General features: G+C 65.1%; 51 protein-coding genes (2 of these 51 cut by a window edge). 29 read left to right on the top strand and 22 right to left on the bottom strand.

Going from position 1 to position 57671, the window contains the following annotated elements; all coding sequences use genetic code 11:
* From QW881_RS16190 to QW881_RS16160, 7 genes are all read left to right on the top strand, one after another.
* On the top strand, positions 1–1657 hold the 3' portion of the coding sequence (locus QW881_RS16190; RefSeq protein ID WP_316158531.1) for an autotransporter strand-loop-strand O-heptosyltransferase. The gene continues 473 nt to the left of window position 1, outside the view; the window shows 1657 of its 2130 coding nt (coding positions 474–2130); its start codon lies off the left edge, out of view; its stop codon occupies positions 1655–1657.
* Positions 1658–2219: 562 nt separating this feature from the next.
* Positions 2220–5513 carry a hypothetical protein gene (locus tag QW881_RS16185; protein ID WP_316158530.1) on the top strand — a complete coding sequence of 1098 codons (3294 nt, stop codon included), beginning with the start codon at positions 2220–2222 and terminating at the stop codon, positions 5511–5513.
* A gap of 569 nt (positions 5514–6082) precedes the next feature.
* Entirely contained in the window at positions 6083–7897 is a 1815-nt protein-coding gene (locus QW881_RS16180) for a hypothetical protein (RefSeq protein WP_315756610.1), read from the top strand.
* A 264-nt stretch (positions 7898–8161) separates the two neighbouring features.
* The gene (locus QW881_RS16175) at positions 8162–12388 is read left to right on the top strand and encodes a sulfotransferase (protein ID WP_315756611.1); all 4227 of its coding nucleotides are present in this window, start codon (positions 8162–8164) and stop codon (positions 12386–12388) included.
* Between the two features lie 697 nt (positions 12389–13085).
* Positions 13086–13679, top strand: a complete 594-nt coding sequence (locus tag QW881_RS16170; RefSeq protein WP_315756612.1) for a formyltransferase family protein — start codon at positions 13086–13088, stop codon at positions 13677–13679.
* Positions 13680–13972: 293 nt separating this feature from the next.
* Entirely contained in the window at positions 13973–14323 is a 351-nt protein-coding gene (locus QW881_RS16165) for a hypothetical protein (protein WP_315756613.1), read from the top strand.
* 22 nt (positions 14324–14345) lie between these two features.
* On the top strand, positions 14346–14813 hold the full coding sequence (locus tag QW881_RS16160; protein WP_315738095.1) for a hypothetical protein: 468 nt from the start codon (positions 14346–14348) through the stop codon (positions 14811–14813).
* Between the two features lie 6 nt (positions 14814–14819).
* Here the strand turns inward: QW881_RS16160 and QW881_RS16155 are convergent, their stop codons facing one another.
* Positions 14820–15050, bottom strand: a complete 231-nt coding sequence (locus QW881_RS16155; protein ID WP_315738096.1) for a hypothetical protein — start codon at positions 15048–15050, stop codon at positions 14820–14822.
* Between the two features lie 223 nt (positions 15051–15273).
* Between QW881_RS16155 and QW881_RS16150 the strand changes: the two genes are divergently transcribed.
* Entirely contained in the window at positions 15274–16164 is an 891-nt protein-coding gene (locus tag QW881_RS16150; protein WP_315756615.1) for a DMT family transporter, read from the top strand.
* Between the two features lie 208 nt (positions 16165–16372).
* The gene (locus tag QW881_RS16145) at positions 16373–17833 is read left to right on the top strand and encodes a caspase family protein (RefSeq protein WP_316158529.1); all 1461 of its coding nucleotides are present in this window, start codon (positions 16373–16375) and stop codon (positions 17831–17833) included.
* Positions 17834–17908: 75 nt separating this feature from the next.
* On the opposite strand, the gene QW881_RS16140 is transcribed toward QW881_RS16145, so the two are convergent.
* Both QW881_RS16140 and cysK read right to left on the bottom strand, forming a co-directional pair.
* Entirely contained in the window at positions 17909–18148 is a 240-nt protein-coding gene (locus tag QW881_RS16140; RefSeq protein WP_316158528.1) for a BrnA antitoxin family protein, read from the bottom strand.
* Between the two features lie 2 nt (positions 18149–18150).
* On the bottom strand, positions 18151–19113 hold the full coding sequence (gene cysK / locus QW881_RS16135; protein WP_315738099.1) for a cysteine synthase A: 963 nt from the start codon (positions 19111–19113) through the stop codon (positions 18151–18153).
* A gap of 499 nt (positions 19114–19612) precedes the next feature.
* On the opposite strand from cysK, the gene QW881_RS16130 reads away from it, so the two are divergent.
* Positions 19613–19831, top strand: coding sequence for a hypothetical protein (locus tag QW881_RS16130; RefSeq protein WP_315756617.1), 219 nt, complete (start codon positions 19613–19615; stop codon positions 19829–19831).
* Positions 19832–20005: 174 nt separating this feature from the next.
* Here the strand turns inward: QW881_RS16130 and tgt are convergent, their stop codons facing one another.
* Complete coding sequence (tgt, locus tag QW881_RS16125) at positions 20006–21160, bottom strand: tRNA guanosine(34) transglycosylase Tgt (RefSeq protein ID WP_315756618.1); 1155 nt, start codon at positions 21158–21160, stop codon at positions 20006–20008.
* A 272-nt stretch (positions 21161–21432) separates the two neighbouring features.
* On the opposite strand from tgt, the gene QW881_RS16120 reads away from it, so the two are divergent.
* A complete protein-coding gene (locus tag QW881_RS16120; RefSeq protein ID WP_315756619.1) occupies positions 21433–22458 on the top strand; it encodes an aspartate-semialdehyde dehydrogenase in 1026 nt (341 codons plus the stop codon).
* Positions 22459–22497: 39 nt separating this feature from the next.
* Here QW881_RS16120 and queA read toward each other — a convergent pair whose 3' ends face one another.
* From queA to coaD, 4 genes are all read right to left on the bottom strand, one after another.
* A complete protein-coding gene (queA, locus tag QW881_RS16115; RefSeq protein ID WP_315756620.1) occupies positions 22498–23592 on the bottom strand; it encodes a tRNA preQ1(34) S-adenosylmethionine ribosyltransferase-isomerase QueA in 1095 nt (364 codons plus the stop codon).
* 88 nt (positions 23593–23680) lie between these two features.
* A complete protein-coding gene (locus QW881_RS16110; protein WP_315738103.1) occupies positions 23681–24145 on the bottom strand; it encodes a peptidylprolyl isomerase in 465 nt (154 codons plus the stop codon).
* Between the two features lie 291 nt (positions 24146–24436).
* Complete coding sequence (locus QW881_RS16105; RefSeq protein ID WP_315711771.1) at positions 24437–25000, bottom strand: peptidylprolyl isomerase; 564 nt, start codon at positions 24998–25000, stop codon at positions 24437–24439.
* A gap of 69 nt (positions 25001–25069) precedes the next feature.
* The gene (coaD, locus tag QW881_RS16100) at positions 25070–25564 is read right to left on the bottom strand and encodes a pantetheine-phosphate adenylyltransferase (RefSeq protein ID WP_315738104.1); all 495 of its coding nucleotides are present in this window, start codon (positions 25562–25564) and stop codon (positions 25070–25072) included.
* A gap of 290 nt (positions 25565–25854) precedes the next feature.
* Between coaD and QW881_RS16095 the strand changes: the two genes are divergently transcribed.
* Positions 25855–26112: a hypothetical protein gene (locus QW881_RS16095; protein WP_315738105.1), complete on the top strand. Its 258-nt coding sequence runs from the start codon at positions 25855–25857 to the stop codon at positions 26110–26112.
* An 84-nt stretch (positions 26113–26196) separates the two neighbouring features.
* Here the strand turns inward: QW881_RS16095 and gyrA are convergent, their stop codons facing one another.
* The 3 genes from gyrA to QW881_RS16080 form a co-directional block, all read right to left on the bottom strand.
* Positions 26197–28947, bottom strand: a complete 2751-nt coding sequence (gene gyrA, locus QW881_RS16090; RefSeq protein WP_315756621.1) for a DNA gyrase subunit A — start codon at positions 28945–28947, stop codon at positions 26197–26199.
* A gap of 170 nt (positions 28948–29117) precedes the next feature.
* Positions 29118–29516 (bottom strand): DUF2306 domain-containing protein, encoded by a 399-nt coding sequence (locus tag QW881_RS16085; RefSeq protein ID WP_315756622.1) that lies wholly within the window; start codon positions 29514–29516, stop codon positions 29118–29120.
* Between the two features lie 58 nt (positions 29517–29574).
* On the bottom strand, positions 29575–30075 hold the full coding sequence (locus QW881_RS16080; protein ID WP_315738108.1) for a single-stranded DNA-binding protein: 501 nt from the start codon (positions 30073–30075) through the stop codon (positions 29575–29577).
* 462 nt (positions 30076–30537) lie between these two features.
* On the opposite strand from QW881_RS16080, the gene QW881_RS16075 reads away from it, so the two are divergent.
* The 6 genes from QW881_RS16075 (at position 30538) to uvrA (ending at position 38518) form a co-directional block, all read left to right on the top strand.
* Positions 30538–31293, top strand: coding sequence for an outer membrane protein (locus QW881_RS16075; RefSeq protein ID WP_315756623.1), 756 nt, complete (start codon positions 30538–30540; stop codon positions 31291–31293).
* 192 nt (positions 31294–31485) lie between these two features.
* Positions 31486–32241, top strand: a complete 756-nt coding sequence (locus QW881_RS16070) for an outer membrane protein (RefSeq protein ID WP_315756624.1) — start codon at positions 31486–31488, stop codon at positions 32239–32241.
* A gap of 265 nt (positions 32242–32506) precedes the next feature.
* A complete protein-coding gene (locus tag QW881_RS16065) occupies positions 32507–33292 on the top strand; it encodes an outer membrane protein (RefSeq protein ID WP_315756625.1) in 786 nt (261 codons plus the stop codon).
* Between the two features lie 212 nt (positions 33293–33504).
* Entirely contained in the window at positions 33505–34245 is a 741-nt protein-coding gene (locus tag QW881_RS16060; RefSeq protein WP_315738112.1) for an outer membrane protein, read from the top strand.
* 284 nt (positions 34246–34529) lie between these two features.
* Positions 34530–35168, top strand: a complete 639-nt coding sequence (locus QW881_RS16055) for a porin family protein (RefSeq protein ID WP_315756626.1) — start codon at positions 34530–34532, stop codon at positions 35166–35168.
* A 290-nt stretch (positions 35169–35458) separates the two neighbouring features.
* Complete coding sequence (gene uvrA / locus QW881_RS16050; RefSeq protein WP_315756627.1) at positions 35459–38518, top strand: excinuclease ABC subunit UvrA; 3060 nt, start codon at positions 35459–35461, stop codon at positions 38516–38518.
* A gap of 185 nt (positions 38519–38703) precedes the next feature.
* On the opposite strand, the gene QW881_RS16045 is transcribed toward uvrA, so the two are convergent.
* The 3 genes from QW881_RS16045 to QW881_RS16035 form a co-directional block, all read right to left on the bottom strand.
* Positions 38704–39033: a hypothetical protein gene (locus QW881_RS16045; protein ID WP_315756628.1), complete on the bottom strand. Its 330-nt coding sequence runs from the start codon at positions 39031–39033 to the stop codon at positions 38704–38706.
* Positions 39034–39269: 236 nt separating this feature from the next.
* The gene (locus QW881_RS16040) at positions 39270–39587 is read right to left on the bottom strand and encodes a hypothetical protein (RefSeq protein ID WP_315756629.1); all 318 of its coding nucleotides are present in this window, start codon (positions 39585–39587) and stop codon (positions 39270–39272) included.
* Between the two features lie 193 nt (positions 39588–39780).
* A complete protein-coding gene (locus tag QW881_RS16035) occupies positions 39781–40773 on the bottom strand; it encodes a lipase family protein (protein ID WP_315756630.1) in 993 nt (330 codons plus the stop codon).
* 274 nt (positions 40774–41047) lie between these two features.
* On the opposite strand from QW881_RS16035, the gene QW881_RS16030 reads away from it, so the two are divergent.
* The gene (locus QW881_RS16030; RefSeq protein ID WP_315756631.1) at positions 41048–41692 is read left to right on the top strand and encodes an HAD-IA family hydrolase; all 645 of its coding nucleotides are present in this window, start codon (positions 41048–41050) and stop codon (positions 41690–41692) included.
* Positions 41693–41819: 127 nt separating this feature from the next.
* Here QW881_RS16030 and QW881_RS16025 read toward each other — a convergent pair whose 3' ends face one another.
* The 6 genes from QW881_RS16025 to QW881_RS16000 all read right to left on the bottom strand — a co-directional run bounded on the left by QW881_RS16025 (position 41820) and on the right by QW881_RS16000 (position 48461).
* Positions 41820–42752, bottom strand: coding sequence for a cytochrome D1 domain-containing protein (locus QW881_RS16025; RefSeq protein WP_315738316.1), 933 nt, complete (start codon positions 42750–42752; stop codon positions 41820–41822).
* A 276-nt stretch (positions 42753–43028) separates the two neighbouring features.
* Positions 43029–43583: an SRPBCC family protein gene (locus QW881_RS16020; RefSeq protein WP_315756632.1), complete on the bottom strand. Its 555-nt coding sequence runs from the start codon at positions 43581–43583 to the stop codon at positions 43029–43031.
* Positions 43584–43697: 114 nt separating this feature from the next.
* Positions 43698–44384, bottom strand: a complete 687-nt coding sequence (locus tag QW881_RS16015) for a UPF0149 family protein (RefSeq protein WP_315756633.1) — start codon at positions 44382–44384, stop codon at positions 43698–43700.
* A gap of 765 nt (positions 44385–45149) precedes the next feature.
* Positions 45150–45920, bottom strand: a complete 771-nt coding sequence (locus QW881_RS16010) for an AAA family ATPase (RefSeq protein WP_315756634.1) — start codon at positions 45918–45920, stop codon at positions 45150–45152.
* A gap of 75 nt (positions 45921–45995) precedes the next feature.
* Positions 45996–46853, bottom strand: coding sequence for a PCC domain-containing protein (locus QW881_RS16005; protein ID WP_315756635.1), 858 nt, complete (start codon positions 46851–46853; stop codon positions 45996–45998).
* 6 nt (positions 46854–46859) lie between these two features.
* The gene (locus QW881_RS16000; protein ID WP_315756636.1) at positions 46860–48461 is read right to left on the bottom strand and encodes an acyl-CoA synthetase; all 1602 of its coding nucleotides are present in this window, start codon (positions 48459–48461) and stop codon (positions 46860–46862) included.
* Between the two features lie 255 nt (positions 48462–48716).
* Here QW881_RS16000 and QW881_RS15995 point away from each other — a divergent pair, with 255 nt between their 5' ends.
* The 3 genes from QW881_RS15995 to QW881_RS15985 all read left to right on the top strand — a co-directional run bounded on the left by QW881_RS15995 (position 48717) and on the right by QW881_RS15985 (position 49809).
* The gene (locus tag QW881_RS15995; protein WP_315756637.1) at positions 48717–49250 is read left to right on the top strand and encodes a DUF3828 domain-containing protein; all 534 of its coding nucleotides are present in this window, start codon (positions 48717–48719) and stop codon (positions 49248–49250) included.
* Positions 49251–49256: 6 nt separating this feature from the next.
* Positions 49257–49529 (top strand): GNAT family N-acetyltransferase, encoded by a 273-nt coding sequence (locus QW881_RS15990; RefSeq protein WP_315756638.1) that lies wholly within the window; start codon positions 49257–49259, stop codon positions 49527–49529.
* Between the two features lie 115 nt (positions 49530–49644).
* Positions 49645–49809 (top strand): DUF1127 domain-containing protein, encoded by a 165-nt coding sequence (locus QW881_RS15985; protein WP_315756639.1) that lies wholly within the window; start codon positions 49645–49647, stop codon positions 49807–49809.
* A 91-nt stretch (positions 49810–49900) separates the two neighbouring features.
* Here the strand turns inward: QW881_RS15985 and QW881_RS15980 are convergent, their stop codons facing one another.
* Positions 49901–50284: a DUF3597 domain-containing protein gene (locus QW881_RS15980; protein WP_315756640.1), complete on the bottom strand. Its 384-nt coding sequence runs from the start codon at positions 50282–50284 to the stop codon at positions 49901–49903.
* A gap of 404 nt (positions 50285–50688) precedes the next feature.
* Between QW881_RS15980 and QW881_RS15975 the strand changes: the two genes are divergently transcribed.
* On the top strand, positions 50689–51600 hold the full coding sequence (locus QW881_RS15975) for a DUF2189 domain-containing protein (RefSeq protein WP_315756641.1): 912 nt from the start codon (positions 50689–50691) through the stop codon (positions 51598–51600).
* 192 nt (positions 51601–51792) lie between these two features.
* Positions 51793–52614, top strand: coding sequence for a lytic murein transglycosylase (locus tag QW881_RS15970; RefSeq protein ID WP_315756642.1), 822 nt, complete (start codon positions 51793–51795; stop codon positions 52612–52614).
* Between the two features lie 72 nt (positions 52615–52686).
* On the opposite strand, the gene QW881_RS15965 is transcribed toward QW881_RS15970, so the two are convergent.
* Positions 52687–52950: a hypothetical protein gene (locus QW881_RS15965; RefSeq protein ID WP_315756643.1), complete on the bottom strand. Its 264-nt coding sequence runs from the start codon at positions 52948–52950 to the stop codon at positions 52687–52689.
* Between the two features lie 474 nt (positions 52951–53424).
* On the opposite strand from QW881_RS15965, the gene QW881_RS15960 reads away from it, so the two are divergent.
* The 5 genes from QW881_RS15960 to QW881_RS15940 all read left to right on the top strand — a co-directional run.
* The gene (locus QW881_RS15960; protein ID WP_006614327.1) at positions 53425–53577 is read left to right on the top strand and encodes a DUF1127 domain-containing protein; all 153 of its coding nucleotides are present in this window, start codon (positions 53425–53427) and stop codon (positions 53575–53577) included.
* A gap of 156 nt (positions 53578–53733) precedes the next feature.
* The gene (gene trmFO, locus QW881_RS15955) at positions 53734–55167 is read left to right on the top strand and encodes a methylenetetrahydrofolate--tRNA-(uracil(54)-C(5))-methyltransferase (FADH(2)-oxidizing) TrmFO (RefSeq protein ID WP_315756644.1); all 1434 of its coding nucleotides are present in this window, start codon (positions 53734–53736) and stop codon (positions 55165–55167) included.
* 7 nt (positions 55168–55174) lie between these two features.
* Positions 55175–56275, top strand: a complete 1101-nt coding sequence (locus tag QW881_RS15950) for a serine/threonine protein kinase (RefSeq protein ID WP_315756645.1) — start codon at positions 55175–55177, stop codon at positions 56273–56275.
* A gap of 67 nt (positions 56276–56342) precedes the next feature.
* Complete coding sequence (locus QW881_RS15945; protein WP_315756646.1) at positions 56343–57233, top strand: TauD/TfdA family dioxygenase; 891 nt, start codon at positions 56343–56345, stop codon at positions 57231–57233.
* Between the two features lie 243 nt (positions 57234–57476).
* On the top strand, positions 57477–57671 hold the start of the coding sequence (locus QW881_RS15940) for a TauD/TfdA family dioxygenase (protein ID WP_315756647.1). Its footprint extends 498 nt past the window's final position; only the first 195 of its 693 coding nucleotides appear in the window; its start codon is at positions 57477–57479; its stop codon lies beyond the right edge, outside the window.

Genomic DNA, 57671 nt, shown 5'->3' with positions numbered 1-57671 from the left:
CCGCCTGAGCTGTGCTATGGGCGAGCCGCTGATCCCGCTGTTCCGCGCCGCCTACCCTGACATCACGTTCCTCAGCCACGAGATGGTCCAGGCGGAGCGATACTACGCAACCTACTCGGTCGCGCTGTTCTTCGACGATGCCGAACTGGTCCATCAGCCCTGTGATTTCCGGCAGGTCGGTCTGCATCGGACGGCCGCTCATATCCTCGGCGTCGATCCGGCCGAGCAGCCGCCGCGCGTCGCACTGAGCGAAGACAGCCGTCCCATCGAGGAGCCCTATGTCTGCATCGCGGTGCAGGCGACGACCGCGTGCAAGCACTGGAACAATCCTGAGGGCTGGCAGAGCGTCGTCGATTTCCTGCGCGCGACCGGCTATCGCGTGATCTGCATCGATCAGACCGCGGCGCGCAGCCACGGCGCCTACCAAACGCAAATTCCTGCCGAAGCCGAGGATGAGACCGGTGACCGGCCGTTGCCCGAGCGCGCCCGCTGGCTCAAGCACGCCGCGTTCTTCATCGGCCTTTCCTCGGGGCTGTCATGGCTGGCCTGGGCTGTCGGCACTCCGGTCGTGCTGATCAGCGGCTTCACTCATCCGACCAACGAGTTTGCGACCCCCTATCGGGTCATCAACCGCCACGCCTGCAACAGTTGCTGGAATGATGTCCGTCATCGCTTCGACCATGAGAACTTTCTGTGGTGCCCGCGATGGCAGGGCACGCCTCGACAGTTCGAATGCACGCGCCTGATCACGGCCGCGCAGGTCGAGGGCATGTTGCTTCGAATTCCCGGCTTCGGACAGGGATTGCGTCCGCAACCGCGCACCTCCCAGCAGCAGGCGTCGCCTGCGCCCTTTGATCGGCATCGAACCTCCAGGGCAGAGTCTGCGCAGGACTCCGTAGAGAGCGACGAGCCGGTCGCGCTCGCCGCACTGCTGGCGCAGCCGCGCGGCGACGTTCCCCACGGGGGCCTTGCGGTCGGCGTCACGGTCGCCGCCGGCAGACTGCTGGATCAGGCCGCCGCCGGGATCGCGGAAGGCGATCGCGCGGCCACCGCCAGCGATCTGATGGGGGCCTTGCAGAACTACAAGCAGAGCATCGCCATCGTCAGACACCTGACCGGAGCCAATCCGGACGACGCCGGGTTTCAACGCAACCTCTCGGTCGCCTTAAACCGCATCGGCGCCGTGCTGTTCGTTCAGCGAAACCTCGAGGCCGCGCATGCCGCCTATTCCGCCAGCCTCGCCATCGTTCAAAAGCTGACCGCAGCACACCGCGGCAATCTCAGCTTCCAGCGCGATCTCGCCTGGTGTCACGCTCTGCTGGCGGACGTGCTCGCCGCCCAGGGCCGGCATGCCGAAGCGTTCGATCAGCGTCGCGCCAACACCGCGCTGATCACCCACCTCGCCAACAGCGCCTCCAACGATCCGTTGCTGCAGCAGACGCTTGCAAACTCCTACCAGAATCTGGGCGATGCCTTCGTTCCGCTCGGCAACATCGACGGCGCCCTCGCCGTCTACCGGATCAGCCTCGGCCTGACCAAGCAAGGGCTGGACGCGAACGGGCAGAATGATCCGGCCTGGAATCAGCTCTACACCGCGCTGCTGCAGAAGATCAGGACTGCGCTCCTGGCGCAGCGCCAGGTCGCGCCGCCATCCTGAACAGCGTTCGGCGCGGTTGGCCGGCCGCCCCGCCCAGGGACGCCTTCACCTTAAAGCTCACCCGGACGGATGATCCATCGTGGCATTTTTCCAGCGATGGCCCTGCGGCAAAGCCGCGCGCAAGTGTCGCCGGGCAGCCTTGACAACGCCTGACAGACCCTACGGCTGACTTCTGGAGACCGGCCACTCACCGGCGAGATGCAGGCAGCATCTTGACGACAACATGCAGCTCGCGCCTGATCGCGCCCCCTCGCATTTGCCGCTTGCCACCAAAAATCAATCACTTGGCACGCGATCGCGGCGCATCCGTCACAGATCCGCGATGTCTCGAGAACAACATAATTGCGGACTCCCCCACGCCTTTTTTGGCCCGATTGCTCCGAGCATATAGCGAGGTGCGACAAAGTAACGCGCGTCAGAAAAGCGCGCGACACAGAGGCGCACGGGCGTGAGGCGCGGCGCGCAGCACGTCCGACGCAGGGCCGATGCGCTTCCGCATCGTCTGGCCAGTTTCGGTACGGGGCCCTGCCGGGCGTCGGATGAACTTGGGGAGAGATGATCTATGGCGAACAACACCTTCAACCCGACGGCGCTGGCCAACGGAACGTCGAACCTGCTGGTGCGCGCCTCAGCGCTCAACATGTCGACCGACCTCGTCCAGGCCGGCGTGGTGTTCAACGATGCAGTGCGCGCCTCGCTCGGCCTGTTCTCACAGGCCGGCAGCGGCAACTCGAACCCGTTCCTCGGCAGCTACACGACCGACCTCCACGCCGTACAGAACGATATCGCCGCGATGCTCGCCAATCCCGGCCAGGTGACGCTGGGCGGCCAGACCTTCACGCTGAATGCGACCGACACCGCCGTTCTCACCAACGTGCAGGCGCAGATCTCGACGCTGCTCACGGCCGCACCGCAGATCACGAATGCTGCCACGATCACGGCCGCGGATCAGACGCTGCACGCGGTCCAGCAGGAGATCCTGCAGGAGATCAACGGCGACGCGCATCTGTCCGGCGCGCTCAACAAGGTCAACTTCCTCGCCAACACCGGCGGCCAGGACGTCGGCTTCCAGAATACGCCGGCCGGTGCCGATGATGCGGCGACCTTGGCCGCTGCGACCGCAGGCAACACGCTGAAGGACGTCGGCCTCGTCTTCAACAAGGTCGTCGACCTCGCCTCCGGCGGCATCCACACCGGCAACCTTCAGGAGGTTACCACCGACCTCACCGCGATCTCGCAAGGTCTCACCAACATTCTCAACAACAAGACCCAGCTCGCGCAAATCGAGAAAGGCGAGACGGCGAATGCAGCCGCACTGACGACCATCCATCTGCAGACGGTGCTCGGACAGGTCAACCTCGAGCTCAACCAGTATGCCAAGGCGGAGACGACCGGCAATCAGGCCGCGTTGCGCGGCACCGCGGACAATCTGCTCGACAGCATCGACATCATCCAGAACGACGCCAATCTGAACATGGCGGCCGGCGGCAACGGAATGCCCGGCCATGCCGGCGGCTTCGCGGAGGATCCCGGCGGATTGACCGGCACGGTCACCAAGTTCCAGGACAACCAGGCGCAGACCAATTTCTGGGCCGCATTCCTGGCCGAAGCCAACACCATCAACGCAACCCTGCAGAAGATTTCGACCGGTGGCGCGCAAGCCAGCGCGGCGCTGGTTACGCAGATCCAGAACTACCAGCAGTTCGGCGCCAATTTCGACGCCGCCCAAGGCAACGTCTTCCGTGGCCGCTTCGACAACGAGCTGCTCAGCGGCACGCTGGAAGCCGACTCGGCGGCCGCCGTGAAAGGCTTGCAGGGCATTCTGAACGGCGACACCGGCGCGGCACTGGCGGCCGACAAGGCGGCGCTCGCCGCTGCCGGCCAGGGCTTCGCTGCCGACGCCATGGACGTCTCCGGCAACAACATCGCCATCGGCGGCGCGACCTATGTCGGCTCGGCGACCACGGTCTCGACGGCCACGTCGGTGCACGGCCTAGCCCAGGGCACGATCCCGGTGACGGCAACCCCGAACATCGCGAACGGCACGGGCGGCACCACCACGACGCCGCCGAGCACGGGTGGCGGCGGGACGGGAACCGGCGGAATGCACACCACGCCAGTGAACTTCAGCCCGACCGCGCTCGCCAACGGCACGTCGAACCTGCTGACCCGCGCCACCGCGATTCAGCATTCGACCGACCTGGTGCAGGCCGGCGTCGTCTTCAACGATGCGGTTCGCGCGTCGCTCGGCCTCTTCAGCCTCGCCAACAGCGGCAACTCGCCGACATTCCTGAGCAGCTACCAGGCCGACATCACCGCGGTGCAGACCGACATCGCCGCGATGCTCGCCAATCCGGGCCAGGTCACGCTCGGCGGGCATACGTTCGCGTTGAACGCCACCGATACGGCGGTTCTCACCAATGTCGAGGGCCAATTGGGCACGCTGCTGCAGGCCGCGGGACAATTTGCGAACGCCACCACACAGGCCGCCGCCAGCCAGACCATTCATGCGCTCCAGCAGGAGATCCTGGGCGAGATCCACAACGACGCGCATCTGGCGAACGCGCTGAACAACGTGCCCTTCCTCGCCAATACCGGCGGCCAGGACGTTGCCTTCCAGACCTCGCCCGCCGGTGCGGATGATCCGGCAAGCGTTGCTGCGGCGACCGCTGGCGCCAACCTCAAGGACGTCGGCCTCGTCTTCAACAAGGCGGTCGAGCTCGCCTCTGGCGGCATCAATACCGGCAACCTCGCAGAAGTGACGGCCGATTTCACGGCGGTGCAGCACGGCCTGACGGCCATCCTCAACAACAAGACTCAGCTCGCGCAGATCGAAGCCGGCGAGACGGCCAACGCAGCCGCGCTCACGACGATTCATCTGCAGACCGTGCTCGGGCAGATCAACTTGCAGCTCAACAAATACGATGCGGCCGCGACCACCGGAAATCAGGCGGCCTTGCGCGGCACCGCAGACAATCTGCTCGATATCATCGACATCGTTCAGAATGACGCGAACTTGAATACGGCAGCCGGCGGCAACGGCGCTGCAGGCCATGCCGGCGGCTTCGCCGAGGATCCCGGCGGATTGACCGGCACGGTTACCAAATTTCAGGACAACCAGGCGCAGACGAATTTCTGGGCGGCATTCCTGGCCGAGGCCAACACGATCAACGCCACCCTGCAGAAGATTTCGACGGGCGGCGCGCAGGCGAGTGCGGCCCTGATCACGCAGATCCAGAACTACCAGCAGTTCGGCGCCAATTTCGACGCCGCCCAGGGCGCCGTGTTCCAGGGACGGTTCGACAACGAACTGCTCAGCGGCACGCTCGAAGCTGACACGGCCGGTGCCGTGAAGGGCCTGCAGGGCATCCTCAACGGCGACACCGGCGCAGCACTCGCGGCCGACAAGGCGATGATCGCCGCTGCCGGCCAGGGCTTTGCGGCGGACGCCATGGACGTCTCCGGCAACAACATTCCCGTCAATGGCGGCACCTATGTCGGGACGGCCACGACGGTCTCGGCGGCAACCTCCATCAAGGGCACCGCGCACGGCACCATTCCCGTCACTGCGACACCGAACCTGGCCAACGGCACCGGCGGCACCGCGGCGGCAGGAACCACCGCCGCTGGCGGCGCCGCGGCCGGCGGCGCCGCGGCGACCGGAGGCACGTCGACCGGCGGAACGGCGGCTGGCGGCACGTCGGCGGGCACCACGGCCAACAACGGCAGCAACGCCACGCATCACGGCGAACATCACCATCATCACGATCACAGCCAGGGCGCACATACGAGCCAAGCCGCGGCTGCCGGGCCCGACATGTCGCATCTCCACGCCATGCATCACATGTGGGGTTAACACGGCAGGACGAAGCAGCCGCAGCAACTGCGGCGGAATCAGATACCCGGGAGCAACCAGATCAGGTCAACGCTCCCGGGCGAACGAGAACGACGATTAGTTCAACGAGGAGAAGAGATGACGCGGCCTGAATGAAGGAGCTTCTCGAGATTCGCGAAGATGCATGTTCTGTTCCGCGCCGAGCGCGTCCGTCACGCTGGAACTTTTCTAAGGAGAGATCGATGACAGGCCCCAAGATCGGGGCAACTTCTTGTCTGCACCGTGCGTCGAAGGGTCGCTGAGCGACGGTGTTACAGGGATGCCACGACGGAAATCAAGGAGTTAGTCCGCTTTCTGGCGCGGCCGTAACCCGGCTGCGACAGTAGCCATTTGCCCGAACAACATCATATTTGAGGACTCGGCGGCGCTTCTTTTGGCCCCATTAGAGCAAATAATTCCCAGGTGCTCTGAGGCTGCGACATTTCGCCCGTTCCGCGAGGGGTGAACGAGACGTCGCAGCCCGATCAACGCCCGCGTGCTGCCGATACGCCAAGCAGCAGACGCCGGGTTGAAACTTGGGGAGATGATCAATGGCAGCCAATACCTTCAACCCGACGGCGCTGGCGAATGGCACGTCCAATCTGCTGGTTCGCGCCTCTGCGCTCAACCTGTCGACCGACCTCGTGCAGGCCGGCGTCGTGTTCAACGACGCTACTCGCATCTCGATCGGGCTGTTCTCGACGCCGCAGAACAGCGGCAACTCCAACCCGTTCCTCGGCAGCTACACCACCGATCTGCATGCCGTGCAGAACGACATCAACGCGATGCTGGCCAATCCCGGCCAGGTCACCGTCGGCGGTCAGGCCTTCACGCTCAACGCGACCGACACCGCGGTGCTCACCCAGGTTTCGAACGAGCTCACGACGCTGATCAACGCCGCCCCGCTGACAGCCAATCCGGCGACGCTCGCCGAAGCCGACCAGACCATCCACAACGTGCAGATGCAGATCCTGGCGCAGATCCAGGGTGACGCGCATCTTTCGGCCGCGCTCAACAACGTTCCCTTCCTGGCCAACACGGGTGCCATGGACGTGGCGTTCCAGAGCCTTCCCGCCGGTAACGACAGCGCCACCAATCTTGCTGCAGCGGCAGCGGGCGACCTGACCGCCATCGGAACGGTGTTCAATGCCGTCGCTGACCTTTCGCTGGGCGGCATGAGCGCCAACAACATCAACCAGATCCAGACTGATTTCACGGCCGTGACGCAGGGCCTTCAAGCGATCCTGAATGACCCGGCGAAGCTCGCCGCGATTGAAGCAGGTCAAACCTCCGTTGCTGCCCAAACGACGACACTTCATCTGATGACGCTGCTCAGCCAAGCAAACCTTCAGCTGAACAAATACGATGTCGCCGAGACGATGGCCAATCCGACGGCGCTGCGCGGCTCCGCCGACAACATCGTCGACATGATCGACGTGTTTCAGAACGACGCGGCGCTCAACGCGGCGGCGGGCGGCACCGGGGCGCCCGGTCACATTGGCGGGTTCTCCGAAATGGCCGGCGGCCTGACCGGGACCGTCACGAAGTTCCAGGACAACCAGGCGCAGACCAATTTCTGGGCCTCGTTCCTCGCCGAGGGCAATACGCTGGGTGCGAAATTGGTCGCGGTCGCCAATGGAACAGGTACGGCGTCGCAAGCCCTGATCGACCAGATCACGAACTACCAGAACTTTGGCGCGGCGTTCGATGCGGCGCAGGGAGCGGTGTTCAAGGGACGGTTCGACGACGAGCTCGCCGCCGGAGCTCTACAGTCTGACACCATCATGGCCACCAAGGCGCTGATGGGCATCATGAACGGCGACACGGGTGCAGCCCTGGCGACGGATCAGGCGATGTTGAAGGCTGCGGCCGCGAACTACATCGGCAATGCCGGAGACATTGCCGGCAACAACATCGCGATCGGCGGATCGGCCTACGTGACATCCGCGACGAGCTTCGTGACGGCGACTGCGGTCAATGGCATTGCGCAGGGCACCGGCATGCCGGCGGGCGCCAATCCGAACATCGCCAACGGCACGGGCGGCGCCCCGGCGAGCCCGACCACGCCCGGCGGCGGCATGGGCGGAGGTGGCACGACGGGAGGCGGCACCACCGGCGGAGGCACCACGGGCGGCGGCACCACGGGAGGCGGGACGACCGGTGGCGGCACGACGGGCGGTGGAACGGCCGGCGGAGGAACAACCGGCGGCAACAACAACACCACCACGACGCACCACTGCGGCGGCCACCACAGCCATCATGGCAGCCACCACACGGCGGCAGCGGCCACAGCCGCAACGGCGGCAGCAGCTTCGAGCGGTCCGGACATGTCGCACCACCACGCGATGCATCACATGTGGGGCTGACGCCTCCAACGACACGCCCAATCAAAGCCGGTGCAGACTCCTCGGTCTGCGCCGGCTTCGTTGCATTCCGGCGAGAGCCGGCGATCGCGCGAAAGACATTGGCGAGACCGGGCAGCGTGATCGCGGCCCAGATCGCGGAGCGCGCCGGCCGCACCGGCTCGAAGGGTTCTAGACGATCAATCGGGATCGGCACCCGCCAAGCCTCCGTTTCGCTTCATTCCGCCACGACAACTGCTTCCGTCGAACAATCAGTCAGTTGTGATCATGAACGAGCCAGCACTCGCCTTCCGCCCCCGACTCGTGTCCGCATCGACCAACTCCAGCGCGCCACTCCCGTCCACGCTCGACGGTCGCGCTTTGCAGGTTGCCGAGGAGGCCTACCGGAAGGTGCTTGCTCTTCAGCCAAGGCATTTCCGGACCCTGTGCAGCCTTGCGACTGTCCGCCTGCAACTCGGCGACGCGCAGGAGGCACGAACCCTGCTCGACCGGGCCGCGGACGCGGCGGGCGACTCGGCAGACCTGCACTTGACGGTCGGAAAGGCGTTCGCAGGTTTGGGCGACCTCGCCAAGGCGACATCGCATTTCGCGCGCGCCGCCGCACTCGACGAATCCTCGATCGAGCCCCGCCTGCTGCTCGGCGGCGCGCTGTACGGCCTGGGGGATCCCGCAGCGGCCGTCCGGCACCTCGAACTGGCGCTTGCCATCGATGGCACGAACCCGGACCTCCACCAGGCGCTCGGACTCGCCCTGCAGCGGCTCGGCCAGTCCGAGCGAGCGATGTCGCATCATGAGGCAGCGCTTGCGGCGAGGCCGCAATTTGCGGCAGCAGCCAGCAGTCTCGGTGATGCGTGCCGGCAGCTCGGCCGGCATCCGGAAGCCATCGCTCACTATACCCGAGCGCTCGCCATCGAGCCCAAGATGCCGACGGTCCTGCTCAATCTCGGGGGCTGTCATCAAGCGGTGGGCGAACTGGATGCCGCCATTCGCACCTTGCAGCAGGCTCTCGCGTTGAGCCCTCATCTCGCCGAGGCGCACTACAATCTCGGCAATATCCACCTCGACATGAAGAGCTGGCCGGGGGCGATCTTCCACTACGAGCGTGCCGTCACCGAGCGGCCGGATTTCCCCGAAGCGCACAACAATTTCGCCAATGCGCTGCAGTCGGCGGGCCGGCACGAGGAGGCCCTGTCCCACTATGACGAGGCACTGCGGCTGCGACCAGACTACGCCATTGCCCACCGCAATCGCGCCGACTCGCTGCGGAACGTGCAGCGCTACGACGAGGCCATCGCCGGATATCAGTCCGCTCTTGCGCACGATCCCCGCGACACCACGACCATGAACCATCTTGCGGGCGTCCTGACGATCGTGGGCCGGCTCGACGAGGCGGCGCGTGCCTACGAATCCGCACTGGCTGTCAACCCGCGCAGTATCGGCACGCACCTCAACTACGGCGTGGTCAAGCCGTTCGCGGTCGACGACGCGCGCTGGGCGCCCTTGCAGGATCTGGCCGCGAGATCGGAGACGCTCACCGAGGATGCGCGCATCGCCCTGCACTTCACCCTCGGGCGGGCTTATGCCGACATCAAGGACGGCGAACGGTCGCTGGTCCACCTCAACGCCGGCAATGCCCTCGAGCGCCGCCGCATCAACTATGACGAGAACCAGACGCTGCGCCAGATCGAGCGCATCCGCGCGGTCTTCTCGAAGGACATGCTCCAGGCGCGCGCCGGCCATGGCGATCCGTCGCAGGCCCCCGTCTTCGTGATCGGCATGCCCAGGTCCGGCACCAGCCTGATCGAGCAGATCCTGGCCAGCCATCCCGCCGTGCAGGGCGCCGGCGAGGTCAACTACTTCGCGGCAGCCGCGGGGCTCTTCACCGATCGCGCCCGCGGCGACTATCCGGAGATGCTCGCCCAACTGTCCGATGCCGATGTCACCGCCCTCGCGCGCGCCTATCTCCATCGTTTCATGGAGCTTCCGGCGAGTACCCAGCGCATCGTCGACAAGATGCCGTCGAACTTCCTGTTCGCAGGGCTCATCCATCTCGCGCTGCCGAATGCGCGCATCATTCACGTCCGGCGCAATCCGATCGACACCTGCCTGTCCTGCTACACGCAACTATTTGCCGAGCCGCAGCCGTTCGCCTATGACCTCGCCGAACTCGGTCGCTACTACCGGGCCTACGAGGCGCTGATGAGCCATTGGCGTGCGGTCCTGCCGCAGGGCGTCATGCTCGAACTGTCCTACGAGGACGTCGTGCGCGATTTCGAGCCGAATGCCCGCAGGATCGTCGCGCATTGCGGGCTGGACTGGGATGACGCCTGCCTCTCCTTCCATGAGAACGAGCGCCCGGTGAACACCGCGAGCCTGGTGCAGGTGCGCAAGCCGCTGTTCACCGGATCGGTCGGCCGCTGGCGCATGTATGGCGACCGGCTGAAGCCGCTGCTCGATGCGCTGGGCACCGAGGCCCTGCGGCCAACGATCGCCGAGGCGATCGCGGGCATGACGCAGCCTCAGCCCGCCAACGTCGCCCCGCCGGTGGTCACGCCAACGACGGACTCGCGGCCATTCGACGCCACGCGGCTTGCGTCACTGCAGACGCTGGCGGACGGCGTGGTCGCCGTCGCCAAGAGGCTGCAGAGCCGCGGCGAAATCAGCGATGCCGAACAGATCTTCAAGCTGATCCTTGCGGGCCAGCCGGCCAATTTCGACGCCCTCATCGGCCTCGGGATGATCTCAACCACGGCCAACCGGCTCGACGAGGCCAAGGACTACTTCCAGCGCGCGGTGGCGGTAAACGACAAGTCCGCAGAAGCCCATGGCAGCATCGGCGCCGTCGAGGCCTCGGCGGGGCGCTACGACGTAGCGGTGCAGCATTACGAGACCGCATTGTCGCTGTCGCCGAGCCATCCCGGCATTCTCTACGCCTTCGCCATGGTCCGGCAGAACCAGGGCCTGATCGACGAGGCGATGGCTCTGCTCCGGCGGGCGATCGACAACAAGCCGCAGCACCTGGACGCGCATTTCGCGCTAGGCAACCTGCTGTATACGGCGGGCAAGGACATCGAGGCGGCGAAACACTACCTCAAGGTCCTCGACTTCAGCCCGGAGCACGCCGAGACCCACAACAACATCGCCAACGTGCTGCTGCGCCAGGGCCATCGCGAACGTGCCATCGAGCACTACAAGCGGGCGATCGCGAGCAGGCCCGACTATGCCGACGCCTATGGCAACCTCGGCAACGCCTTCCTCGAACTCAACCGGCTCGAGGAGTCGATCGAGCAGAACCTGCTGGCCATCAGGATCAAGCCGGAGCGCTTCGGCTCCTACAACAATCTCGGCGTCGCCTACCAGGCGCTCGGGCGCTTCGAGGAGGCGACGGCGGCGTTCCAGAAGGCCTTGGAGCTGGCGCCGGACGACGCGCCGATCCACCTCAATCTCGCGAACATGTCGAAGTTCAAGCCGGACGACAGCCGGCTTCCAAGTCTGCGGCAGCTCCTCGAACGCGTCGACCGGCTCGATCAGGAGAAGCAGATCGCAGCCCATTTCGCGATGGGCAAGGCGTTGTCCGACCTGAAGGACTACGACCAGGCCTTCTCGCATCTGCACAAGGCCAACACCCTCAAGCGCAAGACCTTCGACTACGACTCCGAGCAGCGGCTCGGCATGATGAAAAATGTCGCGGCGCGCTTCACGCCCGAGTTCTTTCGCATGGTTGAAGGGCACGGCGACGACTCCTGGGCCCCGATCTTCATCGTCGGCATGCCGCGCTCTGGAACCACCCTGATGGAGCAGGTGCTGGCCAGCCATTCCAAGGTCTTCGGCGCGGGCGAGCTCGAGACCTTCAAGGAGCTCGTCGGCGAATGCGCCAACCGCCAGAAGGTCGTGCCGGCCTATCCCGATCTGATCACGCTTCTGCCACCCGAGGAGATGACGAAGATCGGACAGGAATACACAGCCCGCGTTCGGACGCTGGCGCCGGAGGCCGAGCGCATCGTCGACAAGATGCCGCTGAACTTCCTGTTCGTCGGGCTGATCCACGCAGCATTCCCGCGCGCCAGGATCATCAACACGCGGCGCGACCCGCTCGACAATTGCGTCTCCTGCTACTCGCTGCTGTTCACCGGAGCCCAGCCCTTCGCCTACGACCTGACCGAGCTCGGCCACTACTACCGGGGCTATGAGAGCGTGATGGAACACTGGCATCACGTGCTGCCGCCCGGCATCCTGATGGACGTTCAATACGAGGATCTGGTCGACGACCTCGAGGGCGTGTCACGCCGCGTGCTCGCCCATTGCGGGCTCGACTGGGAGGATGCCTGCCTCGACTTCCATCGCACCGAGCGCATGGTGCGCACGGCGAGCTTGATGCAGGTGCGCGAGCCGATCTACCGCCGTTCGATCGGTAGCTGGCGCCGCTACGAGAAACATCTCGGACCACTGTGCGCCGCGCTCGGCATCGACCATCCGCCGCCGGAAGCCACATGACCGCCGGCAAATAACCGGGTGCTGTTGCCCAGGGATCGGTGACAGGCGCGGCACCCGGCTATCCGGCCGCGCGGCGGAGCGGCTTGAGCATTGTGCTGCAGGGCCTTTAAGAAATTATCTTCGTCATATGCAGAAGCGTCAATTTTACTACGCAGACGGCCAACTGATAATACAATCACAAGTTCATTGACCTCTTCAGCCATTGGCCGAGGGGAATTGCGTTCGCAGACCGACCAGATCGCGTCCATTGAGCCGGCAGGAGTAGCGTCTTCGGTTGTCCTCATCAGTTCGGCTGATAGTTCGACCCTTTTAGTTGAGGTGTGTCGACCGATATGCCGTGATGCAGCAACCGGCCTTGACACAACCTTTCGGCGAGCTGCCGGTACCTATCCTGACTCCCGGTCCATCTGAAGCTGCAGCCGGCACCAAAGAGGGCGTGTCATCCGCTCGGCCTGCATCTTGATGGCGGCCATGGCGATCGGCGCGCCGATAGGCGCGAAGGGCCCTGCCCCAACTCTGGCTCGGAGCGGCTTTCCCCTTCCCGTTTGGGTCCCCAACGCCTCCGCCGGCCGGACGAAGCCAGACTGTGACGACGGCCCAGCAGGCGCTTGACCTGGAGGCCAAGGCTTGGTTTGACCCGTTTCATCCGGTCAGAGTCCGACCGGATCCAGCCCCCAACCGTGGAAGATCCCTGACCATGCGCATCACTCTCGTCGGCTCCCGCCATTTCGGTGTCGCCACACTGAACATGCTGCGCGAGAGAGGAATCGAGATCGCGCGGGTCGTCGTTCATGATGGCGAGGACCGGCTCGCAGCCGCGGCGCGGGCGGCCGGGATCGAGGTCGTAGTCCAGGCCAATCCGAAGGTCGTGCCGGCGGGCGAGATCGCCCCCGACACGGACCTGATCGTCACGGCGCATAGCCACGCCCGCGTCACCCATGAGGCGGTCGCAGCCGCCCGGCTCGGCGGCATCGGCTACCATCCGTCGCTGCTGCCGCGTCACCGGGGCATCGCTGCGGTGGAGTGGACCATCAATGAAGGCGATCCGATCGCCGGCGGCACCATCTATCACCTCGCGGACCGCATGGATGCGGGCGCCATCGCCGCTCAGGATTGGTGCTTCGTCAAGAAGGGCGAGACCGCCCGCGAGCTGTGGGAGCGCGCGCTGGCGCCGCTCGGCCTCAAGCTGCTCGGCGATGTCATCGAATCGGCCAAGGTGACCGGCACGATTCCGGCCAAGCCGCAGGACGAGCAGTTCGCGACCAAGGCGCCCAGCCTCACCCCGCACTGAGCATCCGATCGCATCGCCCCAACAATTGCGTCGTCGCTCCAGCCGGCGCGCTCCTGTGCCTTGCGACGGCAGCATCACCTGCCACTGCAAGGCTGTGACGCTGGTCCGCTCGTGGGGTACGCGAAGGCGCAGTTTGCCCACAATGCCGCCCGAATGGTTCAAGGCGGGGTTCCGCATTAATCGTTAATGAGCTGAAATTGCTCGATAAAATTTCGTTGCGGCGGTGCGGCAAATTTTCGTCACAATTCTTCCAAATAAGGTCCTGATCAAACGACATTGAGGGACAACGATTCATGCGTCTCGACCGCATTGGAATGGCTTTCGCCGCGTCGATCCTGGTGGGTAGCTCGGCCACCCCCGCATTCGCCCAGTCGCCCTATGACGGCCAGTGGCAGGTGACGATCGTGACCAACAGTGGCACCTGCGAGCCCACAGCCAGCTCGACCTTGATCGTCGCAGACGGTAAGATTTCTGCGGCTGGCGCCAATGTGTCGGGTTCGATTGGACGCGAAGGCCTCGTCAAGGTCTCCATCAATGGCGCATATGCGAATGGGCAGCTCAACGGCAATTCTGGCTCGGGCAAGTGGAACGGCGCCTCGGCAGGTATCCCCTGCAGCGGCCGCTGGCAGGCTTCGCGCCTGTAACGGCGCGCACGCGCTCCTGAAGATGGTGCGGCGGCTAGCGGCCGCCGCCGTCGTTTTGACGGCAGGTGTGACCGCTTCGCCGGGGCGCGCCGATCCCGGTCCCTTCACCGCCTTGGCCGGAACATGGGGCGGCAGCGGCACGGTTGCCCTCGAGGACGGCTCAACCGAGCGCATCCGGTGCCGGGCCCGTTATGGCGTCTCCGGACCGCGGATGACGCTCGTCCTGACCTGCGCCAGCGATGCCTACAAGTTCGCTCTGCAGGCCGAGGTGATCGCCGAGGGCTCCGCCATCTCGGGAACCTGGAGTGAGTCCAGCCGCGGCATCAGTGGCGTGCTGCAGGGACGCGGCGGCGGCGGCAACTTCCAGCTGGTTGCAACCACCGCCGGCTTCAATGCCAACATCGCGCTCGCCACCCGCGGCAACAGGCAGTCGGTATCGATCCGGGCCGACAGCCAGTTCCGCGCAGCCAACATTTCAATGTCGCGGTGATCCCGATCAGCCGCTGCGCTTGGCGCCGGGGACCGCACCTGCGGACGGCGCCGGAGCCAGCTGCGCGGCGGTGCGCTTGATGGTCTTGGCGACCAGCAGCGCCTGCTCCCGCGTCATGGCAAAGTCCTGCACACCTTTATGGGTGGTCAGCGACAGCACCATGAGATGAGGCTCCCGCTCCGGCCAGCCAGTGGCAAAGGCGGTCACGAAGTCGGCTGAAGCGGCGCGTTCGGTCATGTCTTGTCTCTGGCTGCCTTGGGCTGTTTCACGGGCTGTTTCGCGGCGGTCGCTTTAGGACGAAACACAGCCACACTCCACGTTTTTCTCGATGACACGCGTCCGTCGCGAGCAAAGCCTGTAGCGGCGTTGATGCACTGCACCGTTGATTTCATTTGCATTGCCCTGCACGCGAGGTGATACAGCGCGCCTTCGCCGCCCTCCTCCCTGTCTCCACCACCTCATGCATCGTCCTGCTTCGAAACTGATCGCCGCACTGTGGATGACGGGCTGGCTCAGCCTGATGCTGGTGATGGCGGTGGCCGGACGCGAAGCCATGCGCGAGCTCAACGTGTTCGAGCTGATGGAGCTGCGCTGCCTGATCGGCCTGGTGATGCTGTCGCCGGTCATCGCACTGAGCGGCGGCTTTGCCAGGCTGCGCACCTCGCGGCTCAAGCAGCACGCAGCGCGCAACCTCGTCCACTACGGCGCGCAGCTCGGCTGGTTCTTCGCGCTCACCTTGATCCCGATCGGCCAGGTGGTGGCCATCGAGTTCACGATGCCGATCTGGACGGCGCTGCTGGCGGCAGCCTTCCTCGGCGAGCGCATCACCCTGTTCAAGCTGGCGGCGATCGGGCTCGGCCTCGTCGGCGTCGTCGTGATCGTCCGCCCGGATACCGGGGCGGTCAATTCGGGACAGCTCATCGCGCTGGCCGCCGCGGTCGGCTTCGGCATCTCGATCGCTCTGGTCAAGCTGCTGACGCGCACCGAGCCCACCGTGTCGATCATCTTCTGGATGCTGGTGGTGCAATCCATCGCCGGCCTCATCCCTTCGCTCGTATTCTGGACGCCGCCATCGGCCACGACCTGGGGCTGGATCCTCCTCGTCGCCTTCTGCGGGACCTTCTCGCATTTCTGCATGGCGCGCGCGCTGCTCTACGCCGACGCCACCATCGTGGTACCCATGGATTTTCTCCGCGTTCCGCTGACCGCCACCGTCGGCTGGCTGGTCTATGCGGAGCGTCTCGACGGATTGACCGTGGTCGGCGCTGCGTTGATTCTCGCCGGAAACCTGCTGAACCTGCGTCCGCCGCAGCCTCGGCCCGTGCCGATGGGCAGCTCGGCAGGGACCTGAGGCGCCGGGGAGCCCCTGCCGCCCCTCGAGCGATGTGATCCGGATCACGGAACCGGCGCGCTGCACGCGATCGTCGTGGATCTGGCGCAACACCCGCGAACTGGTTTGTGGCGGAAGCGTGATTTTTTGCTCGGGAACAAGACTTTTCGCGCCGATCCGCGACAAATGCTGCAGTGAACGCTTCGCTTGATCGTTGGGGGATCTCCTGATGCGCTACCTCACCGTCGCCCTGTCCCTGCTCTGCATGGTGCTGACCGCTGAAGCCGCCAAGGCCGACCGCCGCGTCGCCTTTGTCGTCGGAAACGGCGCCTATAAGAGCGTGGCTCAATTGCCGAACCCGCCGGTCGATGCCAAGGCCATGGCGGCAACCCTGCGCAACGTCGGCTTCGACGTCGTCGAGGGCACCAATCTCACGCGCGACAAGATGACCGAGAAGCTGCTCGATTTCGGTCGCAAGGCGCAGGGCGCCGATATTGCGGTGTTCTATTACGCCGGGCACGGCATCGCCATTGCCGGCACCAACTACCTGCTGCCGGTCGACGCCGACCTGAAGTCGGAAATGGACGTCAAGCTGGGCTCGGCCATCAACATCGACGTGACCCTCGACCAGACGATGGGCGACGCCAAGGTCAAGCTCGTCTTCCTCGATGCCTGCCGCGACAATCCGTTCGCCGCCAAGATCAAGTCGAACTCGCCGACGCGCAGCGTGTCGGTGCAGACCGGCCTTGCCGAGATGAAGTCCGGCGAGGGCACGCTGATCGCCTTCGCCACCGGCCCGGGCCAGACAGCCCTCGACGGCGAGGCCGGCGCCAACAGCCCGTTCACCCGCGCACTGATCTCGCACATCGCCCAGCCCGGCATCGAGATCCAACAGGCCATGACGGCGGTGCGCGCCCAGGTCAATGAGGAGACCAGCAAGGGCCAGTTGCCCTGGGGGCACACCAACCTGATCGGCGCGGTCTACCTCAATCCGGCGGCTGCCCCTGCTGCAACGGCGGCCACGGCCGGGACGACGCCGGCCGTCGCGACGGCCACCGTGACCGCGGGCGAGGCCGAGCTCGAATTCTGGCGCTCGGTGAAGGATTCCAACAAGCCGGAAGAGCTCAACGCCTATCTCGCGACCTACCCGAACGGGCAGTTCAAGTCGCTGGCGATGGCGCGCATCGCCGCGATCGAGAGCGGCGCCATCAACACCGCGACGCGCAATGTCGCCAAGGGCGTCGACCCCGCCACCTACACCGAGGAAGGCAGCCAGGTCAGCGAGGATCAGATCGGCCTCGACAAGACCAAGCGCCGCGACGTGCAGCGGCGGCTGACCGGCCTTGGCTTCGACACCAAGATGACGGGCGTGTTCGACGACCAGACCCGCGGCGTCATGAAGCGCTGGCAGGCGGCCCGCGGCTATCCGTCGACCGGATTCCTGACCAAGCTGCAGCACAAGGCACTGCTGGCCGAGCCGCAGCCGGCGCCGGCCACCGCCGCAGTCGGCGAGGAGGCCAAGCCGCGCCGCGCCAAGCCGGCCGGCAACGTCGCTGCCGGTGGCCCGCCGCCGCAGGGCGCGCCGGTCTATCGCAATCCGCCGCCGCAAGACAGCGCGGGCAACGCCGCCGGCGCCGCCTTCATCGGTGGCATGATGGGCGGTGTGCTCGGCAGCGCGCTGCGCCGGTAAACGTCGTCGTCTCCCCCACGTAAAAAGCCCGGAGCACGAGCTCCGGGCTCTTTCGTTAGAATAATGCAGCCGCCGTCAGAGCCCTGCCGCCTTGCGCAGCGCCGCATTGATGCGGTCCTGCCAGCCCGGCCCTTCGGACTGAAAGTGCTCGAGCACGTCCTGGTCGATCCGCAACGTCACCTGCTCGCGCACGCCAGGGACCGCCGCCTTCTTCGGCGCCGCCTCCACCGGCTTGGTGGTCACCTTCTTGAACGCGGCCTCGGCCTCGGTACGGGCGTCAGCGAGGGTGCGGGGCCGCCGCGGCTGGTCGGCCATGATCAGATCCCCTCGAACAGCGCGGTGGACAGATAACGCTCGGAGAACGACGGCACGATCGCCAGGATCGTCTTGCCCGCGCTTTCCGGTCGCTTGCCGATCTCGATCGCGGCCGCAATCGCCGCGCCCGAGGAGATGCCGCCGGGAATGCCCTCGTTGCGGGCCAGCGCACGCGAGGTCTCGATCGCGGTCGTGCTGTTGATCTTGACGATCTCGTCGATCACGGACCGGTCGAGAATGTCGGGCACGAAGCCGGCGCCGATGCCCTGGATCTTGTGCGGCGAGTGCTGGCCGCCCGACAGCACCGGGCTCTCCTCCGGCTCGACCGCGACGACCTTGAGGCCGGGCTTGCGCGACTTCAGCACCTGGCCGACGCCGGTGATGGTGCCACCGGTGCCGACGCCGGCGACGAAGACGTCGATATTGCCGGCCGTATCGTTCCAGATCTCCTCGGCCGTGGTGCGACGATGAATGTCCGGATTGGCGAGGTTCTTGAACTGCTGCGGCATCACCGAGTTCGGCGTCGTCCGCAACAGCTCCTCGGCAGTGGCGATGGCGCCCTTCATGCCCTGCGACGCCGGCGTGAGCACGATCTCGGCGCCGAGGAAGGCGAGCATCTTGCGCCGCTCCACCGACATCGACTCCGGCATCACCAGCTTCAGCTTGTAGCCGCGCGCCGCCGCCACGAAGGCCAGCGCGATGCCGGTATTGCCCGAGGTCGGCTCGATCAGCACGGTGTCGGGCTTGATCACGCCGGCCTGCTCCATCGCCAGGATCATGCCGACGCCGATCCGATCCTTCACGCTCGCGGCGGGATTGAAGTATTCCAGCTTAGCGAGGATGGTCGCCTTGACGCCATGCTGCTCCGGCAGCTTTCGCAACCGCACAATCGGCGTATTGCCGAACGCGTCGACAATTGAATCAAATACGCGCCCGCGTCCGGGACGCTGTGCTGACGACTCCATGAAATCACTCCTCTGCGCGCCCCGCGCGACATCGACAACGCTTCTGACCATCTTCAGCGAGCCTGTTGCGCTGCGCAAGCACGTTTGCGCGATCTTAAGACGATCGCGGCGCACAACAAGTCGTGGCCAAATTGCGAAAAACCAACGCATTTGTGTTGCGACAAGGTCAATAAACCGGGTGTATGTTTGACTTCAGCCGGACGAAAATTCATGATGCAGGTCGACGGCAACCCGGGCGCGGACATCAGCAAGATGTCATCTTCGGAGTGATACAATCGGGTCGTTCGTGCCAAACGACAGCGCCGTTGTAGAACAGACATAAGAACAGACCACCCAGACAAACTCTTTGTGTGACGGACTTGATATCCGCATATCCGCGAAAAGTTGGACTCGTCGGAAATAGACCCGTTCGAACGCGACTCGTTCGAAATCGACCCTTTTCGAAATTGACGTCGTTCAAGCAGAGATCGCCAACAAAGAGATCGTCCAGGAGGTCAATATGTCAGCACTTGCTGATCTCGTGTCGACCGCAACCGCCCGCCCGAATCCCCGCGGCTGCGATCTGCCGAGATGCCCGGTCTGCGCCGACTCCATGATTGCCGCGGAGGCGTCGGCATACTTGGCCGACAATGCCATCAGCTATCTCTGGACCTGCGACACCTGCGGCTATGGCTTCGTCACCAAGCACTCCGTGAAAAGCCGTTTCGTCTGCAACTGAACGGCGCCAGGGCGAGAGAGTTCCGCGACGTGATATCACGGCCGTCCGTCGCTACGGATCGCACAACGGTCGGCCATCGGGCAGGTCGGCAATGCATCACCAGCACGATTTCATGTGGGCCGGCGCATAGGGCCGGGCTCACAACAAGCTGACGGCCTTCACCTGACGCGGCCGTCAGCCGGCGCGCGGGGCGATGTCGCCGCGAGCCCAATCCGCCTTGGTGCGCTCGTAGAATTCCGTGAAGCGCCCCTGTGCGATCGCCTCGCGCATCCCAGCCATCAATTGCTGGAAATAGGCAATGTTGATTTCCGACAGCAGCGTCGCGCCGAGCGCCTCGCCGGCCTTGATGAGATGATGCAGATAGGCGCGGGCATAGCTGCGCGCCGCCGGCCACGGGCTCTCTTCATCCAGCGGACGCGGGTCGTCGGCGTGACGCGCGTTGCGCAGGTTCACTGGCCCGAAGCGTGTGTAGGCGACGCCGTGGCGGCCGTTGCGGGTCGGCAGCACGCAGTCGAACATGTCGATGCCGCGCCTGACCGACTCCAGGAGATCGTCAGGCGTGCCGACACCCATCAGGTAGCGTGGACGGTCGGCCGGCAGCGCCGGCGCGGTCGCCTCGATCATCTCGAGCATGACCGCCTGCGGCTCGCCGACGGCCAAGCCGCCGATCGCATAGCCGTGGAAGCCGATGTCGACCAGCGCCTGCGCGCTGGCGACGCGCAGCGCGGGCACGTCGCCGCCCTGCACGATGCCGAACAGCATGTAGCCTGCCGGCGCACTCTCGAAGGCGCGGCGGCAGCGTTCGGCCCAGCGCAGCGACAGCCGCATCGCGCGCTCGATGTCGTCGCGCTCGGCCGGCAGCCGCACGCATTCGTCGAGCTGCATCGCGATGTCGGAGTTCAGCAGGCGCTGCACCTCGATGGCGCGCTCCGGCGACAGCTCGATTTTCGCGCCGTCGATGTGCGAGCGGAACGTCACCGCCTGCTCGGTCACCTTGCGTAAACCCGATAGCGACATCACCTGGAAGCCGCCGGAATCGGTCAGCATCGGCCCGCCCCAGCCGGTGAAGCGCTGCAGGCCGCCGAGGGCGGCGATGCGCTCGGCCGTGGGCCGCAGCATCAGATGATAGGTGTTGCCGAGCACGATGTCGGCGCCGGCCTCGCGCACGTCACGCCAGTGGATGCCCTTCATGGCGCCGGCGGTGCCGACAGGCATGAAGGCCGGCGTGCGGACCACGCCGTGCGGCGTCGTCAGCCGGCCCGTACGGGCCGCGCCGGAGGTCGCGAGCAATTCGAAGTGGTTGGGAAGGTCGCCAGCGGAAGAGCTCATGGCCGGCTTATTGCGTCAGGACGGCCCCCGATTCAACTGCGATGGCGCCGTTTTCGCCCCTTTCGGCCGTTGACGGCGGTTCCGACCGCCCCTATGGTCCCCCGCCATGTCGATCTTGACCAAACGCACGACGAAAACCACCAAGCCCACGAGGGCCTCGGGAGGCGTGCGCGCGTAGTCGAACTCGATTGCGACCATCTTCGAACCGAAGCCCCGCCTGATGAAGGTCCGGGGCTTTTTTATTGCCCGAATTTCAACCGGAGACCTGAGACGTGCCCCACGATCCCACCATTGCCATCGTCGGCGTGACCGGCGCCGTCGGCGCCGAATTCATCGCCACCCTGGACCGCCGCAACGTCCGCGTCGGCAAGCTCAAGGCGCTTGCGAGCGCCCGCTCGGCCGGCCAGACCGTGAGCTTCCGCGGCCAGACCATCGTGATCGAGGAGCTGACCGAACGCTCCTTCGAGGGCGTCGACATCGCGCTGTTCTCGGCCGGCAGCGGCATTTCCAAGAAGTTCGCGCCGATCGCCGTGCGCTCCGGCGCCGTCGTGGTCGACAATTCCTCGGCCTTCCGCATGGACCCGAACGTGCCGCTGGTCATCCCCGAGATCAACGCCCGCCGAATCCGCGATCACAAGGGCATCATCGCCAATCCGAACTGCGCGGCCATCACGGCGCTGGTGCCGCTATGGCCGATCCATCAGAAGAACCGCATCAAGCGCGTGATCATCTCGACCTATCAGGCCGCCAGCGGTGCCGGTGCGGCGGCGATGGACGAGCTGGTGCAGTCGACCCGCGCGAGCCTCAACGGCCAGGTCTACGCGCCCAAGGTGATGCCGCATCCGTTCGCCTTCAACCTGTTCAGCCACAACACCGCCATCGATCCCGAGACCGGCTACAACGACGAGGAGACCAAGGTCATCAACGAGACCCGCAAGATCTTTGAGGACGAAGGCATCGCCATCGGCGTCACCTGCGTCCGCGTGCCGGTGCTGCGCGCCCATTGCGAATCCATCACCTTCGAATGCGAGAAACCGATCGCGGAGGACGACGTCCGCCGCATCCTGGCGATCGCGCCCGGCGTGCGCGTGGTCGACGACCGCGCCAAGAACCACTTCCCCATGCCTGTCGACGCGTCGGGACAGGACGATGTGCTGGTCGGGCGCATCAGGAAGGATCTGTCCGATCCGTCAGGGCATTCGATCGCGATGTTCGTGGCCGCCGATCAGCTGCTCAAGGGCGCCGCGCTCAATGCGGTGCAGATCGCGGAGCTCTTGCCGGAGCGCGCGATGGCGTAGCTCTCAGGGCGAACTTGCAGGGTGGGCCTTTTGCCCACCCTACGGCTCGACGATGCGCTCGTCTGGCTGACGAAACAACAGACACGCATCGCCATAGGAATAGAACCGATAGCCGCTGCGGATCGCATGCGCATAGGCCGCGTGCATCGTCTCCAAGCCGGCGAAGGCCGAGACCAGCATGAACAGCGTCGAGCGCGGCAGATGGAAGTTGGTCATCAGGATGTCGACCGCGCGGAAGCGATAGCCGGGCGTGATGAAGATCGAGGTCTCGGCCTCGAACGGCGCGATCGTGCCGTCGGGCTGCGCCGCGCTCTCCACGAGCCGCAGCGACGTCGTGCCGACTGCAACGATGCGGCCGCCCTTGGCGCGCGCCTCGTTCAGCGCCGCGGCCGTCTCAGGCGTGAGGCTGCCCCACTCCGCATGCATGCGGTGGCCCTCGGTATCCTCGACCTTGACCGGCAGGAAAGTGCCGGCCCCGACATGCAGGGTGACACGCTGCAGCCCGACGCCGCGGTCGCGCAGCCGCTGCTCCAGCGCCGGCGTGAAATGCAGTCCGGCGGTCGGCGCAGCAACCGCGCCCTCCTTGGCCGCGAACATGGTCTGATAGTCCCGCGTGTCCTGCTCATCCGCCGGGCGCTTGCCGGCGATGTAGGGCGGCAGCGGCGGCCGGCCGAGATCGGCGATCGCCTGGTCGAGGGCCGGACCGTGAAAGACGAAGGACAGCGTCACCTCGCCGTCGGCGCCCTTGGCCTCGACGGTCGCATCGAGATGGCCGAGCAGGCAGACCTTGCCCTCGTTGCCGAACCGGATCGTATCGCCGCGAGAGAGCTTCTTGGCCGGCCTGACCAGCGCCTGCCAGCGCGAGCCATCGAGCCGCTTGATCAGCGTCGCCTCGATCTTCGCCTCAGTGTTACGGCTGATGCGCCGGCCCGACAGCTGCGCCGCGATCACCCTGGTGTCGTTGACGACGAGCTGATCACCCGGCTCCAGCCAGTCCGGCAGGTCGGCGACCGTGCGGTCGCGGAGCACGCCGTCGCCCTGCACCACCAGCATGCGCGCCGCCTCGCGCGGGCTCGCCGGCCGCAGCGCGATGTTTTCGGGCGGGAGATGGAAGTCGAAGAGGTCGGTGCGCATGATCAGAGCCAGTAGCGAACAGGAATGGCGAATAGACTACTCGCTATTCGCTACTCCCTACTCGCGCATCGCGGCCTTTGCCGCGATACTATGCCGCGTCGGCGGCCATGTAGGCCTTCACGATCTTGTCCGGGTTCTGCACCGGCTCGCCGCGCTTGATCTTGTCGACGTTCTCCATGCCCTCGGTGACCTTGCCCCAGACCGTGTACTGCTTGTCCAGGAAGCGGGCGTCATCGAAGCAGATGAAGAACTGGCTGTCGCCTGAATCCGGATTGGCCGCACGGGCCATCGAGGTCGTGCCGCGCACATGCGGCTCGGCGTTGAACTCGGCCTTCAGCTTCTTGCCGGAGCCGCCGGTGCCGGTGCCCTGCGGACAGCCGGTCTGCGCCATGAAGCCGTCGATGACGCGGTGGAAGACGATGCCGTCGTAGAAGCCCTCGCGGACGAGCTCCTTGATGCGCGCGACATGGCCGGGCGCGAGATCGGGACGCATCTCGATGGTGACGGGGCCCTGGGTGGTTTCGAGGATCAAGGTATTTTCGGTCACAGCCATGCTGGTCTCTCGGTTTTTGTGGAATTGACGGGGGTCAGGACAAAGTAAATCCTGGGTCTGAAATGTCGCGGCGCCTTCCCATGTGCGGCCGTCACCCCTCCTGACGGCGATCCGAGCACGACGAGGCCCGCGATGCTGGTCGAGAATAGACCCAATGCGCTTAAAGCTGAAGCCACCGGCCCTGTCGATGTGACGGGGCGGCAGAATCGGCATGCCTCCGCGACGTGGCAAAAGGTTCCTTAATGCCTGAGGGAACCGGGCGCGAGACCCATGTGCCCTGCTTTCTCGGACCTACTTGATGTCCGAGGCGACCTGCACCTTGACCATCTTGTCGGGATCGGTCACGGCGCCGCCCGACGAGCCCGGAGGCGCCTTCTTGAGCTTGTCGACGACGTCCATGCCCTGCACGACCTCGCCGATCACGGTGTATTGGCCGTTGAGGAAGGAGGCGTCGCCGAAGCAGATGAAGAACTGCGAGTTGGCAGAATCGACGCTATCGCCCCGGCGCGCCATGCCGACGGTGCCGCGCTTGAACGGCGTGCTCGAAAACTCCTGCTTCAGGTTCGGGTACTTCGAGCCGCCGGTGCCATTGAAGTTCTGGCCGTCACCGGTCTGCGCCATGAAGCCGTCCATGACGCGGTGGAACGGCACGTTGTTGTAGAAGCCTTCGCGCGCCAGCGTCTTCAGTCGCTCGGCATGCTGTGGCGCCAGATCGGTGCGCAGCTTGATGATGATGCGGCCCTTGGTGGTGTCGATGACCAGGGCATTCTGCTTGTCGAGGCCGGCAGGCAGCGACTGGGCCAGCGCCGGCAATGCGAACACGAGAGCAAAGACGAAAGCGAGAGCGCGGATCATGGCAACTCCGATGACATGAGACGATGTGGAGAGAAAAGGCACCGCCTGAAGCGGCCGGTGCCTGAAGGATCAGTTGAACTTGGCCTTGAGACTTTCGGCCACCGACGGCGGCACGAAATGCGAGATCTCGCCGCCCATGGCGGCGATCTGGCGAACCAGCGTGGCCGCGATCGGGCGGACACTCACCGAGGCTGGAACGAATACCGTCTGGACCTGCGGTGCCATGGTCTGGTTCATGCCGGCCAACTGCATCTCGTAGTCGAAATCGGTACCGTCGCGCAGGCCCCGGATCATCATGATCGCGCCGGCTTTTTCCGCGGCCGTGACGGTCAGATTGTCGTAGGTCGAAGCCTCGAAGCCGCAGCCCGCCGCGGCTGCGACGGGGCCGAAGATCTCATGCGCCATCGCCAGCCGCTCCTCGGTCGAGAACAGCGGCTTCTTGCCATGATGCACGCCGACCGCGACGATCAGGCGATCGCAGAGATGAACGGCCTGCCGGACCACATCAAGATGGCCGTTGGTGACGGGATCGAACGAGCCCGGATAGAGCGCAATGCGTTGCATGCGCCCGTCCTATACCGCCGGGAACAGGCCGGCAAGCCACCGCCAGGCCCGCTGGCGTGGCTGTGATGGGCAAAGAGTGGCCGAGACTGCACCGCAATGAAATGAGGTGCGACGCCGGGGGGCCGGAACTGTGGTCGGCTACCGCGATTGTTTCATCGGAACTTGGGACATGAAACACGCCGGGCCGAGAAGAAACCAATTCGCCCGTCCCGCGAAGACGTCTCGAAACCCGAGCTGATTATCAAATCCTTAACGAACAACGGGCCGAACGGCCCGGACAGGGGACCGTCATGATCAAAGCGCTATCTGCAGTCGCAGCTGCCGGCTTGGTGGCTGCCGGCATCACCGTCCTGCCCGGCTTCGCTCCTCAGGTTGAAGCCAGCGTGCCGCGTCCGCTCGCCAAGGCGGACCGCCTGGACATTCGCCCGATCGGCCGCGACTGCTCGCAGCAGGCTTGGCCGAACTTCGAAGCGGGCTGCCTGCGCAGCGCCGGCACCAGGGGAACGATCCGCGAGGCCAGGATGGTCTCCGTCGAGCGGACACAGTAAGGGCGAATAGCGAATAGCGAATAGCGAATAGCGAGAAGACTTGATTCCTCCTCTATTCGCTACTCCCTATTCGCCATTCGCAACTCACTCGCCATTCGCACCTTCAGTCCCGTTCCCACCGGTGCCGTTCTCGGTCTCCTCACCGATATGCTCCACCGAAACGACGTGCTCATCATCGGCGGTGTCGAACACGATGACGCCCTGGGTCGAGCGTCCCGCGATGCGGATGCCGTCGACCGGGCAACGGATCAACTGCCCCTTGTCCGTCACCAGCATGATCTGATCGCCGTCCTCGACCGGGAATGAGGCGACGAGCTTGCCGTTGCGGTTGTTGACGGACATCGCGACGATGCCTTTGCCACCGCGGCCGGTGGTGCGGTACTCGTAGGACGAGGTGCGCTTGCCGTAGCCGTTGACCGAGACGGTCAGCACCACCTGCTCCTGCGCGGACATCTCGACATAGCGTTCCTGCGACAGCTGGATCGCGCCAGCGGCCGCCTCCTCGCCCTCGGTCTCGACCGGCTCCTCGGTGGCAGCATCGCCCGACATCGCCCGGCGCATCTTCAAATAGGCCGTACGCTCGTCCGAGGTCGTCTCGACATGGCGCAGGATCGACAGCGAGATCACCTTGTCACCGCCGGCGAGCGCGATGCCGCGCACGCCCATCGAGGTCCGCCCGGTGAAGACGCGCACGTCGGTGACGGGGAATCGGATGCACTGCCCGCCCGACGCCGTGAGCAGCACGTCGTCACGCTCGGTGCAGATCTGCACGTTGACGATCTCCTCGCCCTCGTCGAGCTTCATCGCGATGATGCCGGAGCGGCGCACGTCGACGAAATCCGACAGCTTGTTGCGGCGGACGTTGCCGCCGGTGGTGGCGAACATCACGTCGAGATTGGCCCAGGAGGATTCATCCTCCGGCAGCGGCATGATCGTGGTGATGCGCTCGCCCTGCTCCAGCGGCAGGATGTTGATCAGCGCCTTGCCGCGCCCGTTGGGCGCCGCGATCGGCAGCCGCCAGACCTTCTCCTTGTAGACCTGGCCGCGCGACGAGAAGAACAGCACCGGCGTGTGCGTGGAGGCCACGAACAGCCGGCTGACGAAATCCTCCTCGCGGGTCTGCATGCCCGAGCGGCCCTTGCCGCCGCGACGCTGCGCCCGATAGGCCGACAGCGGCACGCGCTTGGTGTAGCCGGCATGCGACACGGTCACGACCATGTCCTCGCGCTGGATCAGGTCCTCGTCCTCGACCTCGCCTTCCTGCTCGGCGATCACGGTGCGGCGCGGCGTGCCGAACTCCGCCTTAACGGCGGCGAGCTCGTCCTTGATGATGCCCTGCACCCGCGCCCGCGAGCGCAGGATGTCGAGATAGTCGTTGATCTCGACCTTGAGCTTGTCGAGCTCGTCGGAAATCTCCTCGCGGCCGAGCGCGGTCAGGCGCTGCAGACGCAGGTCGAGAATGGCCTTGGCCTGCTCGAACGACAACCGGATGGTGCCGTCCTCGGCCAGGCGATGGCGCGGATCGTCGATCAGCGTGATGATGGCCTCGACGTCGCGCGCCGGCCAGTCGCGCGACATCAACGCCTCGCGCGCCGTCGCAGGATCTGGCGAGGTCCTGATGACCCTGATGACCTCGTCGATATTGGCCACGGCCACGGCAAGGCCGACCAGGATATGAGCTCGGTCGCGCGCCTTGTTGAGCAGGAACTTGGTCCTGCGCGTAACGACACGCTCGCGGAACGCGACGAAGATCGTCAGCAGGTCCTTCAACGTCATCGTCTGCGGGCGGCCGCCGTCGAGCGCCAGCATGTTGGCGGCGAAGCTCGTCTGCAGCGGCGTGAACTTGTAGAGCTGGTTGAGCACGACGTCCGGCACGGCGTCGCGCTTCAGCTCGACGACGACGCGGTAGCCGTCGCGGTCGCTTTCGTCGCGCAGGTCGGCGACGCCTTCGATCTTCTTCTCGCGCACCAGCTCGGCGATGCGCTCGACCATCGTGGCCTTGTTCACCTGGTAGGGGATCTCGGAGATGATGATCGCCTCGCGATCCTTGCGGATCGTGTCGATCGTCACCTTGCCGCGCATCATGATCGAGCCGCGGCCCAGATGGTAGGCCGAGCGGGCGCCCGCGCGGCCAAGAATGATGCCGCCGGTCGGGAAATCCGGCCCCGGAATGATGTTGATGAGGTCATCGATCGTGAGCGCGGGATTGTCGATCAGCGCGATGCAGGCATCGATCACCTCGCCGAGATTGTGCGGCGGGATGTTGGTGGCCATGCCGACCGCGATGCCGCCGGCGCCATTGACCAGCAGGTTCGGATATTTGGCCGGAAGAACCGACGGTTCCTTGTCCGAATTGTCGTAGTTCGGCTGGAAGTCGACGGTGTCCTTGTCGATGTCGTCGAGCAGCGGAATCGCCGACTTGGCGAGCTTGGCTTCGGTGTATCGATAGGCGGCGGGGGGATCGCCGTCGACGGAGCCGAAATTGCCCTGGCCGTCGATCAGCGGCACGCGCATCGAAAAGTCCTGCGCCATGCGCACCATGGCGTCGTAGATCGACTGGTCGCCATGCGGATGATATTTACCGATGACGTCGCCGACCACGCGCGCGGACTTGACGTATTTCTTGTCGGGCGTGTGCCCCTGCTCGTACATCGAATACAGGATGCGCCGGTGCACGGGCTTGAGGCCGTCGCGCGCATCGGGCAGCGCTCGCGACACGATCACGCTCATCGCGTAATCGAGGTAGGAGCGTTTCATCTCGTCGAGGATGGAAACGGGACGAATGTCGGAAGGTCCGCCCGGCTCGCCGGGCTTCTCATCTTCTTTATCGGACAAAGGGGATACCGGTCGGTTTTGACACGCGAAAATCGCTTGGAATCATATAGCGCAGGAGCGCGCCGCAGGCCACCCCCAAACCGAGGTGGGCCGCGCTTTTTCTGCTCGCCTTTCCAGGGACTTAACCACATGACACGGCTCCGCGAGGCTTGCTCGGGAACCGTCTCTGGCTAGGGCCCGAAGACCACCTTGTGCATGATCCGTCCGGGCAGCAGCGTGAACAGTCCGGCAATCACGAGGGCACCGGAAAACAGCGTGATCATGGCCCGGCGATGGGCCGCCACCCGATGGCGGTGCGCAGCCCACACCGCAAGCGGCAGCACGGCCAACGTGTAGAGCGACAGCAGGTGGATCGGGCTCCATGGCCCGACCAGCCGGATGGTGTGGATCCAGAACGAGCTGGCTGCAACGGCAACCATGAGCGCGACCCAGACCCAGCCGATCGTTCGATGCGGCAAGGTCCCCTTCGGGGCCGCGAACTGGACGAGCCCCAGCGCAAACGCCGTCATCGCGGCGACGGCGTGCAGCAAGACGGCGGGTTCGGCGGCGAGCAGCGGTGCGAAGTTCATGCAACACCCCCGTGGTCAGACGGCAGCGGCCTGAACGTCGTGCGGCCGCCCCTGCGCCTCAGAACGGAATGTCGTCGTCCATGTCGCTGTTGCGTCCGCCACCACCGGCCGAAGCGACCGCGCGGCGCGGCGGCGCCATCGACGGACCGCTGCTGCCGAAATCGCCGCCACCCATGTCATCGGAGAAGCTGCCGCCACCGCCGCCGCCCCGGCCATCGAGCATCGTCAAGGTCGAGTTGAAGCCCTGCAGAACGACCTCGGTCGAGTACTTTTCGACACCGCTCTGGTCGGTCCATTTGCGGGTCTGCAGCGCGCCCTCGATGTAAACCTTGGCGCCCTTCTTCAGATACTGCTCGGCGACCTTGCAAAGACCCTCGTTGAAGATCACCACGCGGTGCCACTCGGTCTTTTCCTTGCGCTCGCCGGTCGCCTTGTCGCGCCACGTTTCCGACGTCGCAATGCTCAGATTGGCGATCGGCCGCCCATCCTGCGTACGCCGGATCTCGGGGTCCTTGCCAAGATTGCCGACCAGAATCACCTTGTTCACACTACCCGCCATCACCACTCTCCCGCGGTTCTCGATCATCGGACCGGCCGTCCACACCGGCCTCACGGCGTCCGGTGGCTAACCCTTCCTCTCGCGGCGGACCCTATACGGTTGCCGCGCGATCCACCCGCCCTGTCCATTGCTTATCCACATATAGCAGGCGGAAGGCCATTGTTCCAGTTTTGTTCGCACGCATATGTCCACAACCGTGCGTCGAGTTCCGCGGAACTCGATGGAATCGCAACTTCTCGCAAATGGAACCCGGAAAAAGTTCCCTATTCACAAAAAAGGGATTAATTTTCATCACGTTAGCTCGCCGCACTTCCTCCTCGGCTGTGGCTTTTGGGAGACGGTATCCAGGGTTGAATAGCGTATATTTCCGGACGGATTGGGGCCGCAAGCGCGGTCGCACCAACTTCACAGAAGTGCGTCTCCGGGGACCAATTTGGAGACGCCCAACGCGGGAGACTTGGGATGAAAAGAATTTTTCTCGGAGCTGTCAGCTTAATGGTTTTGGGGGCGCTGACGCCGGCGGGAGCCGCCGATCTCGCCGCCCGCCCGTACACGAAGGCCCCGGTGGTGGCGCCGGCGCCACTTCCAACCTGGGCCGGTTTCTATCTCGGTCTGCAGGGCGGCGGCGGCTGGGGCCGAAGCAACGAGACCTTCTTCGGAGCGCCCAATACGGCGATCTTTGCCGGCACCCAGAACTATAACACCAGCGGCGGCTTCATCGGCGGTGTGGTCGGCTACAACTGGCAGATCGACAACATCGTGTTCGGTCTCGAGGGCGACTATCACTGGGCCGACATCAACGGCCGGTCGGGCGTCGTCAACGCCGGTCTCGGCGATACCTACTTCACCCAGCTGCGCGGCTTCGGCGACATCAAGGGCCGCCTCGGCTGGGCTGCGGGTCCGGCGCTGTTCTTTGTCAGCGGCGGCGCTGCCGTCGGCGATCTCCAACACCGCTACGACGCAGCGCTCAATGGCGGCGCGGCGAATAGCTTCGCTCAGAACAACTGGCGCTGGGGTTGGACGATCGGTGCCGGCGCCGAGTACATGTTCGCGCCGAACTGGTCGGCCAAGGTCGAATACAACTATCTCGACTTCGGCAAGAGCTCGATTCAGTACAGCGCGGTTCCGGCCAATCGCTCCGAGTGGAGCGACACCGTGCACACCGTCAAGGCCGGCGTCTCCTATCACTTCAGCGGCCCGATCGTGTCGCGCTACTGATTGCACGCGCAAATCGAATGTGTCGAAAGGCCGGCTTCGCGCCGGCCTTTTTTGTGTGCCAGAACCGGTACTTGCTGGGCCGTTGTGTCATTTGGGTGACGGCTTTTTACGACGGAAGGGGCTATCAAGGTCCGGCGGGTGGGCGTTGGTGAGAGTGTGCGTGCGGGCGTCGGACTTGGTTTGGGGAATGCGATGAGAAGGCTGTTGCTGGGGGCGACAACTTCGCTGGCGCTGGGGATTGCGCCGGCCATCGCTGCCGACTTGCCCGCGCGCACCTTCACCAAAGCGCCTGCGATGATCACGACGATCTATGATTGGAGTGGCTTCTATATCGGCCTGAATGCCGGTGGCGCATCGGCCCGCACCTGCTGGACCAACAAGGTCAGCTTCGCCGGCGTGGCCGCAACCAACGCGGAAGGCTGCCATGATGCGACCGGCGCGCTGGCTGGCGGCCAGATCGGCTATCGCTGGCAGGCTGGCGGTTGGGTGCTCGGCGTCGAAGGCCAGGGAAACTGGGCCAACCTCAAGGGCAGCAACACCAGCCAGTTCGTCCCGCCCGTGACCAACCAGACCAAGATCAATGGGATCGGCTTGCTCACCGGCCAGATCGGCTATTCCTGGAACAACGTGCTCTGGTACGTGAAGGGCGGCGCCGCGGTTGCGGGTGAGAAGTACAACGGTCTGTCCACGGCAACCGGCGGTGTGCTCGACCAGTCCAGCGCCACGCGCTGGGGGGCGGCTGTCGGCACCGGCGTCGAGGTCGGCTTCGCCAAGAACTGGTCGGTCGCAGCCGAATACGAGCACCTGTTCATGGGCAACCGCACCCTCGGCTTCTCGGGCGTTCCCGGTGGAGCCGCGGGCCGGACCGATGCGGTCGGCCAGGACGTCGACATGGCGACGGTCCGCGTGAACTATCGCTGGGGCGGTCCCGTCGTATCCAAGCACTGACCCTCGAGGACTGGCAGTCGAAGATTGGCACTCGAGGGTCTGACGCACCAAGCGCTCACCCCCACCTCGGGACAGCTCTCCGATCTGCACGACCGGTCGCGATCTTTACCAGCGCTTAAGTACGTTCGGCACATCCCGCCCCGCGCCTGCTCCCCGATCACGAATTTAGAAAGCAGTCTCTCCTACAACCAGCAACAGGCCACCTTCGCGTGGGCCCGGATCGGAGGGATCCGGAGCGTGGTGTATTGGGACTGGGGAGAGACGAATGCAGAAGACGACCTTGATCTTGACCGCAAGCGCCGCGGCGCTGGGACTGGCGCCGGCCTCAGCGGCCGACTTCGCGACGCGCCCTTACAGCAAGGCGCCACCGCCGGCCTATGTCACGCCGCTGCCGAGCTGGGCCGGGTTCTACCTCGGCGTCAATGGCGGCGCCGATTGGAGCCACAACTGCTGGACGCTCAATCGCGTCGGCGGCGTGCCGGTCGTGCCGACCCAGTCCGAAGGCTGCCACAATGCCTCGAGCGGCCTCATCGGCGGCCAGGTCGGCTATCGCTGGCAGGCGGCGAGCTGGGTGTTCGGCGTCGAGGCCCAGGGCAACTGGACCGACCTGAAGTCGTCCAATGCGAGCACGGCGGCGCTGGCTGCGGGCATCACCAACAACACCAAGACCGATGCGATCGGCCTGTTCACCGGCCAGGTCGGCTACGCCTGGGGCAACGTGCTCTGGTACGTGAAGGGCGGCGCCGCCGTCACCCACAACAAATACACCGGCACGGCGAATGCGGCTGCGCCCTTCCCGGTCGGCACGCTGCTGGATTCGGCCAGTGAGACCCGCTGGGGCGGCACCGTCGGCACGGGCGTCGAGTTCGGCTTCGCGCCGAACTGGTCGGTCGCCGTCGAGTACGACCACCTGTTCATGGGCTCGCGCGACATCAGCTTCCCGGCCACCGCAACCGTGCTGTCGCGCGTCGATACCATCAAGCAGGACATCGACATGGCGACCGTCCGGGTGAACTATCGATTCGGGGCGCCGATGGGCACGCGCTACTGAAAAAAGCCGCCGCTCGCACGCATTCGGAAAGGCCGGCCCTCGCGCCGGCCTTTTTCGTGTCAACAGCCCGGCAGCGTCGCGGCGTTTTTGTGCTAAATATATGATTTATAACGCTTTTTCGTTTCTGTGGCGAGTGCGTTACAGCCTCGCCGGGATGCCCTGTGTATGACTTGCCCATCGCTTGTCATTCCAACCTCCCGGGGGAGAATTTGATGAAGAAGTTGTTTGTGATCACGACGGCGCTCGTCGGCATCGCAACGGCCACGTCCGCTTCGGCGGCCGACATGGCGGCACGTCCCTATACGAAGGCGCCGCCGATGGTCGCGCAGATCCTGAGCTGGTCGGGCCTCTACGCCGGCATCCAGGGCGGCGGCGGCTGGGGCACCAGCAAGGAGACCTTCCTCGGCCGCTTCAATGCGCCGGGCTTCCTGGGCACCCAGAACTACAACACCAATGGCGGCTTCGTCGGCGGCGTGGTCGGCTACAACTGGCAGGTCGACAACGTCGTGTTCGGCCTCGAAGGCGACTATCACTGGGCCGACATCAACGGCCGCTCCGCCGTGGTCAATGCCGGCCTCGGCGACACCTTCTTCACCAAGCTGACCAGCTTCGGCGACATCAAGGGCCGCCTCGGCTATGCCGCCGGTCCCGCCCTGTTCTTCGTCAGCGGCGGCGCCGCGGTGGGCCAGTTGCAGCATCGCTATGACGGCGTCCCCGGCAACGTCTTCAGCCAGAACACCACCCGCTGGGGCTACACGGTCGGCGCCGGCGCCGAATACATGTTCGCGCCGAACTGGTCGGCCAAGCTCGAGTACAACTATCTCGACTTCGGCAAGAGCGCGATCCAGTACAGCGCTTTCGCAACCAACCGCTCCGAGTGGAAGGACACCGTCCACACGGTCAAGGCCGGCCTCAGCTACCATTTCGGCGGCCCGGTCATCGCCAAGTACTGACACCTGCAACCGACAGGTTCCGAGAAAGGCCGGCGCAAGCCGGCCTTTTTGCTGCGCTGACGCCACCTCGCCGGCTCGCCACACACGGAACCAAGTAATTGAGTAACTTATGCTTTCTGGAGCCGCCCGTAAAAACGCGGTTTGGCCGCGAGTGTGTCTTCGGGGTGACGGTAATCCGCACGGAACCGGGCTATAGGAACCGCGTCAACTTGAACGGGTGAGTCTGTTTCGTGCGTAAAGCTTTCGGTGCGATGCGGACTTCTAGGAATAAACTGGAGACTGGAATGAAGAAGATCCTGCTCGCGACCGTGGCTTTGGCCGCCCTGGCCGCTCCCGCTGCCGCCGCAGACCTCGCTGCGCGCCCGACCTACACCAAGGCGCCGGTTGCCGCGCCTGTGCTGACCTGGACCGGTTTCTACATCGGTGCCATGGGCGGCTACGCCACCGTTGAAGACAATGGTCCGGATGGCGGCCTCGCCGGCGGCACCATCGGCTACAACTGGCAGCAGGGCGCCGTCGTGTTCGGTCTCGAAGCTGATGCGGCATGGGCCAGCATCAAGAGCGGCGACGGCGTGATCCCCGGCTTCCTGGGCACGTTCAACACCAAGATCCAGGACACCGGCAGCGTTCGTGGCCGCATTGGTTATGCCTTCGGCCCGACCCTGGTGTACGCCACCGGCGGTTACGCTTGGGCTGAGAACAAGCTGACCAACACCTTCCTTGGCACTTCGGTCTCGGACACGAAGTTCCACAGCGGCTGGACGGTTGGCGCTGGCCTCGAATACATGTTCGCGCCGCAGTGGTCGCTGAAGGGCGAATACCTTTACAAGAGCCTCGGCAGCGAGAACTACTTCGCCAACAATATCGCTTCGGGCACTCTGAACCTGCACTCCGTCCAGGTTGGCGTGAACTACCACTTCTAAGAACGTCGCCCTCCGGGCCAACGCACAAGGCCTCCGCTCGACGAGAGCGGAGGTCTTTTCTTTTGGGCTCTCGACTCTTTGGGCTCTCGACGCGGCCAGCGGAACCGGCAGCCTCCTGCCATTCGCTGCCATTCCCTGAGCGCATTGTTGATGATTCGCTGACGGCACTGGAAATCCCGCCCCGTTCTTCCTACGTTCCGACGATACCTTTTCCCCCTGGCGTCCGATGGCCGGCTTCCGGCGAACGCGCCTGCAACGATGGCGCGATTCAGCGCCGTGGGACGATCGTCATGGATGAAGTGCTCAAGGCCAAGCAGCGCGCGCAAGCCAACCAGTCGAGCCTGCGGGCGATCACGATCCGCGGCGCCCGCGAGCACAACCTCAAGAACATCGACGTCGAGATCCCGCGCGACAGGCTCGTGGTGTTCACCGGCCTGTCCGGCTCCGGCAAATCCTCGCTCGCCTTCGATACGATCTATGCCGAGGGCCAGCGCCGCTACGTCGAATCGCTGTCGGCCTATGCCCGCCAGTTCCTGGAGATGATGCAGAAGCCTGATGTCGACCAGATCGACGGCCTGTCGCCGGCGATCTCGATCGAGCAGAAGACGACCTCGAAGAACCCGCGCTCCACCGTCGGCACGGTCACCGAGATCTACGACTACATGCGGCTGCTCTGGGCGCGCGTCGGCGTGCCCTACTCGCCGGCCACGGGACTGCCGATCGAAAGCCAGACCGTGTCGCAGATGGTCGACCGCGTGCTGGCGCTGCCCGAGGGCACCCGCCTCTATCTGCTGGCCCCGGTCGTGCGCGGACGCAAGGGCGAGTACAAGAAGGAGCTGGCCGAATATCTCAAGAAGGGCTTTCAGCGCGTCAAGATCGACGGCACCTTCCACGAGCTCGCCGAGGTGCCCACGCTCGACAAGAAGTTCCCGCACGACATCGACGTCGTCGTCGACCGCATCGTGGTGCGCCCCGACATCGGCCAGCGCCTCGCGGAGAGTTTCGAGACCGCGCTGAAGCTCGCGGAGGGACTCGCCGTGATCGAGTTCGCCGACGCGCCTGCATCGTCATCACCGGGCCGCGCCGACGGCGCGAGACCCGGTGATCCATCCTCTTCGAAGGAGATGGATGGCCGGGTCAAGCCCGGCCATGACGACAAGAAGAAGGTCGCAAAAATCCACGACAAGAGCGGGCCCGAGCGCATCCTGTTCTCGGAGAAGTTCGCCTGCCCAGTCTCCGGTTTCACCATTCCCGAGATCGAGCCGCGGCTGTTCTCGTTCAACAATCCCTACGGCGCCTGCCCGGAATGCGGCGGCCTCGGTGTCGAGCAGCACGTCGATGCTGATCTCGTCATTCCCGACAAGGACGTCACCCTGCGCAAGGGCGCGATCGCCCCCTGGGCCAAGTCGTCCTCGCCCTATTACCTGCAGACGCTGACAGCGCTCGGCAAGTTCTACAAGTTCACGCTCGACACCAAGTGGAAGGACCTGCCGAAGAAGACGCAGAACGCGCTGCTGCACGGCTCCGGCGACGACGAGATCAAGTTCACCTATGAGGACGGCGTCCGCGCCTACGACACCAAGAAGCCGTTCGAGGGCGTGATCACCAACATCGAGCGCCGCTTCCGCGAGACCGAGAGCGAATGGGCCCGCGAGGAGCTCGGCAAGTACTTCAACGACGTGCCCTGCGCCGGCTGCAACGGCTTCCGGCTGAAGCCCGAGGCGCTGTGCGTCAAGGTCGCCGGCAAGCACATCGGCGAGATCTCCGAGCTCAGCGTGAGGGCCGCCGGCGAATGGTTCGCCGAGGTGCCGAAGGCCCTGAACGCGCAGCAGACCGAGATCGCCACCCGCATCCTCAAGGAGATCCGCGACCGCCTGACCTTCCTGCTCGACGTCGGCTTGAACTATCTGACCCTGGCGCGCTCCTCCGGCACCTTGTCGGGCGGCGAGAGCCAGCGCATCCGCCTGGCGTCGCAGATCGGCTCGGGGCTGACCGGCGTGCTCTACGTGCTCGACGAGCCGTCGATCGGCCTGCACCAGCGCGACAACGCCCGCCTGCTCGACACGCTGAAGCGGCTGCGCGACCTCGGCAACACCGTGATCGTGGTCGAGCATGACGAGGATGCCATTCGCCTCGCCGACTACGTGCTCGACATCGGCCCCGGCGCCGGCACCCATGGCGGCAACATCGTCGCCGAGGGCACGCCGGCCGAGATCATGCGCAATCCGGCGTCGCTGACCGGCAAATATCTCACCGGCGAGCTCGAGGTCGAGGTGCCCGAGCGGCGGCCGCCGAACCATCGCCGCACCATCAAGGTCGTCAACGCCCGCGGCAATAACTTAAAGAACGTGTCGGCCGAGATCCCGCTCGGCCTGTTCACCGCCATCACCGGCGTCTCCGGCGGCGGCAAGTCGACGCTTCTCATCGACACGCTCTACAAGGCGATCGCGCGCAAGCTCAACGGCGCCAACGAGGCCGCCGCGCCGCACGACCGCATCGAGGGCCTGGAGCACATCGACAAGATCATCGACATCGACCAGTCGCCGATCGGCCGCACCCCGCGCTCCAACCCCGCGACCTATACCGGCGCGTTCACGCCGATCCGCGAATGGTTCGCCGGCCTGCCGGAATCCAAGGCGCGCGGCTATGAGCCGGGCCGCTTCTCCTTCAACGTCAAGGGCGGCCGCTGCGAGGCCTGCCAGGGCGACGGCGTCATCAAGATCGAGATGCACTTTTTGCCCGACGTCTACGTCACCTGCGACGTCTGCAAGGGCAAGCGCTACAACCGCGAGACCCTCGACGTGCTGTTCAAGGGCAAGTCGATCGCCGACGTGCTCGACATGACCGTCGAGGAGGCCGCCGAGTTCTTCAAGGCGGTGCCGCGCGTGCGCGACACCTTCGAGACCCTGCGCCGCGTCGGCCTCGACTACATCCATGTCGGCCAGCAGGCCACCACGCTGTCCGGCGGCGAGGCCCAGCGCGTCAAGCTCGCCAAGGAGCTGTCGAAGCGCGCGACGGGCCGCACGCTCTACATCCTCGACGAGCCCACGACGGGCCTCCACTTCCACGACGTCAAGAAACTCCTGGAGGTGCTGCACGAGCTGGTCGCGCAGGGCAATTCGGTGGTTGTGATCGAGCACAATCTCGAGGTCATCAAGACCGCCGACTGGGTCATCGATCTCGGCCCCGAAGGCGGCGACGGCGGCGGCGAGATCGTCGCCTGGGGCCCGCCGGAGGACATCGTCAAGGCGCCGCGCAGCTACACCGGACAATTCCTAAAGCCGGTGCTGGAGAAGTCAGCCAAGCCGAAGAAGCGCAGCCGCGGCGCAGCCAGCGAGGCTGCGGAGTAGTTGCCCTCAATTCCCTTGTATCGATCGTCGTTGCGAGCGAAGCGAAGCAATCCAGGGCCGCGTACGCGATTCTGGATTGCATCGCGCTCCTCGCAATGACGCATGTGGTCGATACCGGTTCATCACAGCAAAGCCCGCCGCTCTCTGCAGAGCGGCGGGCTCGATGTTTCCACAACGAACTCAGATTACCACTGGCGATAATATCCGCTGCGCGTGCCGTTGTTGTTGCCGCCCGGGCCGACGTCGCCCTGGGTCGAGCTCGGAGTCGGATGGTTGGTGCCATTGTAGCCGGTGCCCCAGCCCGGGCCGTCATACGGGCCCGGCGCAACCGCGACGTAGCCTTCCTCATAGACCGGCCCCGGCGCCCAGGCGAAGGAATCGCGGTAGGCGTAGGTGCTGGTGACCTGTCCACCATAGCCGTAGCCGCCCGGGCCGTATTCGCCGGCCGAGGCCGCAGCGGTGCCGGCCACGAGCGTGACGGCGGTCAGCGCGGCGAATCCAAACGTGCGCGTCATGAACTTGCTCCTTCGTTCCTAATTCTCGGAGAACAAACGATATCGATCCATCCAAGGTTCCGCCGGTCCCCACAACAATCGTGCGACACAACGCGACGCTCACCTTCGCGCGACCTCGTGATCCAATGGCTTCGTGACATCGCCCGACACGCGCAGCGAACCCGTCCGACACGACAAACCCGCAGCTCGTGTCGAGCGGCGGGTTTGATCGCCTAACGTCTAACGCGAGCTGGCGGCTACCACTGCCGGTAGACACCGGTCAGCGTGCCGTTGTTGTTGCCGGACGGACCGACATCGCCCTGGGTCGAGCCAGGGGTCGAATGGTTGGTGCCGTTGTAGCCCTGGCCCCAGGTCGTTGTGCCCCAGGTCACCGGACCGCGCGCGTAGGCCGGCGCCGGCGCGGCGTCATACACCGGCTCGGAATCGTTGCCCTGTGTCGGCGGCACCCAGGCCATCGAGTCGCCGTAGCGGGCATAGCCCTGCGCGGATGCGGCGGCGGTGCCGAGCACCAGCGTGGCGGCGGCCAGCGCGGCCATCTTGAGCGTGCGTTGCATGTGTCTCTCCTTGTTTCTGTGCGGGGTCAATGATCGCACCGCGCAAGGCGTTCCTGCAGCGCACGCTCACAAAAGCCGTGAGAGATTGTTGATCGGATGCGCGTCAAAACCCTCTTGCAGACCTGCGGGAGCAGGCTCGCAAGAGGGCAACGCGAGACGCGACCCGGACGGCGCCGTCCCCCTGATCAGCAGCTCACGCTGCGACGGCGACCGCGCGCGGCCGCGCCACGCCGGTCTTGGTGACCCCCGGCAGCGGCGGCGCCTTCGTGCCGGTCGCATGCGGAAAATACTGCAACTGCATGGAATGCATGTAGCCGGCTTCTGCGGTCCAGGAATCGTTCGTCTCCACGATCGGCGTGATCGTGAACAGGTCCGGATTGCTCGGCACGATCGACGTATAGGTCGGGATCGTTGCGCTGAGGATCTCAAGCGGCTTGTAGATCGAGTAGTAGTTGGTGTCCTTCAGGACCGGCGCCGGCGGCGCATAGGTGACGAGAATCCCTTTCAGATTGGCCCATCCCATCGGCACGATGTCGTTGCTGTTGACCGCCGCATAGTAGGTATAGGCCTTCGCGAAGGTGGTCGCGAAGCCCGCGTTCCACATGGTCGGAGCCGCGAAGGTGTGCGGCCACAGCGTGAACTTCAGCGACGAGTTCAGCTTCGGCAGTTGATCCTGCAGCCACGCCGTCGCCACCACGGCGAGCGCGCCGCCCAGGCTGTGCCCGGTCACCATCAGTTGCAGATTCTGCTTGGCCGCAAGGCCGCGCAGATAGTCGAGCAGCGACAGGTCCGTCGCGGGATCGGTGAGCGCGATGACCAGCGCCAGCGCATCGTTGATCCCGGCACTGATCTGCAGCGGCGAGCCGGCCTGCTGCGGATACAGCCACGGCACCTGGAAGACTGCATCGACGTCGGCGAGCACGTTCTCGAAGGCACCGCCGACCGAGCCGTCGACATCGGTGCCGCGGAACGCCAGCGCGTAGCTGCCGTCGCTGCCTTGCGCGACATAGGCGAGCACGCCGTTGTTGACCGCCGGGCCCCAGACGAGCGACCACGGACCGTTCGCCGCGCCCGACGGGACGGACTTCAACATCGTCACGAAATCGCTCGGCTGAACCACATCGAGCGCGTCGTCGATATAGGCGAAGTAGGACAGATACGCTGCAGCAACCTTGTTGAGGGCCATGTGAAATCTCTCTGGCTTGAATGATGAAAACAAATTCGATCAAATCGGGCAGGCAGACCCTGATCCGCCGGCGCATCGGGATCATAGACCGCGTCAATTCCAGGTGCACATCACAACATGTTCAACCCCTGATCGTCGAACGTCACCACGGAGCTGCGACACGCAAGGGTCGCTTCTCATTGCGCGCCGCCCCTCCCATTGCTATGGCGCAGGGACTGTCGCAGGACGACACGCCTCGACGATCATCAGCCCCTCGCCGCGCTCACCCCACGCGATGCCATATTCCCTCGTCATCTTCGATCTCGACGGCACGCTCGCCGACAGCTTCCCGTGGTTTCGCACCCACGTGAATGCCGTCGCCGTGCGGTACCGCTTTCGTCAGGTCGAGGAGCAGGACATCGACGGGCTGCGCCATTCCTCGACCCGTGAGATCCTCGATTTCCTTCAGGTGCCGCGCTGGAAGCTGCCCTTGATCGCGCGCCACGTGCGCCGGCTGAAGACGGCGCATGCAGCAAGCATCCCGCTGTTTGCAGGCGTCGACATCATGCTCGACACGCTTGCCGCGAACGGCATCATGCTCGCATTGGTCTCGTCGGACAGCGAGGCCAATGCGCGGCAGAAGCTCGGATCGCGCGCCGGTCTGTTCGCCGATTTCGATTGCTCAGCCTCGGTGTTCGGCAAGGCACGGAAGTTTCGCCGGGTGCTGAAGCGGCTGCGCGTCGACCCGGCCCAGGTCATCGCGATCGGCGACGAGACCCGCGACATCGAGGCTGCGCGCGCCGCCGGCATCGCCTTCGGTGCGGTGACGTGGGGTTATGCCGCGGAGCAGGCGCTGCGCGACCACCAGCCGGAGATGCTGTTCACCCGGATGGACGAGATCGTGGAACGGTTGGTGGTGCCCGCCAGACGAGATTCGTAGCCTGCATCAGCGCCGGCGACATGCAGGGATAACGACGAGCCTCGATACCTCCCCGCGTCATTGCGAGCCGCGCTCGCAATGACGGAGGCTGCAGATGCAACTCCATCCCGCCACCGGCGGACCTGCCTCACCGCCGCAGGAACGCGCCGAACGCGCGCGGGCCGTTGCCGACCTTGATCTCCCCTGTGACCTTCAGTGCGGCCACGTCGATGACGCTCAGGATGTTGCTTTCCCAATTCGCGACGATGACGCGCCGGCCGTCGGCCGTCGCCTCGATGCCCTCGGGATAGTCGCCGACATTGATGCGCTGGAGCGGCTGCAGGCTCGCCAGGTCGAACACGCTGACCGTGCCGTCATACTGGTCGGTTACGAAGCCCCTGCCCTGCGCCAGCGCCACCGCATAAGGCCGCAAGCCGGTCTTGACCCGGCCGATCTCGCGACGCTCGGCGAGGTCGATCACCGAGACGTCGTTGGAGGCGACATTTGCCGTGTAGGCGCGCTTGCCCTCGGCGTCGATGGTGACACCGAACGGCCGCGTGCCAACCTTGATGGTCGCAAGGCGCTGGCGCGTCGCCGTGTCGATCACCGAGACCATGTCGTCGTCGCGGTCGGCGGAGAGCAGCAGCTTGCCGTCTTGTGTCACCGCAAGCCCCGACGGCGAGGCGCCGACCGCGATGCTGCCGGTCACGGTCCGGGTCTTCGCATCGATCACGCGAATTGCGGCGTTGTACCAGTCTGCGACGTAGACCGTCGAACCGTCCGGCGTCACGGCAATGCCGAGCGGGCCGCCACCGACCTCGATCCGTCCAACAACCTTTCGCGCGACAGCGTCGACGACGCTGATGCTCTTGTCGTCCGGACTCGCCACATAGGCGAAGCGTCCGTCGGCGGCCACCGCAACGCCGGCCGGCTTGCCGCCTATCGGGATCGTCGCCACCGGCTTCGAGGTCGCGAGGTCGACGATGGTCAGATCATCGCTGAGCTGATTGGTGACGAAGGCTTCTTCGGCGTGGGCACTGGCGCAGCAGACGAGCAAGGCTGCGAGCAGAAACGCTCGAATAGGATCTGAGAGACGATGAGTGGCACAGCGCCTTGCCTTGTACCCACCTCGCCCTGCTCTTGCCCGCAGTAGCTCGCAGAGCGAAGGCGGATGCGGGGCCGCGACGAGCTTCGCTCGCGCTGAGAGGTCGGATTGCATCGCCAGATGCAATCCGGGTGAGGGGGCACAGGTCTCACCACCCACACCACCCGTTCGGCTGCCCCTCACCCCAACCCTCTTCCCGTAAGAACGGGGAGAGGGTGCGCAGCGCTGACCTGGCGACATGGTCGCATCCAATCAGCTCCCGCTCTCTACCTTCTTCTTCAGCCCCTCGAGCCCGCCCTTGTAGAGCTCGGTCACCGCATTGACCGCGGCCTCGTCGCTCAGCTCCGGCGGCGGATCGTTGTTGGGGAAGCCGCGGTAGAACGCGCCTGTCCATTCGACCACGCTGCCTTTGCCATCCGCACTCGGCGTCACCGCGATGGTCGACGAGTAGTTTGTCACCGGCAGCACCTTCACATCGACCGCCGTGATCCGGTACGAATAGCTCATCTTCTCGGCGTCGTATTTGTAGAGCTCCTCGTCGACCGTGGCGCCGCCCTTCAGGGTCAGCTTGCGGGTGGCGCCGATCTCGTTGCCCTTGTCGCCCGCGGTCTTGTCGACGACGCCGAGCCAGCTCATGTCCTGGAAGTTGCCGATCACGGCCCACACCTTGGCGGGTGCGGCGTTGATCTCGACGTGCTCCTGCACCTTGCGCCGGGTGGGACCATGCGCATCCGCCGTGCTCAAAGCCGTCGTTGCGATCGCGAGCGCCGCCGTCGCGGCCAGCGCCTTGCCGAACACCATCCTCATCTCGTTTCCTCAACCATTTTCGTTTGGCCGGCGCATCTGGCGCGGCGGACCCATCTTTGCACCGCTCCCGATTGTTGCAACAAAAAAGACCGTGTCGTGGCGCTCGAAAGCGGGTCAATTGGCGCCACAGCAGCGCTTGTATTTCTGGCCGGAACCGCACGGACAGGGATCGTTGCGGCCGACCTTGCCGAAGGAGGCGAACGGATTGGGTTGCTCAATGAAGGCGGGCGCGCCGGGCACGGGCGCCCCGCTCCGCCGATGACGGTTGAGGGTCAGCACCGCATGGCGGATGTCAGCAGGCGCCTCGCGGTCGAACCTGGTATTCTCGACGCGATCGGCATTCTCGTCGCGCGCCAGCTCGATCGCCACCATCAGGCTCAGGGCCGCCTCGCCCACATCGCCGTCGACGTTCCGGTAGGCCTTGAACCGCTCTTGACGCAGGTCCACCGCCGCAGCAAAGCCGTCGATCCACAACTCCCAGATCACACTGCCGTCGATCGGATCGACCGGATAGCGCGGCTGATACAGCTCCGGCGTTTGCGTGAGCGTCCGGGCGATCTCGTCATGATACGCCATCACCAGGTCGAGCACCGCATTGGCGTGGTCGATGCTCGCAAACACCGAGTGGCGGCCTTTGCCGAACCCGAACGCCGCGGCGAACCATTCGCCGGGCGGGACCTGCTCCGGCAGGACCAGCAGGCCGGCGATGAAGCCGTCGAGCTCCTCCAGCACCATGGCGCGGTCGTCGAGGGCGAGCAGCGCCTGGTCGAGCTCGTCGTGACGGTTGGCCTGCTCCGACATCTGAAACCCTGCTTCCCTCACCCGCGTCGCGACCTGATTTGCCCGACGCGCACGCCGCGAAGGCGTGACGCGACCGTTTTGACACCAAAACGGCCATGCGCGCAAAATCTATATTTCGACGCGGGATCAGCGCCATCACCCCTGTCCAGTCGTGTCGCGAAAAATATTCTTCTTTCGTTTTTTCGGAATTTGCGTTCTTCTGGGTGCGTCCTGCACTCACGAGAGGGGCGCTTCGCGGTCGTCACGGGCGTTGAGTGCGGGATGCGATGGACGTCACGGGCCCGGCGCAAATGCGCAGACGACGGGTCCGGCGGCGGACGGCGAAATCGTGTGGTCCTGACCTCCCGACGCTGAGGTCAAGCTGGTGGTGATGCTCACGCATCGCGCCGGTGACGGTGGCCAGAAAGCCCGGTGCACCGAGGAGATCACGTATAAGCCGTAACACCATCGCGCAGGGAAGGCCGGGTCATCTCGGCTGAGCCTGTGGTTCCTGCCCCGTGCATTTTTCCCGCACGGGGGCCGCGGGCATCAGCGGATGCCCGGCCTTCCCTGCGCCCTCTCACTTCGAGGAGGGCAGAATATGATGCAAAGCCCGGACGCCATTCGCACGCGGGAACGCGGACTCATGTCTCTCCGTCATCGCGAGGAGCAAAGCGACGAAGCGATCCAGAGCCTTTGCGCAGCCCTGGATTGCTTCGCTTCGCTCGGAATGACGGCGGAGCAAGTTGGTCGACCTCGCCAACTCTCATGCACCACACCCTGCCCTCACTCCGCGAGCACCGCCTGCACGAAGCCATCGGGATCGGCGCAGAACTCGCGCAGGGCCTTAAAGTGATCGGTGTCCTGCACAGCGACCTTCTCGAGACCGTATTTGGTCAGGCGCAGCAGGGCCGCGCCGGGATAGGCCATCAGCACCGGCGCATGCGTCGCCATCAGCACCTGGCAATGACCGGCCTCGTCCATCCGCCGCATCAGCTTGAGAAACTCGATCTGGCGCGCCGGCGACAGCGCCGATTCCGGCTCGTCGAAGATGTAGATGCCCTGGCGCTGGCAGCGCTCCTCGAAGAAGCGCAGGAAGCCCTCGCCGTGGGAATGCGACAGGAAGTCGGGCGGCGGCCCTCCGAATGGATCGTCCAACGCGGCCTCGTCGAGATAGCGCGCCACCGAGAAGAAGCTCTCGGCGCGGAAGAACCAGCCCTGCGTGATCTTCGGCAGCCAGCTTGCACGGAACGCGGCACCGAGCGTGCCCCCCATGCGCTCGATTGCACGGCCATGATCCACCGGCCTATAGCCCTTGCCGCCGCCGGCCTCGTCATAGCCGGCCAGCGCCGCGATGCCTTCGAGCAGGGTCGATTTGCCGGTGCCGTTCTCGCCGACGATGATGGTGATGGCGCTCGTGAAGCTCAGCTCGAATTCGTCCTGCAGGAACGGCAGGCAGAACGGATATTCAGCGCGGTCGGCGATCTTGGCCGGATCGAGCCACAGCCGCTTCAGATAGGGTGCGCGCAGCCGGATCTCACGTTGCTTCCTCGCCATGACGCCTTCACAAATTCGGTGACATCGCGGGCAATCTCGCACAAGGCGGCGGGATCGGCCACCGTCACGGGCGGGTTACGCCGCGACCTCCAGCACCAGCTCCATCGTCATCAGCACCGGGTTGTCGCCGCGAACCAGACGCCCCTGCGCCAACGCGCCGGTGTAGTCCACCAGCGCGACGTCGAGCGTGGCTTCGAGACCGACAGCGCCGGGCGCGATCGCGCCCGAGGCGATGGTCAGCTCGGTCGCAAACGGCTCGACCACACCACCGCTCTCGAAGCGCGCGCCGATGGTCGAGCCGACGCCGCCGCGGATGCGCGCCCTGCTGATGCCTTGCGCGCGGCAGAACTCCTCCAGACAGCCGGCAAAATCCTGGTTCGGCCGCAGCCGCAGCGCGAAGGCGCGGCGATCGGTTCTTGCGGCGCGCGGTGCCGCCGCCACCGGTCCGAACAGCTTGAAGCCGGTCTCCGGATCAGGCTCGGCCGCGAAGATCGCACCGTCGAGCCCGAAGGCCTCGACATCAAAGGACTCCGCGACAATCGTCTCCTCGGGCAGGATATGCCCGCCACCGTTGCGACCGCCCTCTTCGGTCCACAGCGCGTGACAATGGAAGAACGGCGCGCCGTCGCGCACGCCCAGCGTCATGGTCGCGGTCGAGAGCTGGGTGACACCGGCGGGCCGATAGGTCTCGCTGTAGAACGCGGCATGATCCGGCGCCTTCGACAGCGCCGGCATGACATAGGCGAACGGTCCGAGCGCACCACCTTTGATGTCGAGCACGCCGCCGGCAAAGCCTTCACGCGCAAAGCCGCGATGGGCCGCTTCCAGCAGCGGCAACCCCTGCTCCATGGTGAAGGTGAAGGCGCGGCCGCGCGCCTCGACCCACTGGATGCGGTCGGCCACCGGCGCGCCGGGCTGTTTGATGAATCGCATCAGTGCTCAGCCCTGCCTGGTGAGATCGAGCAGGCCGCGCGCCTCGAGCTCGTCGCGCACGAGACGCTTGGGGATCTTGCCGTAGCCAGACTTCGGCAGCGCGTCCCAGAAGAAGAAGCGCTTCGGCATCTTGTAGCGCGGCAGCTTGGTGGCGAGATAGCCGGCGATCGCGCTCTCGCTCGGCACGACCGCGCCCTCGCGCGCCACGCAGACGGCGACGCCGACCTCGCCCCACACGGGATCAGGCACGCCGAGCACGGCGACCTCGCCGATGTCGGGATGGGTCAGGATCTTCTCCTCCACCTCGCGCGGATAGATGTTGGAGCCGCCGGAGATGTACATGTCCGACGCGCGGCCGGTGATATAGACGAAGCCCTGCGCGTCCATGTGGCCGAGATCGCCGGTGCGGAACCAGCCGTCGCGAAACGCCTTGGCATTGGCGTCGGGATTGTCGTAGTAGCCCGCGAACACAGCCGGACCGATGACGCAGATCTCGCCGGTCTCGCCCGGCTTCAGCTCGCGCCCCTGATCGTCCTGGATCGAGACCTGCATGCCCGTGCGCTCATAGCCGCAGGTGCCGATCCGCGCCTCCGGTCCATCCTCTTCCTCGTGCGCCGCGGCCGGCAGCACCGTGATGTTGCCGGTGACCTCGCCGAGGCCGAAATACTGCACGATCACCTTGCCGAGCCGCGCCAGCGCGCGCTTCTGGTCCTCGCGATACATCGGCGCGCCGGCATAGATCACGTGGCGCAGCGAGGAATGATCGAATTGGTCGACGGCGGGATGCTCGACCATCATCTTCAGGATGGTCGGCACCGTGAACAGGTTGCTGATGCGATGCGCCTCAATGAGACGGAACGCCTCGGTGATGTCGAACTTCTCGCTCGGCAGCAGAACCGTCCTGGCGCCGCGCGCGCTCTGCATCAGCTGGTGCACGCCGGCGCCGTGCGACAGCGGCGCCACGACGAGCGACGCGTCGTGCTCGGTCGTGCCCGGCGTCAGGTCCGCGAGATGGTTCGTGATGACGAACGCCATCTGGCCATGCGTCAGCACCGCCGCCTTGGAGCGGCCGGTCGTGCCCGAGGTGAAGAAGAACCAGCAGGGATCGTCGTGCTCGACGGCAGCGTTCGCGACGTGTGCGCCGACATGCGCCTTCATTGCGTCGGCCACGGCCCCCGTGCCGAAGCTGCCGCCTTCACCGATGCGCCAGGTGAAGTCAGCAGTCGTCACTGCGGCAGCGTGCTCCGGAAAGTCGCCGTGGCAGAGAAACGCCTTCGCGCCCGAGGCGGTCGCGAGGTAGGCGACCTCGTCCGGCATCAGGCGGAAATTGGTGGGCACCCAGACCGCGCCGAGCCGGAACGCGGCAAACATCGAGACGAACATCTCCTCGCAGTTCTTGGAGTGCACCAGGATGCGATCGCCCTTGGCGATGCCCTGCTCGGCCAGCGCCGCCGCGAGCGCCGAGACCATCGCGTCGATCTCGCGCCAGGTCCACGACCTCTCGCCCCAGACGAAGCCGACGCGGTCGCCGAGCCGGCGGCCGTTCTGCGTCACGATATGCGCGAGATTCATCACCCGCCGCGACATCCGCAGCTGTGTGCCACTCATCGACGAGCCCTCGCATCCCGGCAGCAAATGAACAGACCCATGACAGCGTCCCCTCGATCGATTCTCGGGCGGTCTCGGCCACCCGTTACCTTCCCGCTTGTTTATCGCGGTCCCGCGCGACCTCGCAAGCGCGGCCTGCCCATCGCTCCCATGCGACGGTGTCATTCGAACGAATGCAAATGCCGTGCGACAAACCCGAGGCCGGCCGCGCATTCCTTCATTTCACCGCGCACCGAATCTGATTTGAGGACACCCATGATCAATCGTCGTTTCCTGCTTCTCGGCCTCGCTGGCGTGCTCGCCGTATCCCCGCTTCGCGCGCAGGCCCCCGCCGCCAATGAGCCCACCGGCATCATGACCGCGATCTACACCCGCGTCGCCAAGGGCAAGGGCGAGGATGGCGGCAACTTCGTCATCGAGAACAAGGCGGCACGCGCGAACTATCTGTCGAAGTCGCTGGCCGCCCAATGGGCCAAGATGGACGCCCGCACGCCGAAGGGCGCGGTCGATTTCGATCCGATCACCAATTCGCAGGATCCGGATGTCGCCTCGTTCAAGGTGAGTCCGGAGAAGCAGGAGGCCGACAAGGCGACGGTCGCCGTCACCATCGCCGGCCATCGCAACGATCGCACGGAACAGGCCGACAACGTCATCCGTTACGACTTCGTGCGCGATGCCGGCCAATGGAAGATCGACGACATCCGCGGCGCCGTCGACGGCAAGCCCTGGTCGATCCGCGAAATGCTGGCGGAGTTCATCAAGCAGACCGACAAACCGAAACGAAGGTAGAGAAGCATGACCGTCGTCCGCGACAACAAGGCCCAGAGCCGCTTCGAGCTCGACGTCGAAGGCAGCATCGCTTTTGCAAACTACCGAGCGACGCCGCAGGCGGTCGTCATCACCCACACCGAGACCCCGGCAGCCCTGCGCGGCCGGGGCATCGGGTCCGAGCTGGTCAAGGGCGCACTGGAGTTGATCCGCGCCGAGAGCCGCAAGGTAATCGCGGGCTGCAGCTTCGTCGCCGACTACCTCCGTGACCACCCGGAGAACCGGGACATCATGGCGTGACGTTCCGTAGAATTACCGAGCAAGACGATTGGACCGTGTGCTTTAACGCAATGGCTACCCGGATGGACCAGCAATCCCCCGCCGAACAAGCAACCAGACCGATGGGGAGAGGCTCATGTTCATCACTGCCATTTTCGACGTTCTCAAGCGCTACGTCCGCTACCGCACCCAGCTCGCTTATCTCGACCAGCTCGACGAGCGCACGCTGCGCGACATCGGCTTCAACCGCGACCAGTTGCACGCCGAGGCCTGGCAACGCGCCGGCGTCGTGCACGTCTGAGCCGTTCGAGCAGCCTCCCGCGACACGATATCGACGACAAAGGCCCGCGCGATGGCGGGCCTTTCGCTTTTGGGCCGTCGGCGGCCGACGCTCAGTGCTTGATCTCCGGCGGAAGCTTGCCGCCATTGGCGGCGAGCTTGCTCATCACCTGCTTGTGCAGCCACACATTCATGCTGGCCGAGTCGTTGGTGTCGCCGCTGTAGCCGAGCTCCTTGGCGAGCTCCTTGCGCGCGGCGAGGCTCGAATCGATGTCGAGCGCCTTCATCAGGTCGACGATCGAGGTCCGCCACTCCAGCTTCTCGTGCTTGGCAGCCGCGGCCTTGTCGACGATCGCCGCCACATCGACGTTTTGCGCCGCAGCAGCCGGGCCCCCGGTCGGAGCTGCCGTGCCGCCTGCCGGCGCGGTGCCGCCGGCCGGCGCAGCCTCGGCATGATGACCGAAAATAGCGCCCATGATCTTTCCGAAAATACTCATCAATGGCTCCCAATGGATGGTGATCGTAAGAAGAACTCAGCCGGCGTTGTTCCGTTGCAAAGACGGCCGTAGAGCCGCTCCGCCACCCGCCGAGGCCTGCCAAGGCGACCACGGCGACGAATGTGAAGCTTACCCAAGGCGGAATGACGGCGGAATGACTTTGTCCGTGGATGGCTCGGCTTCTTCGGTCGCGGGCACCGTTCTAATGCACCGCGACATTCACAGCACTCACCGAGGCGTGAGTAGGCGCGGCCTGTTTTGCCACTATCCTGATGACTTCCGTTCGCGAATGGCCGCCCCCAAGGTTCGTCGCGTCTGGCCATCCGCGAATTTGTTCCAACGAGAAGCGCAGCCCGCCTGCGTGGTTGGGTAGCGCCCTACGCAAGTTGAGGGAGCACACGACGATGGCCACCTACCACAGCAATGCCGCCTCCCACGTTCGGGCGGCAGACGAGGTCGCGGCTGAGCTGACGATTCGCACGATCGACATGTCGAGCCTGATGCGCGCGCTGCGGCTCGGCTGGGACGATTTCAAGGCCGTCCCGAGTCACGCCGTGATGCTGTGTGCGATCTATCCCGTTCTCGGCCTGGTGATCGCGCGCGCGGTGTTCGGCTATGCGGTGCTGCCGCTGTTGTTTCCACTGGCGGCGGGCTTCGCCCTGCTCGGCCCATTCGCCGCGCTCGGTCTCTATGAGCTCAGCAGCCGCCGGGACCGCGGCGAGGACACCAGTGCCTGGGATGCTCTGGAGGTGCTGCGGTCGCCGTCGTTCGGCTCGATGCTCGGACTAGGCACGCTGCTGCTCGCGCTGTTCGTCACCTGGGTCGCGACCGCGCAGGCGATCTACGTCGCAGTGTTCGGCTATGGCGGCGCGACGGGCGCGGGCGATTTCCTGCAGCGAGTGTTCACGACGCCGCAAGGCTGGTGGCTGATCGCGGTCGGCTGCGGCGTCGGCTTCCTGTTCGCGCTGCTGGCGCTGTGCCTGAGCGTCGTCTCCTTCCCGCTGATGCTCGACCGACACGCCGGCGCGCTCGAAGCAGTCGTCACCTCGCTGCGCGTGGTGGCCAAGAATCCCGTTCCGGTTGCGGCCTGGGGTCTCATCGTCGCGGTGCTTCTGGTCGCCGGCACGATTCCTTTCTTCCTGGGACTCGCCGTTGTGATCCCAGTGCTCGGCCACGCCACTTGGCATCTCTACCGCGAAGCCATCGCGATCAATCCCGACGCTGTCCGGATCGTGCCGCCGGCCCCGCGCGGCTCCAAACCCGCGGCCGACTTCCCGGCGAACCTGTTCCCATGGCGCTCGCGCGACGGGATGTGAGGACGCAGCGACGAGTTTGTCACGGCCGCCGGCCTCGGGGCCGGCGGTCGCCTCGAGAGGCCGCCAGCGTGTGGCAGCGCTCACGAAATCCGACGCCAATGTGATCGAAAGGCCTTGTTGCTGCCGCGGTTACGCCCGACATGGAGCACGCCCAGCAACGCTTTTTGAATCCATTGCCGTCCAGGTGTTTCGATGATTGCTCGCGTTCTCGCCGTTTCCGCTCTTGCCTGCCTCGCTGCCCTCACCACCCTGTCAGCGCCAGCGCACGCCGCGGTGCCTTGCGGCAGCGGCAATTTCGACGGCTGGCTCGCCGAGTTCAAGACCGAAGCTGCAGCCAAGGGCATCTCACAAAACACGATCAATGCGGCGCTGACCGGCGTGACGCCCGACCAAAGCGTGCTGAACCGCGACCGCGGTCAGAAGGTGTTCAGCCAGACCTTCGAGGAATTCTCCGGGCGCATGGTCCCGCCGCGCATGACTCGCGGCTCCAACATGCTGAAGCAATACGGCTCGGTGCTGTCGCGGATCGAGCAGAGCTACGGCGTGCCGGGCGAGGTGCTGGTCGCGATCTGGGGGCTCGAGACCGATTTCGGCGTCAATGTCGGAAAATTTCCGACCATCCGTGCGCTCGCGACCTTGGCCTATGACTGCCGCCGCGCCGAGCAGTTTCGCGGCGAGTTGCTGGATGCGCTGCGGATCGTCGAGCGCGGCGACCTTCAGCCGGCCGAAATGCGCGGCGCCTGGGCCGGCGAGATCGGTCAGACGCAGTTCATGCCGTCGTCCTGGATCAAATACGCCGTCGATTTCGACGGCAATGGCCGGCGCGACCTGATCCGCAGCGCGCCCGACGTTCTCGCCTCCACCGCGAACTATTTGAAGGGCTATGGCTGGCAGAAGGGCAAGGATTGGGAGCCCGGCGGCCCGAATTTTGCGGTCATCCAGCAGTGGAACAAGAGCGAGGTCTACGCGCGGACGGTCGCGACCTTCGCGACCCAGCTGGCGCGGGCGCCGTAGCCCGAGGCAGGAATAAGGCCGATCGCGGCATCGCGACCGGCCGTTCGTTCGATGATGCGAACGATGCGCCGGCTACTTGATCATCCCGGCCTGCATCGCCTTGCTCAGGTGCGCGCTGCAGGCGCCCATCTTGCCGCTCAGCAGCGCGTCCTGCGCTGCCGCAATCTCCTTCTGCGCAGTATATCTGACGTCGCCGTCGGCCATCGCCTCGATCGCCGTCTCGGTCTTCTCCAGATTGGCCCCGCTACAACCGGCGCCATGCATCCGCGCCGCCTGAGCCGGACCGACCGCCACAATTGCCGCAGTGATGAGCGCGGCCCCAAAAAGTTTGTTCATTGTTTTTCCTCGCTGGTGCGACGGCGCCGACATCATTGCCCAGCACCGCGACACTTTGTCGCACCTTTCGTTATATGCCGCGAAGTGAAATCCGCGCGAGCGGTCCGTGATGGCGATCATCGATTTGAGAGGCGCAGCGCGCATAATGAATTTATGTTCATTACATTAACCCATGCGTTTCGTGAGGTGTATGTCGGGCAATAGCTTCGTGCCTGGGCCGGCCTTTAAGCCGGCATTGCTCGATCCGGCAATTCGAACGGGCGATCGAAAATCCGCATGAATACGGAGCCTTGCGCGGGTCGCTGAGCTGCCGGGCGCCTGCCCGATTCTTACTCGAGGGTTACGCAAGCTATGCGTCCGGGGTTTAGCTGCATCGCAACATTTACGCTTCCGCATCGCAACAAGCTCTTCTATGTTCATTTCAACGATGAGGTTCCGATGAAGAACTGAATCGCGAACTAAAGGAGATTTCTCATGTTGCTCTCGCTCATCCGCATGGTGCAGGCGTTCCGTGAGTATCAGCGCAACGTTGCCGAGCTGTCGCAGCTCAGCGATCGCGAACTCGCCGACATCGGTCTCGATCGTTCGGATATCCCGCGCGTTGCTGCCGGTCACTACAACGGCTGATCAGCCTTCTTCCGATATCTATCGGACATCGCCCGCCTCGCTGCGGGCGTTGCCGCGTCTAGGCCCTGGCGCAACGAAACACACGCGCCCGGTTTCTCACGCTGAACCCCACTGGCGCATTTGCAGCGCTCGGGAAAAGCGCTACCTGTCCCGCGCATGACAGGGACCAAATCACCTTCGAATACCGTCCACGTGATCGGTGCCGGCCTCGCCGGATCCGAAGCCGCCTGGCAGCTGGCCGAGGCCGGCGTCGACGTGGTGCTGCACGAGATGCGGCCGGACCGCATGACCGAGGCGCACCGGACCGCCACGCCTGCCGAGTTGGTCTGCTCGAATTCGTTCCGCTCCGACGATGCCGCCAACAACGCCGTCGGCCTCCTGCATGCCGAGATGCGCCGGCTGGGCTCGCTGATCATGCGGGCCGCTGACGCCAACCAGGTCCCGGCCGGTGGCGCATTGGCCGTCGACCGCGACGGCTTCTCGGCGGCCGTCGCAAGCGCGTTGGAAGGCCATCCACGCATCGCGCTGCGCCGCGGCGAGATCGCGGGCCTGCCGCCCGCGGAGTGGGAGAAGGTGATCATCGCCACCGGTCCCCTCACCTCGCAGCTGCTCGCCGAGGCCATCCGTGATCTGACCGACGAGACGGCGCTCGCGTTCTTCGACGCCATCGCGCCCATCGTGCACAAGGACACGATCGACATGTCGGTCGCTTGGTTCCAGTCGCGTTACGACAAGGTCGGTCCGGGCGGCACCGGTGCCGACTACATCAACTGTCCGATGACGAAAGAGCAGTACGACGCCTTCGTCGCGGCGTTGCTCGCTGGCGAGAAGATCGACTTCAAGGAGTGGGAGACCAACACGCCCTATTTCGATGGCTGCCTGCCGGTCGAAGTGATGGCGGAGCGCGGCCACGAGACGCTGCGTCACGGCCCGATGAAGCCGGTCGGCCTGACCAATCCGCACAATCCGACGGTCAAGCCCTACGCGATCGTGCAACTGCGCCAGGACAACAAGCTCGGCACGCTCTACAACATGGTCGGGTTCCAGACGAAGCTGAAATACGGCCCGCAGCAGCAAATCTTCCGCACGATCCCAGGCCTCGAGAACGCGGAATTCGCGCGGCTCGGCGGCCTGCATCGCAACACCTTCCTCAACTCGCCGAAACTGCTGGATTCGCAGCTCCGCCTGCGCGCCCAGCCGCGGCTGCGCTTTGCCGGCCAGATGACGGGATGCGAGGGCTATGTCGAGTCGGCGAGCATCGGCCTGATCGCCGGGCTCTACGCCGCCGCGGAGACACGTGGCGCAAATCTGCTGCCGCCGCCCCCGACCACCGCGCTCGGTGCCCTGCTCGGCCACATCACTGGCGGCCATATCGAAACGATCGATGGAGCGGCGCGCTCGTTCCAGCCCATGAACATCAATTTCGGCCTGTTCCCGCCGCTGACGACGGCCCCGACCCGCAAGCCCGACGGCACGCGGCTGAAGGGCAATGAGAAGACGGTGGCGAAGAAGCAGGCGATGAGCGCCCGCGCGCTGGCCGATCTCGACCGCTGGATCGCCGAGCACCTGCCCGTCGCGGCCGCTGCGTGAGAGTACGATGAGCCTGCCGAAGACCGATTCTGCCTTGCTGGCGGCCCGCTGGAGCGAAGGTGTGCTGCTCAAGCGCGACGTGTTCTCGACCGTCGAGCGCGGCCGCTTCAAGAGCGAGGCCGGCGATGTCGACGCCGTGCTGCGCCGGCTCGACGAGGTGCCGTGGTGGTCGTTCATGCTGGCGCGGCATTTGTTCGCGCGCGAGCGCAAGGCGCTGATGCGCGCCAAGGGGCTCAACGCCGGCCCTGATCTGCTATGGGCGGGGGATCGCGCGCTGGTCCGCGGCTTCATCAATGGCGTGGCGCTGCATCTGGCCAAGCCGCACGGCAACGTCGCCTATTTCCGCTCGGCCAAACAGATGATGCGCCGGCTGCATCGCGCCGGGATCACGCACAACGATCTCGCCAAGGAGCAGAACTGGCTCGTCGGTCACGACGGCCATTGCTACGTGACCGATTTCCAATTGGCCGCCTGCTTCGAGAGCCGCAGCCGGCTGTTCCGGATCGCGGCCTATGAGGACCTGCGTCATCTGCTCAAGCATAAGCGGAGTTACGCGCCCGAGGCGCTGACGCCGAAGGAGCGCAAGATCCTGGCGCGCAAATCGCTGTTCGCGCGCATCTGGCTGATGACCGGCAAAAAGGTGTATCGCGCCATCACGCGCGGCATCTTCAATTTCACCGACCGCGAGGGTGGCGGACGACGCTTGGTCAACGATGCGCCGGTGCTGATGGACATGATCCGGAAGAACCCGGCCGTGCGCGACGCCGCGATCGTTGCCTTCGCCGATCGCCGGACCGGCGTCGGGCTCTATGCGTTCGTCGAGGGAGAGCAGCCGACGCTTGAAACTCAGCTGCAAAACGAGCTTGCTTCAGCCAAGGGCCCGAAGCCGCCGGAGCATATCCAGGTCGTGCATGCCCTGCCGCGCGACGCCAGCGGCAGGCCACGCACTGAACTTTTGCAGCTGGTCGCGATGAACCAGATCGACCTGATCGAGCCGATGCTGACGAGCGACAGCGATCGCGCTTTCCTCAAGGACATCCTGGACTCGCGCAAGAACCTGCGCGACCGGTTCAATTTCGAGGCGGACCTGAAACTGCCTTCGGCCTGAGCGGACGAGACTTCGCGGTCCGACCATTGTATCCTGCGAATGCAATGTCCTTTGGGAGGATCTGGCAATGAACGTCGAGACCCGCGCGGCCACAACGTCTCGGTCGTCGAACATCGAGATCATCCCGACCGGCCGGCAACTGGGTGCCGAGATTCGAAATGTCGATCTCAAGCATCTGGACGACGCGGGCTTCAGCGCCCTGCTCCGTGCCTTTCACACGCACTCCGTTTTGCTGGTGCGCGGCCAGGGTCTGACGGACCAGGATCTGATCGCCTTCAGCCGCCGCTTCGGCGATCTCGACTGGGCGCCGGTGCAGGAGAACGGCCGGCGCTTTGTCGACGGTCTGCCGGAGATCTACATCGTGTCGAACGTGAAGGTGAACGGCGAGGCGATCGGCAGCCTCGGCGCCGGCGAAGCGGTGTGGCACACGGACATGTCATATCTCGACACGCCGCCGATCGCGAGCGCGCTCTACGCGCTGGAAATTCCCCCCGTCGGCGGCAACACGTCGTTCTGCAGCATGTATGCCGTGTACGACGCGCTTCCTCCTGAACTGAAGCGCCGCGTCGCGGATCTGAAGATCAAGCATGACGGCACCTACAACAGCGGCGGCTTCGTCCGGCAGGGCGTGACGCCGACCGATGATCCGCGCACGTCGCCGGGCGCGATCCATCCGCTGGTCTGCACGCATCCTGATTCTGGCCGGCAGATGCTCTATCTCGGCCGCCGGCGCAACGCCTATCTGGTCGGCCTCGGGCTCGCCGAGTCGGAAGCATTGCTCGACGAGTTGTGGACCTATGTTGCTCGTCCGGAATTCGCCTGGGAGCACGTCTGGAAGGTCGGCGACCTCGTCATCTGGGACAATCGCTGCACCATGCATCGGCGCGATCCGTTCGATGATCATGCGCGGCGAATCATGCATCGAACCCAGATCAAGGGAACAGATCGCCCGCACTGATTCGCTTGCGCGCGGCATCCGCACGATCAAGCGCCAGAATGCCTGCGAATGAGTTGCAGGTTGCTGGATATTTCCTCGCGCGTCGCCTTGAAGCGTCCAATTTCCGACTCAGAACGGCAGAGTGTGCCGACAATCGCCAGATCGTGCCGCGATCCTTCCGCGAATTGCCTCCGAGCCGAAACACCCCCGACAAATTACGATGGTTGATTTGCAGGCGCTGGTGAAACTTGGGAGATGACGCAAGTGAGTCTCAGAAGCAACGTTGCTCGAAGCGCCGAAAGCAGCCTCATCCAGGTCATCCCGACGGGAAAGACTCTCGGTGCCGAGGTCTGCAATGTCGATCTCAGATCCTTCGACGATTGGGCGTTCGCCTCGTTCATGCGCGCGCTGCTCAAGCACCAGGTCCTGCTCGTGCGCGGCCAGCGTCTTGGTGAGCGT

The sequence above is a fragment of the Bradyrhizobium sp. SZCCHNS3016 genome, assembly GCF_032484535.1.
Classification (GTDB): Bacteria; Pseudomonadota; Alphaproteobacteria; order Rhizobiales; family Xanthobacteraceae; genus Bradyrhizobium.
Note: the sequence above shows the minus strand (reverse complement) of the source record. Positions and strands in the feature narration are given on the sequence as shown.

Bases quoted from the DNA above. Each gene is read 5' to 3' on its own strand.
- QW881_RS16185 (WP_316158530.1), top strand. From the start codon at position 2,220: ATGGCGAACAACACCTTCAACCCGACGGCGCTGGCCAACGGAACGTCG.
- QW881_RS16180 (WP_315756610.1), top strand. From the start codon at position 6,083: ATGGCAGCCAATACCTTCAACCCGACGGCGCTGGCGAATGGCACGTCC.
- QW881_RS16175 (WP_315756611.1), top strand. From the start codon at position 8,162: ATGAACGAGCCAGCACTCGCCTTCCGCCCCCGACTCGTGTCCGCATCG.
- QW881_RS16170 (WP_315756612.1), top strand. From the start codon at position 13,086: ATGCGCATCACTCTCGTCGGCTCCCGCCATTTCGGTGTCGCCACACTG.
- QW881_RS16165 (WP_315756613.1), top strand. From the start codon at position 13,973: ATGCGTCTCGACCGCATTGGAATGGCTTTCGCCGCGTCGATCCTGGTG.
- QW881_RS16160 (WP_315738095.1), top strand. From the start codon at position 14,346: ATGGTGCGGCGGCTAGCGGCCGCCGCCGTCGTTTTGACGGCAGGTGTG.
- QW881_RS16155 (WP_315738096.1), bottom strand. From the start codon at position 15,050: ATGACCGAACGCGCCGCTTCAGCCGACTTCGTGACCGCCTTTGCCACT.
- QW881_RS16150 (WP_315756615.1), top strand. From the start codon at position 15,274: ATGCATCGTCCTGCTTCGAAACTGATCGCCGCACTGTGGATGACGGGC.
- QW881_RS16145 (WP_316158529.1), top strand. From the start codon at position 16,373: ATGCGCTACCTCACCGTCGCCCTGTCCCTGCTCTGCATGGTGCTGACC.
- QW881_RS16140 (WP_316158528.1), bottom strand. From the start codon at position 18,148: ATGGCCGACCAGCCGCGGCGGCCCCGCACCCTCGCTGACGCCCGTACC.
- cysK (WP_315738099.1), bottom strand. From the start codon at position 19,113: ATGGAGTCGTCAGCACAGCGTCCCGGACGCGGGCGCGTATTTGATTCA.
- QW881_RS16130 (WP_315756617.1), top strand. From the start codon at position 19,613: ATGTCAGCACTTGCTGATCTCGTGTCGACCGCAACCGCCCGCCCGAAT.
- tgt (WP_315756618.1), bottom strand. From the start codon at position 21,160: ATGAGCTCTTCCGCTGGCGACCTTCCCAACCACTTCGAATTGCTCGCG.
- queA (WP_315756620.1), bottom strand. From the start codon at position 23,592: ATGCGCACCGACCTCTTCGACTTCCATCTCCCGCCCGAAAACATCGCG.
- QW881_RS16110 (WP_315738103.1), bottom strand. From the start codon at position 24,145: ATGGCTGTGACCGAAAATACCTTGATCCTCGAAACCACCCAGGGCCCC.
- QW881_RS16105 (WP_315711771.1), bottom strand. From the start codon at position 25,000: ATGATCCGCGCTCTCGCTTTCGTCTTTGCTCTCGTGTTCGCATTGCCG.
- coaD (WP_315738104.1), bottom strand. From the start codon at position 25,564: ATGCAACGCATTGCGCTCTATCCGGGCTCGTTCGATCCCGTCACCAAC.
- QW881_RS16095 (WP_315738105.1), top strand. From the start codon at position 25,855: ATGATCAAAGCGCTATCTGCAGTCGCAGCTGCCGGCTTGGTGGCTGCC.
- QW881_RS16085 (WP_315756622.1), bottom strand. From the start codon at position 29,516: ATGAACTTCGCACCGCTGCTCGCCGCCGAACCCGCCGTCTTGCTGCAC.
- QW881_RS16080 (WP_315738108.1), bottom strand. From the start codon at position 30,075: ATGGCGGGTAGTGTGAACAAGGTGATTCTGGTCGGCAATCTTGGCAAG.
- QW881_RS16075 (WP_315756623.1), top strand. From the start codon at position 30,538: ATGAAAAGAATTTTTCTCGGAGCTGTCAGCTTAATGGTTTTGGGGGCG.
- QW881_RS16070 (WP_315756624.1), top strand. From the start codon at position 31,486: ATGAGAAGGCTGTTGCTGGGGGCGACAACTTCGCTGGCGCTGGGGATT.
- QW881_RS16065 (WP_315756625.1), top strand. From the start codon at position 32,507: ATGCAGAAGACGACCTTGATCTTGACCGCAAGCGCCGCGGCGCTGGGA.
- QW881_RS16060 (WP_315738112.1), top strand. From the start codon at position 33,505: ATGAAGAAGTTGTTTGTGATCACGACGGCGCTCGTCGGCATCGCAACG.
- QW881_RS16055 (WP_315756626.1), top strand. From the start codon at position 34,530: ATGAAGAAGATCCTGCTCGCGACCGTGGCTTTGGCCGCCCTGGCCGCT.
- uvrA (WP_315756627.1), top strand. From the start codon at position 35,459: ATGGATGAAGTGCTCAAGGCCAAGCAGCGCGCGCAAGCCAACCAGTCG.
- QW881_RS16045 (WP_315756628.1), bottom strand. From the start codon at position 39,033: ATGACGCGCACGTTTGGATTCGCCGCGCTGACCGCCGTCACGCTCGTG.
- QW881_RS16040 (WP_315756629.1), bottom strand. From the start codon at position 39,587: ATGCAACGCACGCTCAAGATGGCCGCGCTGGCCGCCGCCACGCTGGTG.
- QW881_RS16035 (WP_315756630.1), bottom strand. From the start codon at position 40,773: ATGGCCCTCAACAAGGTTGCTGCAGCGTATCTGTCCTACTTCGCCTAT.
- QW881_RS16030 (WP_315756631.1), top strand. From the start codon at position 41,048: ATGCCATATTCCCTCGTCATCTTCGATCTCGACGGCACGCTCGCCGAC.
- QW881_RS16020 (WP_315756632.1), bottom strand. From the start codon at position 43,583: ATGAGGATGGTGTTCGGCAAGGCGCTGGCCGCGACGGCGGCGCTCGCG.
- QW881_RS16015 (WP_315756633.1), bottom strand. From the start codon at position 44,384: ATGTCGGAGCAGGCCAACCGTCACGACGAGCTCGACCAGGCGCTGCTC.
- QW881_RS16010 (WP_315756634.1), bottom strand. From the start codon at position 45,920: ATGGCGAGGAAGCAACGTGAGATCCGGCTGCGCGCACCCTATCTGAAG.
- QW881_RS16005 (WP_315756635.1), bottom strand. From the start codon at position 46,853: ATGCGATTCATCAAACAGCCCGGCGCGCCGGTGGCCGACCGCATCCAG.
- QW881_RS16000 (WP_315756636.1), bottom strand. From the start codon at position 48,461: ATGAGTGGCACACAGCTGCGGATGTCGCGGCGGGTGATGAATCTCGCG.
- QW881_RS15995 (WP_315756637.1), top strand. From the start codon at position 48,717: ATGATCAATCGTCGTTTCCTGCTTCTCGGCCTCGCTGGCGTGCTCGCC.
- QW881_RS15990 (WP_315756638.1), top strand. From the start codon at position 49,257: ATGACCGTCGTCCGCGACAACAAGGCCCAGAGCCGCTTCGAGCTCGAC.
- QW881_RS15985 (WP_315756639.1), top strand. From the start codon at position 49,645: ATGTTCATCACTGCCATTTTCGACGTTCTCAAGCGCTACGTCCGCTAC.
- QW881_RS15980 (WP_315756640.1), bottom strand. From the start codon at position 50,284: ATGAGTATTTTCGGAAAGATCATGGGCGCTATTTTCGGTCATCATGCC.
- QW881_RS15975 (WP_315756641.1), top strand. From the start codon at position 50,689: ATGGCCACCTACCACAGCAATGCCGCCTCCCACGTTCGGGCGGCAGAC.
- QW881_RS15970 (WP_315756642.1), top strand. From the start codon at position 51,793: ATGATTGCTCGCGTTCTCGCCGTTTCCGCTCTTGCCTGCCTCGCTGCC.
- QW881_RS15965 (WP_315756643.1), bottom strand. From the start codon at position 52,950: ATGAACAAACTTTTTGGGGCCGCGCTCATCACTGCGGCAATTGTGGCG.
- QW881_RS15960 (WP_006614327.1), top strand. From the start codon at position 53,425: ATGTTGCTCTCGCTCATCCGCATGGTGCAGGCGTTCCGTGAGTATCAG.
- trmFO (WP_315756644.1), top strand. From the start codon at position 53,734: ATGACAGGGACCAAATCACCTTCGAATACCGTCCACGTGATCGGTGCC.
- QW881_RS15950 (WP_315756645.1), top strand. From the start codon at position 55,175: ATGAGCCTGCCGAAGACCGATTCTGCCTTGCTGGCGGCCCGCTGGAGC.
- QW881_RS15945 (WP_315756646.1), top strand. From the start codon at position 56,343: ATGAACGTCGAGACCCGCGCGGCCACAACGTCTCGGTCGTCGAACATC.